Raw genomic sequence first — 44,470 nt, forward strand, 5'->3', positions numbered from 1 at the left:
GGGCGTTATCTACCTGTTCCGCAGTAACAGAGTGCGCTTTGACTGTTTCTGCCACAGACGTATCTTTTGTAGCAGTCCGTCTCGTGTACTTGATAGCTCCACGTTTACACTTATCCAGGCAATCCATACAAGCTACACACCGGCTGTAATCAATCTCATGTTTTTTTGAATGAATACATGACGCCTTGCAGTTGCGGGCACATAAGCCACAGCCATTACATTTGGAAGCATCAATCACGGGTTTGAATATCGCATACTTGGAAATGAATCCCAATACAGTACCCACCGGACATATCGTATTACAATACGTACGCCCGTTGCGCCACGCTAAAACGCCGAGAACTATAAAGGTAACCACAGCGATAAGAAGCGTTGAAAGACTTTTCATCCAAACATCCACCTCGTAAAAGGCATAACTGTCCATTCGCTCGGCAAAATATGCTAACAGGTTATTTCCCCATTGCCATACCGGTGCAAAGAGACTGGAAGCTATCCGGCCATACGCACTATAAGGTGCTATCAGAATAGCCAGGAAATTCAACCCTGCAACCATCATAATAATGAATACTCCTAAAACACCATATCGCAACCATTTCATTGCAGGTGAATAGCGAAAGCGGTTCTTCTTTTGCTTGCCTGATACCCAGGAGATAATATCCTGAAATACCCCCAACGGACAAATAACCGAGCAGTACACACGCCCGAAAAGGAAAGTAAGCACAACAAGAAACAATACGACACCTATATTCAAGGCTAATAGAGCCGGCAGAAATTGAATTTTCGCCAACCATCCGAACCAGGTGTGCAAGGTACCCGTGAAGTCAAGAAACAACAGGGTAATAAGCGTGAAGCACACGATGGCGGCTGTAAGTCTGATAGTACGTAGCATAAATTTATTAATTTTCAAATTATAGTAGTTATATCTCAATATCCGAAACAATCAAGACAGATGAATCTTTCATTTTTCTAATGGCACGACCTCTCCGATTTCAGGAATCAACACATTCAGAGAGTCCTTATTCTTCATATCTTCCGCATTCTTCAGAGGCTCGTCCCAACGATGTTTGGCCAACGCATATTTAGAATGATGCACGGTCAAAATTTTCTTTGCCTTCAAATCCCTGGCTGTCTGTGCCATATATTGCGGCATCAAATGAATTAAACTCCACTCTTCATTGTATTGCCCATTTTCAAGAATGGCAAGGTCAATGTTAGCGAAACGATTACCGATTTCTTCATAATGAGTATCATATCCCCCATCTCCGCCGATGTAGATTTTCTGTGCAGGAGCTTCCAATAAGAAAGAAGCCCAAAGCGACTGATTGGCGGAAAGTCCGCGACCGGAAAAATGACGGGCAGGCAGACAATAGATTTTAAAACCGTCAGTCAGGTTTGCATCTTCGTTCCAATCAAGTTCGACAATACGTTCCTTATCGAATCCCCAGTACTCGAAATGCTCGCCGACACCTAACGGGCAAATCACTGTCCCAATCCGGTCTTTTAACTTTTTGACCGTATTATAATCCAAATGATCCCAATGGTCGTGACTGATTATCAGATAATCAATGTCCGGCATATCTTCCGGCTGATAAATATCTGTTCCTTTGAATGGCTTATTGACGAAAGAAACGGGAGAAGCCATGCAAAATACCGGGTCGACCAATACCCGCTTTCCGCCCATCTGAATGAGATAAGAGGAATGCCCGAACCAAACTAATACTTCCTTATCTCTGTCTATCTTCCGTAAGTTAGTCTTTATTGCCTTGACAGGCTGGTCGGGGCGCAGCCCGTCTATCTTTCTGAAAATAAATTCCCAAATACCTTCGAAACGTCCTCTGTCTGAAGTCATTAATTTCGTTTCATGCTGATTCTGAAATGCTCCGTTTCTGTAATTGGGAGATTTCTGAACTCTTTCCAACCGTTCGCCACGGGGTGTCCGGCCAAAACTGGGCTGATTGATAAAAACAAGGACTGACACAGCCAGCAACGCCATTATAGCTAATATACATCCTATGATCATACGTGCTCTAAGTTTCTTGAATATAATACGCATATAATTAAGTAGCTAAATTATTTCACGCAGCAAATATACAGGAATTTAGAAAAGTGAGTAGTATATATATTACAGATTATCATACCATAATTACTGAAACGCGTTATGGACATTAAATTTATTACTATCATGTATTTCTGAAATATTAATGATATTAGAAGTATTTATTCTATTTTTGCAAGAACCGTATAGTGAAAAGAGAAACAAACTAATAATGTGAATATGGAAAAGAAAAGTTCAACTCTCCGTTTTATTTATCCTCAATGGCAAGGGGGAATTGTAGATCATTGGATGCCTGATATTCCGGCTGAAGATTCATCCAGGGGGTATTACCTGGGAGCGCAGTTATTGAATTATCTGGCTCCGCAAACGAATCAAAAGACCGTTGAAGTCCCTGTTTCACTGGATATAAATGACAGAGCCATAGAAAAAGGTATCAGTGCGCGTGGTGTACTATTGAAACAAACTAAAGCAGCACTTGAGCTACTGAAAGAGAATAATCCCGACAGGATTGTTACTTTAGGGGGAGAATGTTCTGTGAGTGTAGTTCCGTTTACATATTTGATTGGTAAATATCCGGACGATGTCGCTATCATTTGGATAGACGCGCATCCCGACATAAACCTGCCATATGATGATTACAAAGGTTATCATGCCATGGCGCTCACAGCCTGTATGGGAATGGGTGATGAAGAAATTATGGGCTTACTGCCCGGAAAGGTGGATACTTCCAAAACATTACTCGTCGGACTTCGTTCCTGGGATGAAGGCATGAAGGAAAGACAACAAGAATTGGGTGTAAAAGGATTGTCGCCGAAGGAAGTTGCTAATGACAGCTCAAAAATCATGGAATGGCTGAAAAACACAGGCGTATCAAAAGTCGTTATCCATTTTGATATGGATGCGTTGGATCCGGCAGAAATCATCGCTGCCGTGGGCGTTGAACCCGACGGCATGAAGATTAAAGAAGCAGTCCGTGTCATTAATGACATTTCATCTGAGTATGATTTAGTAGGGCTGACCGTTGCCGAACCTATGCCGCGGATAGCAATCAAACTTAGAAATATGCTCAATCAGTTACCTTTATTGAAGGATTAAGTTTTGTTTATTGAAAAATTAAAGTTTGCTTTGATTGGGACGATAAAGTATGCCGAATATATTCAGCAAGTATCCGAGTAAACATAATACGGGTGCTACACTTATACGGGACTTACTGAATATATCGGGATTATAGGCGGCAAGGGTACTCCCCTCGCCGCTCATTACTATATAACCCGCAATAATTAATATGGAACCGACCGTCAGAATGATATAATTTCTTTTGCCAAAGACAGTTCCCGGTTCTTTCTCTTTCATTATTTTCGACTTCATATTCTTTGAGTTTAGTTTTTGGATTTCATTAGTTGGGTAAATGCAGTGTATTTCTGTTCAAAGCGTTGGTCACTCTGCTTGTAAAGTTCTTCATCTGTATTCTTCAGTAATTCATTATACTGATTCCATTGCCAAAACTTATACATACAATCCCGCTGAACCATCTCTATCCGATTGTCTCCCAATGAGAAAGCCCAGTTGATATAATCTTCCGATTCAGCTATCAGATGATTCAATAAAGTAGTTGCTTTCGCTTTCTCTCCTGTCGAAGCATAAGCTACGGCTATCTCATACGAACCACTCTCATAGACCTCGGGAACATTATATGCCGGAATAGCCTGTTCGGCGTATGTAAGCACGTGCTTTGCACGGATACTATCACCTTGCTTTACCAATTCCTTGGCAAGTTGCGCAAAAAGCCTTCGGTGAGAATAGCAGATACGCAGTGTTGTTTCATCCAAATAAAGGCCGGGAGTATCCAGACCGCCATATTTGTATCTGTTCATCACATTTTCATAGAGTTTTTCCGTATCTATCGCATAACCACTTTCTCCTTCCACATCTCCCCATCTCTTATAGTCGAAAGGTGTGAAACGGAATGCCAGTCCTTCCTGCACAAAGTAATTGTCGAACTTTAGTTTAGTGGCTTCGCCTACGGAGATAGCCATATACAGCGGACGTTCCCAATTACAATTTGCCAGTATTTCAAGGATGAGCAGGTCTACTTTAGTCAGCATATGTATATCCTTCAGGGAGATAGAGAGCTTGTCCGGCATCGCATTTTTCAGTTCTTCCCCTTTCAAATGGCGGATTGATTTGGGAAGCATGATGCCCGAACGGAGTACCGCGTCCTTATCTATGCGGATATTTATCGTATCGGTAGGAATCACGTGAAATTCCTTCTTCTCTGAAAATACCCAGTATTTCAGGATATTCTTCACTTCAAACGGGTCGTCTCCGAAGCTGTCACGGGCTTCTTCGGGATGCTTCTGATATAAATCTTCTATCTGTTTCTTCAGTTCCGGACGTACAGCTACATATTCATTCTTGCCTTCCTGATATTGATTCTTATTCCAGCTTATCGGCAAGCCGGGGGCGTCATATAGAGGACATTGCTGCTGATAAATATACCAATCGGTCTGTGCATAACTAAGGTTGCAGATACGTGCATCCCTACGCACTTCTTCCGTATCCTGATTATACCATAAAGGGAAAGTATCATTGTCTCCATTGCAGAATATAATAGGATTTCCCGCATCGGGAAGTGTCATCAGATAGTTGGCTCCAAAGTCACGGCAGGTATAGCGGTTGCTCCGGTCGTGGTCATCCCAGGTCTGGCTTGCCATCTGTACCGGGATTAACAGGCAAAGAAACATTAACAGACTGATTTGAACGGCTGTTCCCTTCTTTTTGCGGAGCGTGTCACACAATCCCGCAGCACCTATTCCTATCCAAATGGCAAAGGCATAGAATGAGCCTGCATAAGCATAATCCCGTTCACGAGGTTGTCCGGGGGCTTGATTCAGATAGAGTACAATAGCCAGTCCCGTCATGAAGAACAGGAAAAATACGACACTGAATTGTTGCTTCCCTTTCTTCCCCCGTGCCCACTGCCAATAAATTCCAATCAGTCCTAATAATAAAGGTAAGCCATAAAAAACATTATGACCTTTATTTTGACGCAAGGATTCAGGCAAAAGCTCCTGATTTCCCAAACGCAGGTTGTCAAGCCATGAAATCCCCGTAATCCAATTCCCGTGTTCCGGTTCTCCGCTTCCTTGAATATCATTCTGCCGTCCGACAAAATTCCACAGGAAGTAGCGCCAGTACATATAATTGAGCTGATATGAAATGAAGTAAGTCAGATTCTCTTTTTGTGTGGGAGCACTATCTGTTCCTCCCGACCATCCCTTGTAAGAAGAAGTCAGCCGGTCATTCCACATGCGGGGGAACAGCATATTCTGAGTATAGTACACATCTTCTTTATAGCGGATAATTTTATATTTCCCCTCTTCCTTATCAGGACGATATACTGCACTGCCTTTTTTTGTTTTTACCTTATAATATTCTCCTTCAGGTATATACTCCGGTTCGGAAGCATAAGTTCTTCCGTAAAGCAAAGGGGCACTTTCGTACTGCTCACGATTCAAATAGCTTTTGAGCGTAAAAATATTGTCCGGCGCATTTTCATTGAGTGGTGTATTGGCGTTGGCACGAATCAATATCACCGCATAACTGGTATATCCTACTGTGAGCATAAGCAAGCACCACAAAACTGTATGTATCATTCGCTTTCTGAATCGGTAGATAGCTCCTACCAATAGACCAAATATCAAAAACAGGAAAACAATCAATCCCGCCTGGAAAGGAAAGCCTAATACATTGATAAAGAATAGTTCGAACCACCCTCCTATATCAGCCATACCGGGAATGTAGATAAAGAGAATCAGTACAATAAGAAGACCGGACAGGGTAATTGCGCCAATCACTCCTTTAAGGGATATTACCTGATATTTCCGATAATAGAACACCAATACAATTGCCGGAATACAAAGGAGATTGAGCAAATGCACTCCGATTGACAGTCCGATGACATAAGCTATCAGGATAATCCATCGGTCGCCGGATACGGAATCCGCTTCGTCCTGCCAGCGAAGAATCATCCAAAAGACCAAAGCTGTGAGGAAAGAAGAAAAGGCATAAACTTCACCCTCTACCGCACTGAACCAAAAGGTATCACTAAAGGTATAAGCCAATGCTCCTACAACTCCGGAACCTAAAATGATAATGAAGTCTGTAACTGACAACTTCTCTTTGTCACTCGTAATCAAAGACCTCACCAAGCGGGTAATGCTCCAGAAAAGAAACAAAATACAACCGGCACTTAACAATGCGTTCAGGAAGTTAACCGTGTATGATACGTACTTCGCGTCAGAAGCAAACTGGGTAAACAGATTCCCGACAAGCATATAAAAAGGTGCGCCAGGCGGATGACCAACCTGTAACTTCTCGGCACATGAAATAAATTCAGGACAGTCCCAAAAACTGGCAGTAGGCTCAATAGTCATTCCATAAACCAATGCTGCTATAAGAAAGACCATCCAACCGCTAAAATCGTTCCATCTTTTAAATAATAAGTTGCTCATTGTTCCTTAACTTTTTTGTTTGCAAAGTTAAGGAACACGCAACTAAAAACAGCCTTTTTTACCGGACGGATACGGACATGGGAAGTCTATAAAATATTGATATTCAAAGATGTTAATCAAGAGCAACAGACAAATACGGACTGGGACATCAGACGTGTACAAAAGTCCTTAATTAGGGTTTCAGTATGACAGGAATCAAGTAAAGGAAGAACTTACTTTTTTTAAGAATAAGGATTATCTTTGAGAAGCTCTGACGGCATTGTTGGTTCCCCGTAAGGAAACGCCAGTATCCTCGTAGAGAAACGGTCGTATCCTCGGTGGGAAACGACCGTTCCCTCGGTGAGATACGACAGTTTCCTGTGCAGGAAACGACAGGAAACTATAATTGATTAATTAATAGACGTATAGCTATCTTTATTAAAAGTCAGCGAAGAGCAGTTCTTCCAACTTAAATGGAGAACTTCACAATGACTTCACAATATCTTCCAGTGATTCTTTAGAGTTTGACAGCATCAGTTTCTCCGTCTTTATTCGGGAGATTCGCCGGGTTAGTGTTTCTGTTGTCAGTTTCATTAAATCCGCAAAATAAGCCGGCTGAACTCCTTCCCGTAGAAAGGCGCATACCCTTAAATCCTCTTCTGTGAGTTTAGGACTCATGCCTTTTAATTTGGATACGAGTCCATAGACATTTTCCTGAAGCCGGAGTAATTCAGTCCAGTCCTTTTCGGAGAAAGAAGGGATTTTGGTAGATAATGCCGTTCGTTCCTTGAACTGGCGGACTTTGGAAATGACAGGAGAAGTTTCGTAAATATCTTGTTGGAGAGATTGGTATTTCTCCTCGAGATAATTGCATTGCAGCATCAGTCTATCCGATTCGACGTTTTTCTTCTGCATTTCTTCTTTGAAGGTGCTCAGTTGGGAATATACATACTGGTTCTTTTTCCAAAGCAATCCGAGTAATAGAGACATGACACCGAACACACCCAATGCCGAAGATAAAATGACAGATGAATTATTTTTGCTATCATTCAGCATCAATTGACTGGCGTAAGCCTTTCTCTCCATTTCCAGTGCTTCGTCAAAGTTGCCGTATTTCTGATAATAGAGGCTGCATCGTTTGCAAATCTTTGCCATATAATCATATTCTTCGGTCAGTGCTGCGAGTTTTATTGCTTCCTTAAAGTGGATTTCGGCATTGTCTCTTTGTTCCAAATCACTTTCTACGCAAGCGAGGTAGTAATATGCTCTTGATTTCTGATACTCATTGCCATGCATCTCATAGTAAGATGCCGCCTGCCTGATTTGCGCATCGGAAGAATGGGGGATATTCTTGTCTTCGTTGACCTGCGTGCACAGCAAATTATACTCCGCAAGTTGGGCTTCATTCATTTGGTTTATCTGAATGTTTTCAAGAATAACAGATGCCGTATCCGGATCCTGCTCCATTAATTGCGCGGCTTTGTCTAATCCTTGTTTCACATTTGTGCCTTCCGGATGACATGCAGCCAGGGAAAGGACAGCCATATACAATAAAATTCGAAGATTATTCATAACTCTACTTTTACTTTGCCTACAAATGATTGGATTTGCAAATATAAATAATAATCAGGATAGCGCCACTATGTTTTTTTGACAAATATCAAGCCGTTCTGAACAATTAATTAAGAAGATAAGCCGTATCTTTGTAGCAAACATAAATTATATATCATGATTAAAAACATTGTATTTGATTTTGGGGGAGTGATTGTAGATATTAGTCGTGACAAAGCGGTACAGGCGTTTATCAAACTGGGATTGGCTGATGCGGATACCCGCCTTGACAAATATCACCAAACCGGAATCTTTCAGGAACTCGAGGAAGGCAAACTCAGCGCGGATGAGTTCCGCAAGCAACTGGGTGATTTATGCGGGCGTGAACTGACTATGGAAGAAACGAAGCAAGCATGGTTGGGCTTTTTCTACGAAGTGAATTTAGACAAACTCGACTATATACAGGAATTAAGGAAAAGCTATCATGTATATCTCTTGAGCAACACCAATCCTTTTGTCATGTCATGGGCTTGCAGCCCGGATTTTTCTGCAAGGAAACTTCCATTGAATGATTATTGTGACAAGCTATACTTATCTTATCAGGCAGGTCACACAAAACCCGCACCGGAAATCTTCGATTTTATGATAAAGGATTGTAATATCATCCCTTCCGAAACTTTATTTGTGGACGATGGCGCTTCCAATATCGAAATAGGAAAGGCGCTTGGATTTGAAACATTCCAACCGGAGAATGGAGCGGACTGGCGGGAAGAACTGACAAGTATATTGAATAAGTAAGTATTGCCGTAACTATTACGTTCGCAAATAGAAAGATATGCAGTCACAGATTATTCTTATCACCGGAGCGTCTTCCGGCTTTGGAAAGTTCACAGCTCAAATGTTATCGGAACAAGGACACATCGTTTACGGAACAAGCCGGAAACCTTCCGAAAATATGAACAATGTAAAAATGCTTGTTGTCGATGTCACCAGTCCTCTTTCTATCCGCCAGGCTGTGGAACAGATTATATCGGAACAGGGACGGATTGATGTATTGATTAATAATGCCGGCATAGGTATCGGCGGTGCTCTCGAACTTGCTACGGAAGACGAGGTAAACAAGCAGATGAATACCAATTTCTTCGGTGTAGTGAATATGTGCAGGGAAGTATTGCCTCTCATGCGTAAGGCACGGAAAGGAAAGATTATCAATATCAGTTCCATCGGCGGAGTGATGGGTATCCCCTATCAGGGATTTTATTCGGCTTCAAAGTTTGCCGTAGAAGGATATAGTGAGGCCTTAGCACTGGAAGTGCACCCGTTTCATATTAAAGTATGCCTGGTAGAACCGGGAGATTTCAATACCGGATTCACGGATAACCGGAATATATCCGAGCAGACAAGGCTGAATGCCGATTACAGGGAAAGTTTCTTGAAATCACTGGAGATTATAGAGAAGGAAGAACGTAACGGATGCCATCCGCGGAAATTGGCTGCTGCAATCTGTAAGATAGTAGCCCGCAAAAATCCTTCTTTCCGAACTAAAGTAGGCCCGTTGGTGCAAGTCCTGTTTGCAAAAAGCAAAAGATGGTTGCCTGACTCGGTCATGCAATATGCCCTTCGAATATTTTACGCAATAAAATAACAATTCAGGCACGGATTACGCGAATTTCACGGTAGTTAATTTGCGATGTAATTAACAGAAACCGTGAAATCCGTGTAATCCGTGCCTGAACTTTTGCTTTGTTTCTGATTAGTTCTTCGGAACTAATTCCAGAAACATCGTTGTAGTCAGTAATATAGCCAGTCCGACACAAACGGTAATCAAAAGCCAGTTAATGTATTTCGCTTTCGGCTTGGTATCGGCATGCAGATTATTCAGGAAGTACTCTCTGAAGAAAAGATACAGGCCGGGAATCGTTGCACTTGCCAGTAGAAAATCTTCGGGAATCTGAAAGAAATAAGTTTTGGACAATCCTATCAATGACCAATGGCAAAGGAAAAGTACTAGGAACATATTTACTTTGTGGGCAAACAGCAGTAATAATCCGATAGTAAACACCACTACGGAGCAAGGCATTACCGGAGAAGTCATTTCCGGGAAAGAAAGTCCGCGTGCCAAAGATACCAAGGGATATATGAAAGGCATTGCCAACAGGATATAGGACAATATGTCATACTTATGGGTACGTTCAAAGGTGGTGTATCCCGTAATCGCGTCCCATATCCAAATGACAGCCATTACTCCCCAAAACATCGCCATCACTCCATTATAACTGCGTTCTTCGCAATAGATATAATAGTAAATGATAGAAATCCATGCATAAAGTCCTATCATATAGAACTTCATAGCCATCTTCACCCACGGACGCGGTTTGCTGATAAGCAATCCGGTCAAAGCCACACCAATCAAGATGATAAATATCTGTAAAATCCAGGTAGCCGAATTATAATAGGCAATTGTTCTCCAAAAAATCTCCATAAAAGTAATTTTAGTGTCTTGTTAACGAAAAAGCTCTATGTGGGAACAGGAACATCGGGAATGTAGCTCCTACTGCCAGCATGAAAATAACCGTGCTTGCTATCATCGTGTTGGAGAAGAACATGGACATGAACTTATCCAGTTTTTCTGGCTCATTCACATTCTGCAAACACATGATGAGTGAAAATACCATGTTGTACGCAAACTTACCCGGAATCATGGGAAGCAATGCCGGAATGTAAAGTACCGTCATCGGGCAATATACCTTTTTTCCTAACCATAAGCTGCCGAAACCGATTACCAATCCGGCAAACAAGGAAGCCGTAGCAATATCCACGCCTAAATAAGTCATCAGGCAAAAGCGGCAGGCGTGTCCCAGTGCCGCCAATATGGCAATCATTTTGAATGCACGCAAAGGCGGGTCGGAAATCGCACCAAATCCTATACCTGCTACTGCAGCAAAAAATCCATCAGTAAGAATATCAAGTGCTATCATATCAAATTAAACTGTTTTTTACCATTAATAATGTGAAGGAAAGTCCGATAGCGATGCTGACAATCAGCAGAGAGGCTTCCGTCAGACGGGCAAATCCTGTCAGAACGTATCCTTCGACTACATCAATCACGCCGTTAATCAAGGGAACGCCGGGAACAAGATAAAGTACACTGGTCGCCATGGCTATTTCGGATGTCGTATCGAAAATAAGGGCGGTAGAAGCACAAAGGGAAGCAACGAAAGCCGAGACTATGAATACGACGTAGTGGTTCATTTTCTTCTTCTGCATCTGCTGCTTCAGATAGAATCCCGTGATAGTGGCCGAGAAGACAATTCCCATGGAAATCAAGTCGCCGCCGAATAGTTTGCAGAAAGATGCATTGGCGAATCCTACCAGCAGCAGGACGAAAAGAGGATGTATCATCGGGGCGGAAACAATCTTCCTGTATTTCGCAGTCAGTTCTTCCAGCGACAGATGATTGTCCACTGCTTCCCAACTTAATGCGCTTAACTCTGAATTGTGCTCGAAGCTGATAGGATGCGCGGGAATATCTATTACTTCATTACAGGCTTCGTTTGTTTCCTTGTCTATAATTGTAAGAATGATATTTTTATGAAATACGCCTAATTTTACATCTAAGCCAAAAGCTTCTCCGATACGTTTGGAGTTACGCACTACTCGTGAAGTATGCACTCCGGCCCCCATTAAATGGGCTGAATATTCCGCTATGAACTTACCTATGGATAATAAAGATTCGCTTGTCTTCATGAATGTGATATTTTTAAATCGGGCGCAAAAGTACGAAAAAGAGTTATAGGAGCAAGCCTTATTCCTGAATATTTTCCCACTAAATATCCGGGAACAAAAAAACGCAGTCTTTCATAGAGTTCCCCAATGAAACTTCTATGAAAGACTGCGTCAATCTTTTAATGCCTTAACTAACCTAACTAACTTTATCTAACCTAACTACAAAATACCCGAAAAATCTTTTATACTACTAACAATCCTATCTTTTAATATCTTATTTTCAACTATTGAGAAATCGCAGGCAACGTCTGCCGGTGCTAATAATACAGCTTTAGCTTCTTCTGCATCTGCCATCTCTTCCGGATGCTCTCTGAAATAAGTTTCCCATCGGGAAGCTAATTGTGGAGTTACACCCAGCACATAGTTGATGAAATCATCGTCCGTCAAAAAATCCTTTACCTTAGAGCACATATCGCATCCTTTTTTAAGCGTTTTACATAAATAGGACGATGTTATCCTGTATATGTACTCAACAAAATAACCTTTTTACTAATATTAACTTGCCAGCATGCGTAACTTGGACAATCCGCGATGCATCAAGTTACGTACGGACTGATAATTCATATTCATAATCTCGCAAATATCTTCGTATTTCTTTTCTTCTATATAATATAAGGTAAGTGCTTCACGCTGGCGGGGTGATAATTGGTCTAGTAAACGCCTTACCAATGAAAACTCGTTCTTGCGTTGCTCATTTTCCATATAGTCGTCTTCTACATCTGTTGGGGTCGGTATAACCACTTCTTCTATAGATGTATCAGAGGTGTACATGCGTCTGCGAAGTTCGTCGCAGAGTTTATTCTTTAATGAGATGAATAAATAGGATCTGACATTATCAATGACTCCTAATTCATCTCTCTTAGTATAGAGTTTCACGAAGACGTCATGGATGCAGTCTTGAAGTAACTCTTTATCAATAGTCAACTTTAATCCATAATTAAAAAGGACGTTGATGTGCAAATTATACAGTTGAGAAAACGCTGCCATATTTCCCGCTTGAAAAGAAGCGAACAAAGTTTCGGTTGAATTATTAGTCTGTTCCATCATAGCATTAATTCGATTGATTTGATGTTGCAAAACTAAGCAGTATTGACCGCAACCTTAGGTAAAATCTGGTTTGTGGATTGAAAAAACAAGTATCATGTTTTATAACACTCTTTTACTAGATATTACTGATAAAAAAGAAAAATCCCGCTGATTTGTCGTCAACGGGATTTTCTGTTTTACAGCTTATGGAACCAATAAATACCTTCTTTCTTATCAGGCACCTTTAGGTTGTATAATCCATTTATTTTCAGTGATTTACTAATTATATCAATCTTTCCGGTAGCAGGATGAATGTACTTTAATGCATATTTTCCGGACGATAATTGAATAGGAATATCTGTTCCCGACTTGGAATAAATGATACTTCCAATATCAGATTTTACCAATTTCCTGTATTCATCGGTATTTGTTTCTTCCACTTCCATTGCCGCAGCATCCTTCAGGAATACCTTGTCCGTGCACGGAATTACAGGACATGAACCACCCGCCATAAATATTGCCCAACCCATAGCCGGATAATTCTGCGCGTAGAATGTCACTGCTTTTTGGGGATATTTCCGGCGATACTCATTTACTGCTTTATAAGCTTCATTGAAAGTAACCTTCCCGACTTTCATCTTACGCATATGTTGGCGGGGAGCCATATTCTTACCGCCTTCAGGCGCAAAGATTCCGTCCGTCTTATAATGCCAGTAGCGAATGTCGATAATATCTACTATGGCAGCCCGTTTGGAATCTGCAAGAATCGCATCCTGCACATCTTTTGTTGTACTCAGCGCTACTTTGGCTTTTTTGCCGGTTTCTGCTTCCCATTCGGCAATGACATCCAGCCAAAACTGCACGAAGTGCAACGGGCCTGTAAATTCTGCGCTTGTCAGTTGGATAACATTCGAATTATCAGCAAAGTTATTCAGGCATTGACGGATATATTGCCTGTGCAGTTCGCGGCGTACCGGATGGGTAACGTCATAGAACATATCTGCCACGAAGATTCGTTTGTCTCCGGCAAACGGAACTGGTTCCGGGAATCCGGTCTGATTGATATTATTGCTGCTTCTCCACGGACTATCCACCCAGTGAGCTCCGGCTTCTATGATATTATGTTGGAAATAGTTTTCATGGAACAGCAGCAACCCGTCTTCACTTCCTTTTTCTGCAAATTCTTTCAATCGTGACCAATACCATGCGTTGGGACGGTTCAAATCATATTTACTCAATCCTTCCCAAGCTGTCCCCTGACCGCTGCGTCCGAAAGGTTGTTCGTAGAAAGGCCCCCATACGTCTCCATCCCGACGTCGGATACGTTCATGGTCGTCACGGCGGCGGTCGTACCACAGTCCATAGTTCTGGTCGAAAACAAGAATGTTCTTCTGTTTCATAAAGTTGACGACAGAGTCGATACGGTCTGTCAATCCCAAGCCTTCACGTCCCGGAACAAAGCGGGTGATGGCAGGACTTGCCTTTTTCAGGAAACTGGTTTTGAGTCTGCCGTTCCACCACGGAGTGGTATGACTGCCACCTACCAACAAAGCACCGTCCATTTGGATACGTCCGTTGATAATGGTTACTTCCGGTTGAGTCGAGAACGTCCTTGAGTTTGAAAGAGTCTTTTTCTCTTTGATGTCCTCTATTGATTTCACTCCGGCGGATGCTACTGAAGGAGCAAATTTGTTTTCTTCAATCCAACGCTCCAGTGTCAAGCGAGGAATATAAGCTTCTTTTGCCAATTCCATAGCCACTTCTACGGTCGGACTACTGGTTGCGCTTGTATTTCGGGGCAGGATGCGGGCGCGTTCAGCACATTCCTTTTGCAGCCGTTCGGCTAATTGTGCGTAAAAGATGCTGCGAGGCTGTACGTGATTATTGGATTGTGCCCACTCACCGTCTCCCGAGAACTGTGCCCAACAACCGTATGCACGGTTCTTAGCGTCTTCAGTCGGGGCATAACATTCGATTTCTGCGGCGGTACACTGCCAAAACAGGCTATTTGCCGTATTCCATCCGGCTCCGTTCTTATCTTGTCCCAAGTTCTTGAAGGTAAGATTATGTCCGTCGATATTGACTACATCAAACAGCAGGCCGCATGCCCAGGCATCGATAGAACCGCTGAATCCTAAAGATTCATACGAGTCGCATTGTACGAAAGCATTAGGCCCGGCAGCGCAGAATCCGGCGGCAAAGTCATGAATCCCATGTTCGGAATAGCAACGTTGAAACAAAGTCTGCTGTCCCAAAGTGTGGAATGTACAACGGCGCATTCCGCCAATTTCAGAAATGGGTTCTCTCGAAATACAATCTTCGACAGTAATCTTTGAACCTGTACGCTGAACGATAACGGCACTTCCTGCAAAATGCCCGAAATTAACCTGTCTTACCCAACTGTTTTCCGCATCTTCGATAGAGATGCCCGTCCAACAATGGTCTTCATCTTTGGGATAACGTCTGTCGTAGTCGGAAACCAATGTCATGTTTTCTACTCCACAGTTATTAATACGCCCGTTCCATTGGTAAGTCATAATCGTCGAAGTGCCGTATCGGGCATCCAAAGCTACGGTCAATGGGGCATCTAGTGTAATTTGATTTCCATTCACTTCGCTGACTGTCCTGTCCCAAACCAAATCCGTATCCCCCACTTTCCATCCCAAAGCACTGATGCCACCGCCAAAGATGTCACAGCCCAGTGAAGCAATCCATTCCTTACCGGAAGGGCGGGTTATCATTATCCGGTCACCTTTCTTCAGGGAAGTTCCCGAAGCGACTTCCAATGTTTTCGTATTTACCGGAACGTACTTGGAAAGCACCTGCAATGTATCCTGTATATTCAGGTCATTCCTTCCTTCCATGTAGATAAGCGAACCTCTGTCTACTCCTTTCTTCAGCAATACTGTCTTCTCCTTATCCATCCCTCGCAGTACGATTCCTGAAGCAGTAATACGGATACTGCCGGATAAGGAAAATTCTCCCTTGTCCAACAAAACAGCTCCACGAAAACCGGAAGCATCGGGAGTTTGTGAAGCTACGTAGTCGATGGCACGCTGAATCCGTGCCGTGTTGTCTCCTGCTTTCCATGGTACAAATACCACGTTCCGAATGGAAGGAATATCCTGTTCGGATGCTTGATAACCACAAGTGGAGAAATCAAGAATCCGGTTTCCCTGCCCGTCGGTCAGATAAGTAATCTGGTTATCCTTTACTTGCAAAGCAAAGGTTTGCGCATGACTCTGCGCAAACCCGATACTCAATACTCCCAAAAGGATAGTTCTTATTCGTATATTCATTACAATAAACTTTAGTATCTATTTATTCGGCTAAAATAAACTTTTCCGTTTAGATAGTGTATCATGGTTGTTCTTTAAATCAGTCCAATTCACCTTTTTCTTTGTGTCTATACCATGGATGAATTTCTCAATATTGGTGTAACCGTCCCCATTGCAATCTTTCACGGCATCTGACGGGTCATTCGGGTTCAAGCCATTAGCTATTTCCCAAGCGTCCGGCATACCGTCACCATCTGTATCGACATACGGTTTTCCCTTATATTCAGGAAGTCCTCCCACCTGACGGATATCTGTAATAATTCCCTGTTTATATGAATCAGCGGGTAAGCGCCTTTTTACATAAGGAGAAACAAATTCGGGCGCATCTTTTACGTAGATGGCTTTTCCGGTTTGTACAGTCTTGATGACACGGGCATCTACGGCATCACGTTTCGGGAAATTGGCTCCTACATTATCCAATACAAAATTATACGCTTTTTTTGTTTCCATAATGGTTACAGGAGACATTTTGAACGGTTCGTCCACCTTTATTTGTGGCAGGAATTTTCCGGCATCTACTTCATTCGCCAGTTGCACGCCGCCATCCCAGTTGTTTTTTGTCACCTTGGAGTTACCATGAACAATATTTCCGTTTACATAAGCTTTTCCAAAAGACAAAGGCTTATTCTTGTCACGTCCGGCTTCCGGTTTGAGGATACGGTACGAAATCGGTTTATCCAATGGAGTAATGGGGCCCGGCTTGAAGTAATTATTAATCATGTTGTAGAAACTCTTGTTGTCTCCCCCGTCTACAGAACGGTTCCACCAGTTGAAAACAACATTGTTGACGAAGTTAAAGTCTCCGTCCATACCTACCGAACTGTTACGGCTGATATTGGAAGCAAAGAGATTGCGGCAGAACATGCTGTTATGCCCGCCGATAGTAGCACCGAACGCATGGTTGTAAGCATCCAATGCTTCGGAAAATACGGAATTCTGAATGGTGATATTTACAGTCGGAAGTTTCAATCCATGTCCGTCTGCCCCCCTGTTATATACATGGCGGTAGATAGACATATTCTCATCCAGTCCCCAACTTGCCGAACAGTGGTCAATCATAATATTTCCCACTGCATTTCCGCCCACCGCATCATCACGGAAAGCGACATCTTGCGCGCCACGGCGGAAACGCATATGGCGGATAACAACATCATGCGTATCAATCAGGAAAGACTGGCCTGTCACACAAATACCGTCTCCGGGTGCTGTCTGACCGGCAATCGTCACATAAGGAGCACGCACGCTAATCGGGCTTTTCAAACGAATCACACCCGACACATTGAAAACAATGATACGTGCGCCACCGGTTTCGCAGGCTTCCCGAAGGGTTCCGGGGCCTGAATCTTCGAGGGAAGTGACTACAATCACTTTTCCACCACGACCTCCGGGAGTGTACATGCCACCACCTTCCGCACCGGGGAAAGCAGGAATATTGCTCTTTATCAAATCTTCCGGTTTAGAAGCCCACGGCTTATAGGGGCGTCCTTTTTGTGCTTCTTCCAAAACTGTCGGCAGGGCTTTTTCCCATGCCGCATCTGATTTCCGTTCGAACTCCGCTTCTTGTTTTGCTCCTCTAGCCTTTACCGAGTCCGGAATCACAGGATACTGTGCTGCCGCAGGTAGTACGCAGGCAACCAGCATCCATGCTGATAATACTTTCTTGATGTTGTTCATTCTTTCGAATCTTAATAGGTTTACTAAAAAGACGATTAAGAAAGCATTTTGTAATCGGTTATCTCTCTCCTTTCCGCCATTCATTCATATATTCACGGGGAGTCTGGTTATATTTCTTCCGGAAACACTTGCTGTAATATCCGGAATCTTTGAATCCGACAGCAAAAGCAACTTCTGAAACGCTTAAATCCGTGTTCTTTATCAGTTCGATGGATTTATTCAGACGGATTTCTTTTACCAGATCTACGGGTGCCAGTCCGGTAAGGCTCTTCAACTTTTTGAAGAATGCCGAACGGCTCAAGCCGATACCGGAAGCTATCGTGTCTATATTGAAATCACTGTCATCCATGTTTTCCTCAATCACCTGATGAATCTTTTCGAGGAATTGCACGTCTTTCTTTACCAGATATTGTTCGTAGCTGTCTTCTTCCGTCGTTGTCTGATTCTCCATTTGCTGACGGATACGTTCACGGAATATTTTCCGTTCGGCGAGCAACTGGTCGATACGTGCCAGCAGATATTCTTTGCTGAATGGTTTGGTTATATAAGCATTCGCACCTAATGTAATCGCTTTTGTCTTGGCGCCTTCATCGTTCTTTGCGGTCAGGATAATCACAGGAATATGACTGATCTGGAAGTCTTTACGGATAGCCTGCAACATTTCCAAACCACCCATTTCAGGCATCATCTGATCGGTCACTACGATGTCAGGATGATATAGATGCACTTTCTTCAAGCCTTCCACTCCATTATTGGCTACGTGAATATTGAATTTATCTTCGAGCTGAAGTTTTATCAACTGACAAAGGTCTTTATTGTCTTCCACCAACAAGAGAGTAGGCAACGAAGCGTCAATTTCCAGTTCTGCTTCCATTCCTTCCGATGAAGAAATAGTCTCAGCCGATCCTTCTTCGGAAGCGGTCGGAGCAACTTCTGTATCGCTGACATAGTAGTCAACTTCGGACGGACGGTAATGTTCCTTATCCATCAGAAGTTCTACGGTAAATACAGCGCCCTGTCCTTCGGGACTTTCGGCACGAATCACCCCGTGGTGCAGATTGACTATCTCTTTGGAAAGTGCCAGACCGATACCTGTACCTTGATAATACGGATTCTTTGTATTCTCCCCTTGTGAAAAACGTTCGAATATCTCGGTCAGTTTGTTTTGCGGAATCCCCTCTCCATTATCTTCCACCCGCACATAACAACGTTTTCCGTCGTCCGTCAGGCCGGCAGTGACATGGATACTTCCACCGGCATGGGTAAACTTGAATGCGTTTGATATGATATTACGGATCACAATACTCAATTTATCTTTGTCCGCCCATACCATAATTGATTCATCCGGCAACTGAAAAGTAAAGCTGATTTCATTCTCTTCCGAGAGTACCCGGAATTCTTTTTGGAAAGAGGCAATCATTTCATTGAAATCAATCAAGGAAACATGCAAGCGCATCTTGCCGTTCTGAATCTTGCGGAAATCTAGTATCTGATTGACTAACTGCAACATCTGATTGGTATTCTTCTCCATCAATTCTACATATTGCAATCCTTTCGGAGATAGTTGCTCGCGTTCTTTCAATTCCTGTATCGGGCCTTTAATCAATGTCAAAGGTGTGCGGAGTTCATGGGAAATATTGGTAAAGAACTTGATTTTCAGTTCCGAAACCTTTTGCTCGATATAGATGTCATTCTTCATCTTAATCATAAAGAAAGCCAGTCTTAGGGCAAAATAGAGAGCTGCCAGCCCAAGAATAACGTAGATAAGCGTCGCCCACCAACTCAACCACCAAGGTGGAAGAATGGTAACGGCTAACGTACGACTGGAAACAAGTTCGGGACTGGCTTCATCTATCGTTTCCACACGGAACGTATAGCTGCCGGGGGGCACGTTGGTATAAGAAGCAATACGGTTCTTACCATTATAATGCCATTCTTTTTCGTATCCTTCGAGTATATAGCGGTATGTCACCCTGTTCTGATTGTAGAAATTCAAGGCGGCAAATTCTATCGTGAACATGGACTGGTTATAGTTCAGTCGAATCGCGTCTGTGTACGTAATGGATTCTTTTAGAATCGGGCAATCCTGGAAACTACGCAAATCCCGGTTGGAAACCTTAAAATCGACAATACGTGTATCATACTTCGTATGTTGCGTTTCCAACTTGTCAGGGGAAAATGCCAGAATCCCCTGACGGGTACCGATCCACAAATCCCCGTTCAATGTGCGGAGCGCGCTGCCCTCTTCCATTTCCACATTCAGAAATCCGTCATATTTGTCATAGTTACGGAACTGTTCGGTAATCTTATTGAAACAGGACAGACCGATTTCGGTAGTAAACCACAGATTCCCATTCTTGTCTTCTACAATTGACTTGACTACATCGTTGTTCATACCTTCACGTATGCCGTAGGATTTGAAAACCGGTTCATGTTTTTCCTTGTCATATTGAACTAATTTGTTCAGTCCTCCACCAAATACACTTACCCATATTTGCGAATCAGCATCTTTATATAGCACATAGATATCATTGTCCGCCACGTTGGAACGGTCGCTAACCTGACGGTAGGTTTCAAACTGAATTTGTTCGGGCGTTGTAAAATGCCCGTCAAAAGACATCAGGCCATCCATTGTTCCCACCCAAATACGTCCGTCTTCATCTTCCGTCATTGTACGCACTTCCATATAAAGCCCGTAAGGCGGATATTGTTTCAGTCCGTTGTATTTATGTATAAAGCCAACTTCCCCGTTTTCTTCGGAAAGCAGGTTCAATCCCCCGCCTAATAATCCTACCCAAATGCGTCCCTGACTATCCTGATAGGTAAAATACACATCATTATTACTGATAGAGTTCGGATTTTTAGGGTCATTCTTGTAACGGGTAAAACGTAGGCCATGAGGTGAATTCATATCCGGCTCGGCTTTGACAAGTCCGTTTCCTTTGGTAGAGAACCACAGATTTCCGTCCTTATCTTCCATTATATGATAGACTGCCCCCAACAGATAGTTCTTGTCTGAGAAAATCTGCTTCATCTGTCCGTTACGATCCAGACGATACAAAGTCTGCCAGCGGGTTCCCACCCAAATATCTCCGTTCTTCGCCTGGAAAAGGGCACGTATCCCCTGATTCCAGGAAGTAGGTCTTTCGGTGGTAACGGGAACAGGAGATACTTCGGTCAACAACTGGAATTGTTTTTTGGGGAAATTCACTCTATACACTCCGCTACTTGTAGATGCCAGCCACAGAATACCATCCTTATCCAAAAGAAGATGGAAGAAAAGTTGGTCGGGAATGTCATCAGAGAACGGTTTCATTTGGTTGATACGGGTCATCTCCAGTTTATCCCTGTCGAACAAAAGTATTTCTCCGCTTGGAGTCAGGAAAAACATGCCTTGCTCGCCGGCATCCTGCATTTCAAAGTTTCCGATAGAATTCTGGACGGGGAATTTAAAGCGGCGGCTGCTTCTGTTCAGAGGATCATAATATATCAATGCATGATTCCCTTCCTGAAACCATATCTTGTCATATTTATCATAGAAGATCATTCCGGCATCTTTTCCGGAGATGGTAAACGGAAGTTTAGTGAGTTGCTTGTAACCGATATTGTATTCATAACTTCCTTCATTAGTGGTAATATACATCAAACCGGATTCTATAACCAATAAATTGGAGATTGGCTGCTTGATTTCCGGTATTTCATAACGGTTCACTACTCCATTTTGAGGGTCGATACTATAAATATGCCCGTCCCTATCCCCTAGCCACAGGAACCTGGAACTATAAGCAGCACAAGTGAACTGTTCGGGATTGGCGGAAATCTTTTTCTGTATGAAATCACCCGGTTTATCTTTCAGGGCATCTCCTTTTCTAAGGGATAAAATCTGATAATCCATGCCAATCCAGTTGATGAACTCGGCTGTTTCACAGAATACATTGTGTTTCAGCCGCATATCATAGACGTTCACGTTGGGGCGTGAATCGTGCAACTGCTTCATTGTGATTTTTCCATCCTTATCGGTATAGGCACGCAGAAGGCTCTTGTCCTTGGTCAATAGCAGGACGTCCCCGTCTTCTGTTGTCTGGATTTTGATAATCTGAATGTTTTCGGAGTATTCTTTTACGTCGTCATAGACTGCATGGAAACTTTCATGGCGCTTGTCGAACAGGTAAAGTTTACGGTCGATGGTCTTAATCCATAGGAAACCATTTTTATCTTCTACAATACGCTGAATCTTGCGAGGGGGAATATCGGCGGAATAAAAGCCGTCGCGGTTGTCATATGAGCGGAATTTAGTTCCGTCAAAGCTACATAGTCCATACCATGTGCCGAACCAGACAAAGCCATCCTTCCCTTTTAAAGTACAATTGACGATATTATTAGACAAACCGCGCTCGGCTGTGTAGTGTTCAACAATCATATTCGGATAGGCAAAAACACAAGCGCCCATCATTGATAGTAATAGTATTAGAATATTCCGTTTTCTCATTTATGGTCATCATTGGAATTAAATGTAGTCAAAGATACAATTTTTTTTGAAGATAGTGACCGGAATCACTATCTTCTTATCTTTTATCGTTCTATTTTTCTGTTCCAAATTCAGTCTGCTGACGTTCCACCTCGTCCAATACCCGTTGGCGCTCTTCTTCGGTCAGTTGTACTTTTCCTTCGGATTTACTGTTTATAAAACCTGTTTTAACTGTTGGTGAAGTGACAGCCTGTTCCACATAACAGAAAGGAAGTTCTGCCGGAATACTTTCAAATTCCAGTTCGGCGGCTGTCGGAGCTTGTGTGCCCTCAAACTGAACGTGTGCTTTTACTTTTATCTTACCGGCTTTCCGTGTAGAACGGATCAGCACAGGAGCCGATCCGAATTCCACGGCACGGGGATTGGCATTGATTGTGGCATCTCCAATAATCTCCCCCTCACCTTCTACCGTAAATACGATATTTTCTTTTGCCAGACGGCGTACGTTTCCATTATCGTCGGTCACTTCGGCAATTACCACAATGAAATCGGAGCCGTCTGCCACCAGGTTGACTTTTTGTGTATCCACATGCATACGCAGTTTGGTAGAACGGCGGGAAGGCATTTTCTTTTGTGTACATACCACTTTCCCGTTGATAATACCTTCGGCAACCATATTGACCTTCTGCCAGTTCTTTTGGGTATAGCTGTATCCACGCGCTTCCCAAAAATCCCATACATCATCGAAAATAACAGGTGCGTTCGGCATATGCCCTTTCGCGTGAACCACAGGCTTCGTCCATGTTTTTGTTCCGTCATAAATAGAAAGACGCACAGAATCACAATTACTGAACACTACTACGTCTTTATCTGAGAATTGCGACATTTCGTGAGCAATAAATATCATCGGCCCGCATTCAGCTATAGGATGTTCGAGATTGGCAGGTGACTGGCTGCGAAACATTGCATAAGCGTATTTCTTCTGACGGAAAGCATCGTAGACACCACCCCAATAAGGGTCAGGGTGATAACCGCGCTGATGGTCAAACGGATGCCATTGGGCACCACCGATAAACAGACCTGTGGTGCGGTACATTTCATCATAGTTTTTCGCCAGGGATAATGCTTGTACAAGCAGCGGTCGTTCTCCCCAACTACGGCTTGCACGGTTGTTGTTATTGTGTGCGTACCAGTCGTCCACGTTTTCTCCAAATTCACGGGTAAAGATACACTGTTCCGGCCTGTCCGCTTTTTCATCATCGCCCGGCCAGCCATAGACTACATCATAATGCTCTTTCACACCTGCCGAATGAACGTCGGCAGCCGCTACCGGACGTCCCGGATAAGGATATTCTTCTCTGGTTATTTCCAATGCCTTCAAGGCAAAATCTAGCGGATAGCGGGTTTCATTCAATATCGGTTCCCACATCAGGACAGACGGATGATTGCGGTCACGACGAATCATTTCACGGGTGTTTTGATGAACCAGTTCCCCGAACTTCGGATCTTTATTCCAATATTGCCATCCGGGAGTAGCTACAATGACAAACATTCCGAGTTCGTCACAGGCATCCATAAAGGCAGGGTCTTGCGGATAATGAGCTACACGAATAATAGTACATCCTGCATCCCGCAGACGCTTCGCGTCACGCCATTGCTGTGAGTTGGGCAAAGCATTGCCTACATACGCGAAATCCTGATGGCGGTTAGCTCCTACCAATTGTCCGAAAGGCTTTCCATTCAGCCAGAAGCCGTCTTTTCCACGAAACTCGGCAAGACGGATGCCTGCACGGGTAATTCCTCCGTCAATAGTTTGATTGCCTTTCTTTATCCGTGATTGTATCCTATATAAATAAGGTGTGTCCGGTGACCATAGTTTCGGATTCTTCACTTCCATTTGTTGCCCGATAGATTTCTTTTCTCCAGGTTTCAGGGAAAGTTTGCCGGAAGTACGTTTGATGACTTTTCCGTCTGCATCGGTCAGGGTGGTTTCTACGGTGACAGTTTCCTGATGTCGTGCATCATTCTGTAACTCAGTCTTTACACAGACTTGCGCGCTCTTATCGCTGATTTTATCGAAATGTACGAATACTCCACCACCGGCAACGGTTTGGGAATCAAGAGCGTCGGTAATAGCAACAGGTGATTTGGCAATCATCCATACATCACGATAGATCCCGCCGTGATAGGCAAAGTCCAAGGTATACTGGCGTTTACCGGGGGGATAAGATTTGTCATCGCTGTTGTCTGTTAAGACAGCAAGCAGACAGGAGTCACCTGCCTGTACGCCATTGGCGGTTAAATCTAACGTGAATGGCAGATAGCCACCGATATGCTCTTGAACACGCTTCCCGTTCAAGTAGATAATCTGCTTGCCCATGGCGGCTTCAAAATGAATAGTCACCCGTTGTCCTTTGGTTTCGGAAGGAATCACGAAATGCTTGCGATACCATGCCGGGCCTTGATAATTACGGCATCCACTGGCTTCGGCAGGCATCAGTTCCACTGTATGCGGGGTAGATACTATTTCCCAGGAGCGGTCGTCAAAGTCCACGGCTTCCGCCCCACGGACATCTCCTTTAAAGAATCGCCATCCCGGATTGAAATTATACACTTGTCGTCCACTACCGGGAAGCTGGATAAATCCGGCGACCGATGTCTCGGGATGGTAAGTTTCTGTCGCTTGTCCTTTCTCTGTCAATGAGAACAGCAACAAAAAAGCTGATAAGATTAAAAACGGTCTTTTATTCATAATTCCTTTATTTCTTAATCATTATAATAATGTCTTTCTTTCTACTTTCCGGCCAAACTTTCAAATCCTTCACCTTTCCGTCTTTCAGAGTAACTTCTACTGTAGTCTTGTCCGGCGCATGCAGTTTAAAATGCACATTCCATTCTTTCGGCCATGCGGGGAAAAGAAGAATTTGTTCTCCATTGGTCTGCAAGAGCATCTCCTGAAGACCTATCATTCCGCTACCTCCCCAGTTATGGTCGGGAGTCCAATCGTATCCCGGCCCCCAAAAAGCAGGAAAGCGGTGCGTACCATCAGACAGTTTGGCAAGGGATAGTCTCTTCGCTTCTTCGGTTAATCCCAAACAGGCAGCCCAAATGTTATCTTGTTTCCATCCGGTATGCGAACGAAACTTGATTGCGTCAGGGTCATAGAAATATGTATTACGGGCTACTTCCAGTTTTTCCTTTCCTACTCCATAGATGCGCCATGGAAATACAGGATAAAGCTGCGGGGTTTCTATGTTGTTGATGCGTTCCCAACTTACAGCGGGAGAAATCGTCTGTCTTAGTTCCGGGGTAGATGCAGGATTCAGAGAGTCTTTTACCTCTATATATCGCAAAGGGATCGGGGGGATTGTTTTCAATATCTCCTCTTTCTTTCCATACGTTTCGAGCACAGTCCGCAAGGCTGCTATGGTACTACTGGCATTATTCGTCATCTTATAGGTTTCACAGGCAGAACCCGGAAAAAGAATCAGATGCCCGTCACCGTCCAGTGCTTTTCGTCCGCGACGGGATGCAAGCATACGATAGTGTTCGTCAAAGAATGTGAGTGAGCTTTCTATCAAAGGAAGATAAGGAGTGATGTCGGCATCCGCATAGTTCTTTGTTTCCAGTATCATCTGGCAAAATTCGAGCACCGTATCCCACTCATATTCGAGCCACGCATTATATTCCAATCCCTTGTCAAACCAATCAGGACGCTTGAAACCATATTCCGCAGGGTTAGGCAAACCGAAGTTCTCAATCTGCTCACTGAAGCAAGCTCCATCATGCTGCCAGTATATACGGCTACGAAGCTCTGCATTTTTCAGCATCCGGTTGTAGAAATCAAATTGGGCGGACATCATGTCATAATCCCCGCTTTTCAGCATCGGCCAATATACCAAACGTTGGTTCTGTGCGGTCATTGTGCCACCTCCCCATTTCCGGTAATCGGGAGTAAATGATTGTTTTTCGTCTACATGGCAAGGATCGAAAGTAAACAGTCCGCCGTTAAATTTCGTCGGTACGCTACCGTAAGCATTGCAGCCCAGCATATAGCGGAATAGTGTGTAGTTCCGCGTAATTTCCTGTGCTTCTCCTTCCGCTACGATAAAACTGCGTTGCCAAAAAGAGTGCCACCATGAACGGGTTTGTTTTTTATCTTGTACTATGGTCTTTGCGGAGTTTTTCCCTTTCGGGGCAATTCGTCCTAAAGCAATTTGCAGACCTTGTTCCCATTGTGTCGTGGTTTCTGTCTGTTCCGTATGTAGTACAATATAAAACTGTTCCTTGCGGGTAGCTTTGGAAGAACGAAAATTCCAGGCACGGAAGTCCGTTCCGGCATATATGCCATCCGTAGTATTTGTAAATTCCAGGTTCTCTCCGAAAAGAGTTCCGCCGAAAGTCAGATTCTTCAAGGGATTCATCATTTGTGATTTCACTTCGTCCATCCCTTGTTGGACTACGGCAACATCAAAGACTGTCTGTTCGGGGTTGCGATGATAAAATACAAGTTGGTTGTTCCTGCCGGATGCATTGTTTTTCAGAGATACGAAGTCGGCACTTGTAACCGTTCCTTTCGGGGGAGCCCATTTGTAAGAACACTGTTGTCCCTCTCCTTTCCGGATAGGACGTTCCTGATAACGCCAGTTTTCATAAGAGACTTCTGTATGCAAAGGCTGTGAATTCGCTATTTCGACATGAATAACCGGATGGAAGACATCTACCCAAAACTGTATTTGCGCACCTTCGGCTTCAACTTCGACATAGCCGTCTTTCAATTTCAATTCCTGACGGAAGCTTTTGTTTTCTTTGAAAGGATTGGGTGACAGACGAAGCCGGAAACGCCCTTGTTTCAGTTGGCAGTTATTTTCATCAAACGTACCGCTGCGGCTTACATAAAACAAGATGTCGCCATCTTCCACCCATATATTCATACCAATATCACCGCCACCGCAAGGCATGGATTCGGAAGAATTACGGCTGGGGGTATTCCAAACGACATTGGCATGTTGGCTCCAAAGTGCCGACACGCCAATAAGCAGTATGGTTGTAATCAGATAAAATCTTTTCATGTTTTTTATATTACCAATTATCCGAGCGGAAAGACCCTAAAGGTAAACCGTTACAATAAACATCTCCTTCCACATAGTTTTTGAATCCATACCGGACGGCTACCGGATGCGGAACTTTCTCACTTTTCACGAGCATCTTACTACGCTCAATCCAGGCTTTCGCAGGATAGAACACCCTGTCTTCACCTGCTACTTCAAAGTTTTCCGACTCGAAACAGTTCTTGCCGCTAATCCACATTCCGGCACGTTCAAAGCTTACGACTACCGTGTCATTCTTTATTTCAATACTTTTATAATAAGGGCTTTCCCCGTTTACTCCTTCCACTCCATAGGTCTTGGTCAGGGCAAGAAGCGCCAGACGTTCTCCGGCAACCTGTTTCTTTGCTGGATGAATTCCTTTCTCCATTCCTGCGTCCAACAATACCGCCATGCCACTGTTTGCCACACGATGTTCAACTTTCGACTGCGCCTCCCGAAGATAGGCGGAATTTATTACTTCTTTTCCTTTTTCCGTAATGATTCCATAATCATATGGGGCTATCTGACAATAGTAAAAAGGAAAATCCCCTTGTTTCCATTCGGCACGCCAACCGTTAATCAAGGTCGTAAACATATCTGCATACGTATGTGCACGATTCCAGTTATCTTCGCCCTGATACCATATCACTCCTTTCATTGTCATACCAATAAGTGGATGCAACATACCATTGTAAAGCACTGTCGGAGTGCGGTTTTTCGATTTAATGTCCGCTTCCGACTGAGGAATTTTTGCGTCGGGAAAAGCTTTCAGCCAGTCAGCTGTCATCCATGCTTCGCACGCTGAACCACCCCATGCTGCCACCACCAGACCTACCGGAACATCTAATATTTCATTAACCAGTCTGCCGAAATAGTAAGCTGTCGCACTGAAATCACGGACACTGGCCGGTGCTGCTTCTTTCCATGAACCGACTACATCATTTTGCGGAGTAAACGTAGAAGTCCGTTTGACCGTAAACAAGCGAATTTCAGGATTCTTACTGTGAAGAATATCCATGTTGGCATTCTCCACCGGCTGGTTCTTGAATCCTTTCATCGGCATTTCCATATTGCTCTGTCCGGAACATAACCATAACTCACCTATCAATATATTATTCAGTGTTTTTTTACTTCCATCATCAAAGGTGACAGTATAGGGGCCTCCTGCTTCGGGGGTAGCAACCGTAAGTTTCCACGCACCATTCTTGTCGGCAGTTGCTACATACTGTTTCATATTCCAACTCGTCGTTACTGTTACTTTTCTATTGGGAGTAGCAGTTCCCCAAAGATTGGCATTTATCTGTTGCTGCATCACCATTCCGTCGGAAAAGATTGCAGGCAATTTTACTTCAGCATGTGTTGGCAGGCAGGCAGCAAGTAGAAAACTTGCCAATATTGTACCTGTTTTAATCATTGAACTTTTCATACTTTAACTGTATTATAATGAATCAGGCACGGATTACGCTGTTGTTTTTACGTAACACGATTCTCATGGGCCGTGTAATCCGTACCTTAAAATCTTAATCTGTGATAGAAAACCCCAAAGAACCAAGCAATCCTGCCGGAAGCAACGTTCTCTCTGCCCTGCGATATTTAGCGTTCGTCCAGATCCCGTCAAACGGTGCTTTTCCTTCATCGGCTCCTTGCAATGCATTCGCCCACGTGTTCGTCACTTCTATTTCGAGTTCATTCATTCCTTTTTTCAAGGCTGCGGTTATATCAGCCCGATAAGGAGCCGTCCAAACAGTGCCACAATCTATTCCATTCACACGAACTGTTGCTATATCGCATATCTTCCCCAAGTTCAGCCAGACTTTTCGGTCTTTCTTCAGCTTATTCTTCCAACGGAACATGGTTTTATAAATCGCAGTTCCTGAATAATAGCGGATTTGTTCGTCATCCTCTTTACTCCAGTCAAACAGTGTTTTCCGGGTTATTTCTTTTCCATTGTTCAGGAAAGTAACTTTATACTCTTCCGGTTCAAAAGTTACTTCCTCAATATTTCCAGTGGAGTTTTTTTTCTCTTTCCACTGTTTTTGCGTATCACTATTATGACCATTACGGGCTTCTTCCGTGGAAAAGACAACGAATACCGACTCATTGGGAGCCAATGTCAAAGTTACTTCCGTGCGATTATCTTTCAGTTCGTAAAGGGGATTCGTTTCAATCTCACCCGTCACGGGATTCCAACACTCCGGTTGGCTTCCGGTGATACGCATACTTGCGGTGAACGTACGTGTTTCTTCTTTCTGATTGGCAATAAAATAAATATCTCCCAATTCACCGCGACGATGTGTCCAGGCAATGTCTTCCGGCACAATCAAATCACGTTCCAGTCCATATGCAGAGAAGTCGTCCTCCATATAAGGAATGGCAGGAATCAGCACACCTGCTTTTTTCAGTTCATTGACCTTTTGTTTCACTTCCGGCGAAAGTTCCACCGGTTCAGGATTCATCGGACGGGCATTCGGCAGTACCAAAACCTTATAACTGGCTCCGCCCGGCAATATCATTCTGCCATTTTCTACTTTTGCCAAACGCAATAGTGCATCCTTGTTAAAACTGTCATAAGCATATCCCCGAAGCGGATTCACCCATTTTTCAGGATCAGCCATATTCGCGGAATGAGTAACGCCTACCGGACGTACACGCAAAGGCTGTCCCTCATTCGCCAAACGAACGCGTTCGCTTTCCACACGTTCCGCACCGAAGATCCCCGGAAGGGACGGAACCAGTCGCTCAGGTAATACCGAACGTCTCGGCACTTCCTCACCTGTGAATACTGCGATATCTGTCACCGGATGCCCGTACTGCAATAACGACTGGCAACGGGCGGCATATTCGGAAAAGGCTTTAGCGCCCTTATCCCACCAAGTCTGGTCACGTTGTAAGAAAAGCCCGATGCCATCCAGTGTCATGCCGGGTTTGCGCTCTAGCCAGGGATTATGTACATATACGTGGTAGAAGAGACGATTGATTCCTAATGCGTAATTACGATCCAACAATGCTTTCAACATTCCGGGATATTCATTCCATGTGCCACGCACTTCGGTGAATCCTTCCGCCTGAATGATATTCTTTCCGTAGATATGGGCACCGCTGATGGCATCGAGCATATCATTCGGTTTATCATGGGTAGGACTGTTCAGCCAAAATTCTCCCATAGGAAGATCTACCTTTTGGTAATGCAGCAAGCCGTCACTCACCATTGTCGGTGCTACACACTCCGCTGAAAACTGACAATCATACTCTTTGGCACAGTCTGCCAGTACCTGATAGAAAACATCGACTACCAGTCCGGCAATCGTTGTACGTACATCGCGCAGGATCTTTTCGCTCCGTTCGGCACTTTCCATGGGAATACCTGCCAATAGAGGTAAATAAGGTATCAGGTCATAGCCGTGACGTTTCTTGAATTCAGTTGCGAAATTATGATTCCAGTTCTGACTTCCGCATTCCCAACTGTCCACATGCATATATTTCAGTACACGCCGTGCCACTTCCGGATTCGTTTTTACAAATGCTTGTGCAAACCAGTTATCAAACTGTTTTCTTACTGTTGCCGGATCGAACTTATCACATTCCAGTCCCTTTCCGCCACCGGCTGTCGCATTGGTATGTCCGGTAGCAGTATGCCCCATGCGGAGTAATTTCCATTTACCTTCAGGGAGAATGGCAGTCAATGTTTTCTCTTTAGAATGACTGGCAGGGATATTATTGTATTGTTCCGTCAGATTAATAATCTGTGAAAGTGAATAACAATCCTTTTTCCCTATTTCTCTTTCCTTAGTGGATTCAGCTACACGCCATACCAGTCCGGCTTTTCCTTCCCACTGATTCAGACGGGCTTCCCGATGCAAGCGCAGTTGTTTTATTTTCAAATTGGGCTTCCATTTCGCGGCATCCATATCTTCACTTCCCGGTTCACTCCCTTCGGGTGTCCAATAGAAACGGAAATAACGGGCAGTAGTTGCGGGAATACTATGCGTGGAGTTTTCATCTGTATTCTGCCATCCCTGACGGGCAGGAACCAATTGTTTTACGAAACGGTAATTGACACCGTCATCACTTGCCATCACTTTCAAGCGATGTGCCTGATAATTATTGCCATTCAAGACTATTTCTATGTTCCGGCAGGTAAAAGGTTGCCCGTATTCGTATTGGATATAGCATGGATACGAAGAGCGGATAACTCCTGCCGCATCCATATTCACTGTTTGGGCGGGCTTTATATTATCCGTTATCGCCAAGTTTACGCATGTGATTTTGGCAGGCATTTCATCTACTTCATCTTCTACCGGTAAAGCAAACAATGCAATATCTTCATAATAATTCTCATAAACTTCCGGTTGTGGCAGACGCAATGCATCAAGTTTTCCGCCATTAACAATCGTATCGCTCCAAACGACTTTCTGCATGGATTCTTTGGGAGTGATCCAAGGCCCTCCCGCCAATGCAAAACCGTCACAGATATGCATTCCCAGTTTCAGCCCTAACCGGTCGGCTTCTTCCATGCTGAAACGTACCATTTCCCACCATTCAGGGGTTAACTGTTGTGCTTTGCCATTATATTGGGAGCCTTCATTTATACCTTTAATCGGCATCAGGTACGTACCTCCGAGTCCTGCATGTTTCATTGCTTCCAAATCGGCGGTAATCCCCTCTTTGGATACAGCGCCATACATCCAGTACCAAAATGTCCAAGGTTTCGCTTCATCGGACGGGTTCTGAAATTGGTCGCGAAGTGAGCGTGTTTGTTGCGCATCGGCAGGACAGAAAGCAGTCCATGCCAATAAAGAGATTGCAAATATTCGCTGTTTCAGTCGGCTTTTCATTTTAATATCTATATTTTACTATTAAAAAAGACGAAAAAGGAAATATTTTGTACTCACTATTTGTTGAAAATATTAGAGAGACGTAAACTTTAATTATAAAAAGTGCACCTCCTTTCCCACTGGAAAAAAGGTGCACACACAAACAAAACAAACAATAGACGACCTTCACAGGCAGTATTCGTATTTTATTTTTCTAAATGCCGCTATTCGATACAATCCAGGACATAAATTCTCTCCCTATATTCTGAGGGTGTCATGCCGGTATGTTCACGAAAGAATCTTGTCATAACGGAATTTGACTGGAAGTGTGTTCGCGAAGCCACTTCTTTTATCTCGAGATTAGTGTCCTTCAATAGTGCTTTTATTTCAAGAATGGAATATTCTATAATCCAGTCTTTTGCTGAACGACCGCTCATATCGGTTATTACCATTGTCAGATGTTTAGCGGACACGCACATCTTTTCCGCGTAAAAAGCGACATCCCTACATACCGTATGAAACTCTATCACCAAACAAAAGAAATCGAATACAATTTTTTCCTTACGGGTATATTTTACTAATTCGGCCACTTCCGGTTTTCTTTTATAAGCCGCATAGATATCCCAATAGAAAACACGTAACAGTTGCATGATAGACTCCCGTCTGAATAAGTCCTGGGGTAAGTCAATACGGTAAGTCAATATCTGGCAAAAATGAATGAAACGTTGACATTCTTCATCGTATAGCGAAGTGCTGAAATTCTTTCGCATATAGAAAAAGAAGTCAAGGGTAGGCATACATATACCGCTTATCGTATCTATAAACAGGCTTTTGGATACTTTTAGGAATGTCATTGAAAAATCATCACTAATTTCCGTGACAGATGCCAACTGGAAAGGAAAAATAATGACCAAATCATTGGGGACAATACGCCGTTTATTACCGAAAACATTAAAGAGCGCACTTCCTCCCGTACATATCCCGTTTATCCCCTCTTCAAGATACGTCGGATTTTCATCAAGAGGTAAATGGGCAATTGTAGTATATACGTTAAACTCTTCAGATTTCAATAATTTGTCAACTACTTTATCAGGACTATATGGCATATTCATTTTCATTGAATGTTATTAATGCTATTTTTACAACTCATACTTCGTTCATAATTCATTTCGACGGAATATCCCGAATACAGCGGAGAAAATATTTAGTACTTTTGGAACCGCTAGAGGATGCATATTTCACTTTTGTTGCGTCAGGATAGAATTTCATATACCATGCATAAGTAGAAGAACCGGAATGTTCTGTTGCCAACCAATAAGCGGTACCGTTTGTAGACAATGCGAATTTATTAAAACCAGTTCGCACATTTGTTTCCTCCAATTTTCTATAAAAAATCATTATCAGGCTACCTTCCCGAAAGGTAGGAACCCGCCATGTTCCCGGTGCGTCTTTTCCATATTTTCCACGGTACATGGCACATCCTTTAGGAACGGCATAACTTGCAACATCATATTTATTTTGGTTTGCTGTAGCAAGATATCCGTTTGCAGTAGCCCAGTCCATTGTTGTCGTAGTTGTACTTGCACCATCACTGTCAATCGCATCCGGAGATATAATAAATCCCTTGGAGACTTTCATATCATTGTTGCCACTATTTATAGCATTATTATGCCGACTTACACGATGAACATAAACTAAATTTCCATTGCTATCTTTGACAGGGTTCGTGTTTTGACCGTTTGAAGTCCATTCATAGAGTTGAATATTCGTATAAAACGTTGAATTTTCACTTCTATTCTCCACTCTACTTTCGGGTAAACCTGTCGAATATATAACTGCATATTGATTTCCTTCCTCATCCGTATATATACCCGTTATCTGAGAATATCCCTTTACATGCATGAAGAGAGACGCGGAAATTATAATAATCATTCGTTTCATTTTATTCTTGTTTTTGTTTATTTCGCTTTAAAATTGCATTTGCTTGATACTTATATCTCTTACGCACCTTGAGCCACCATCAGTTTTATAGTAAGAATTCAGTCCGTTATACCATCTTTTGACACTACCATTTCCATCTTCCGTAGTTGTATTTCCGCTGGTAATATTCAATGAACTACCTATATAAATACCAATCAGTTGATTGGATGCAGGCATATACCACTTTAATTCATCACCTTCTATTCGTCCGTTTCCATCTTCATCTCTGTTTTTATCATAACAGACTCTTGCGGAAAAGGTACTGGCCGGATATTGGTATTGATATAATAGTACATGACCGTTTGCATCTTTCTGCGGAACAGGTATATCACCTGTCCAAGAAAGGTTATGTATATTTTCAGCTAGATTAATCGTTGCTGTTTTTCCGCAATTTATATCATCTGTCCCATATGATTGTGCTGCTGTTTCAACATTGTTATAACCATATTGTATTTTTCCCATGGTGGTTATGCCCACCAGATATTTATTTGTGCTACGCACAGATAATCTGTCATGCACTAATCCCATCGTATAATTCCCATCCGTATCTTTTACTCCTCCGAAACGTCCGGCATATATTGCCGGTCGCTGATCCATTCTGAATATATGTGAAGCTTGCAATATTTCTCCATCTCCCTCGGTTGTGGTAGTAACTTTGATAAATAAGGAACGCTTTCCTTCCGCATCGCTTTCACCACCAGAATCGACCAGATTACCGTTTTCATCATATATGTACTCATCATTATAAAGATAAAATTTTATTTGTGTGGGAAGTATGGTACTTGCTTTGATATATGTATTCAGCGGCTCCTTGACATTATTATATGCATTGGTATAATTAGATGAAGAAGACAAACGAAGCCAACTGTTATCGGGAGCTTTCTGTGTACATTCTTTATTGGTATATATCTCCACTTCCACTGTTCTTCCCTGAGTTTGTACAACTATCGGTCGAACATCATAAGCTGCATCAAGGTCATAATCTTTACCTGATTTATTGTAGAGGTTCTTAAAAGTATCAAATGATGCCCCTCCACTAACAGCTACATTATAACTAGCATGAAACTCTACATATTGACTGGCAATGTACGCTCTAATCCGTTCATCGTTTTTTGCAGAATTTATGTCTGCGTTAATGGTAGTACGTAGATTATAAAAATGATTGGGTTCCACATCAAAATTGTTAGTATTGTTGTTCCCGACATACATTTGGTAAATTGCATATTCGTCTGTTACAGTAGAATATGCCCATGCTTCTATCTGTGTACCCAACACTGGTGCAGCCCCAGAAGGTACTTTATTGACTATTTTGTAGTAACGTTGGTTTTCACTCATAATACTACCTACAGTTCCCTGACAATTCTGTGCAACATACCATGTTGCCGAATAAAAGCCGTTTGTATCCGGTTCGCCCAATTTATCTACTTCAAACGTGGCATAAGTATCTTCATCACTATTCTTTTCAGGATTGGTGAGCCGAATCGTACTGTTTACATTCAATAATTTCAAACCCTGCAATTTGTAATTTTCCACTTCAAATTTATAGCGTAATGTAATGCGTGCCATCAGCTTTCTTATTTCGATACCTCCAACAAAACCGACAGGCTTGTTATATTCGACCAATCCCCGGTTACCTCCGTCAATATCTACGACAGTAACACCCGGCACTTCTCCGGCCAATGGTACTTCGTCGTCAGCGGTGATAAGTGACTGGGTATGACCTTCTATATTAGTCAAGTATTCAAAACTCCATTTTTTAAGTTCATCGAGATAACTTACCTTACTCATGTCATAATTTAGCTTGGGACCCAGCACCAGCAGATATAAAGTTTGATTCTCCGCCACCACAAGAGGAACATCTATTGTTGCTAGATCATTAATAGCTGTCGTAGTATCACTCAGTTTATGAGGTTTTCCATTAATGGAGCCATCTTCCTTAAACTGGAATAGCCATAGGTTGTGTAGTTTGGTTGTCCCATCGGAAGCACGGGTAGTTATGGTATGCGGTTCCTGCTTTCCTTCCAAAACCACAGTAAACGGAGAGTCAGAACAAGTTTCTTTCCTAAAAAATGACTTTGTAGCTGTATAACCACTCGCGAATGTCGGTTCTACAGCAGCAGGAAGACTGACATTCAGGCTGACCATGACCGTTTTACCTGAAGTATTTCCCGGATTAAACTCATCCAGTTTGTCATTTGTGCAACCCAAGTATAACAGTGACAGCAAGGTTGTGCAGACTGTCCGGAAATACTTTCCATATCTAATTCTTATTCTCATATCATATCTATTTATCACCAAGCTTCATGCCGGTTCTTATTGATAACCATTTTGTGAAATAATCGGATTTCCAAGGGAAACTGTTAATCCGGACTCTCTTGCCAATAATATCTCAACCGTAAGATTAATGGCACTCGGACTATCATTTTCCGGGATTTCTATTGAGACAGGATACTCATATCTATGTGATTCAGTATTTACTTCGGTGCTGACACACTTTGTGGCACCTGCATAGCTGATTCTCAAATACAATTTTCCGGCAGGCATGGTTACATCTGTGGGGGTAAGTTGAATGGTTGTCTCGTAAGTTCCTCCCTTCTGAGGTATATTACCAGAACTGCCCAATCCTGTTTTGGCACGTAAATCATATCCGCTTTGTGAAACAGTGAGTAAGAGACTCTCTGTCCGCCCGTCCAAACCGATGCCTGCCACTCTCACTCTAAATGAACGTGGCGAAGCACTTTCCTTACGTTTGACATATACAGAGATATTCTGAGTGTTACTGCCGTGGGTAGTATGTATGCTGCCACCTCCGGGCTCAAATGAAAAATCGTTGGGAGATGCTGTTCCCATTTCCGAACCTGATGTTACAAGTGTTGCCGTCCAATAAGGAATATTTGATATAATGCCGAAGTAAGAGTTTCCACTATTCTCGGTACCCTGATAAGTGGGACTGACAATATTACCTATCTTCATCTGGCTTTCCGGTATCTCATTGCGCACACAACGGATCATATATGCATTTTGTCTGTTTATACCATTTTGAAGTCCAGCTTCCTGTGATTGACCGGAGAAATTGAATACTGAGGCATCATTTGCCCAATACCATCCATTGGAACGATCTCCCTTGGAAATGCCGTCCGTATCCCTATACCGGTTATGTGGAGAAAGCAACCAATGGAAAGAAGGGTAACCGTATGAATTATTTTCATTATCAGTTGCCATTATCAGAATGTTATTCTCATCCGAAGTAGCCATATGCCACTGTCCGTTATCCACAATTCCCAAAGTCTTGATTTGAGCTTCAGATAGTCCGGCAAGTTTGCAAGGATCTCCCAATCCTTTCGCAATCTGGACTGCCGTATTATTTTCAGGTATTTCACCAGTATCCTGATAAGGAATGTCCGCCCATCCCTTGATAGTTAAAGGGGCGTATGAGCCCGGATACCAAAGTACATCGTTCAGTTCATTAGCATTGTCGGGTGCTGCAAATGTTTTCCCTTCTTCCGATGCGCTGTGTATAGCTATCAGGCTGCCGTACTTGAACAGGACATCTTTGTATCCCGTCTCCGAATGATATGCTTTCAGTACACCTGAATAGATGGTAAAGTCATTCCATATATTCACATTTTTGGATGTATCGGCTGTGGCGTCATAATCTGCCGCCTTGTCACTCACTATTACCAGTCCGTCAATAGGCTTCCAGTTGATTGTGATATCATGTTCCTCCATTGCCACTATTTCCGCATAAAGTCCCATTGCACCCATACCGGTAATGGTGGCGTATATCTGATAATGGTTATTTCGTGTCAGGTTATGGTTTTCAGGGGGATTCTGCCCGATATCTAGTAAATAGATGCAGTTTAGTACCTGCGTACTTCCATTTTTAAGTATGCATTGTGCGTCAATCTTGAGATAGGTTGCTTGTGAAGCATTTTTAGGTTCGGATAACAAGTGCTCGGGGATATAAGTGGCGGGAATTGTTATGAAATCTACGTTATCAGGAATGGTGTATTTATTTCCATTTATTATATATGTACCGTTATTATCGAGTTCGCCTGTTCCTGATATAGTAAGGTCATCCGACCAAATATTTTTCGTATATGCCTGTCCTTCTCCTATGGTAGTGGCGGCTGGCATACGACATACCTTGATTGACAGTTTGGTTACCTTAAAATCCTCATCCAGATTGGTTATATTTTTAATTGCTGTAAAGCTAAGACGGGATACCATACGGGTTACTTTAACCGGTAGTTCCGTCATTTTAACATTATTAATTGTGACTGTGGCATTTTTCCCGTCACTGCGGGATTCTACATAGGCATGCTGCACATTTCCATACATGGGTGGCGGAGCAATGATACCTACTGCGGAGAATGTCACATTTTCTATTTCATTCTCCCGTGTAATGGCGTTGAGTTTTTCCGTAAGTTCCTCTGTTTCATTACAAATGATATAAATGTTGTTGTATCCCCGTGCCGCCCTTATTGGAGCGGTATATGTGTCATCATCATTTATGGAAGTGTCCGAAACACCATTATACACCAGTTCATCCTTGTCATTAAAAACAATCGCACGTACGGAACTTATGACTTTATCATTATCGGTAGTAGTATTGCGTGTCCCCATAGTAATACTTAGAGGTATTCTTTCTCCTTCGTAAATACGTGCACCTGTCGGTTCATTCTCGTTTACACAAGAATCAAGCAACAAGGCAAACGTCGTCAAAAGCAAGACAACTGCCGGAAATTTTATGTTTATAGTTATATTCATCCTTAATCGTGCCAAAATTTTGTTTCAAAAAACGGCTTACATATCCGTTGGCTGAAACCAATACGTCCAATTGTTGACGGTTATGCTCAATGCAATGTAACCGTTCTCTTCCTTGTCTCCAATACGGATATTGATGTCCCACTGATATCTGCGGTCAAGATATTCCTGCTCATCCATCATTTCCGGTTTACTCATCAACAGGTAATCAATGAGGTTTATTGTTGTTTTACCTCCGATATCTATTGCTTTTCCTGAAGATTTTTCTGTGATGGAAAAAGTCATATCGCTATCTTTGACAAGCCTGAGCGTATGAATCCGGGTGTGGAAAGATACTCTACTGTCCTCCTCTTCAGGACAAGGATAATAAGTTATGTTCTTGTTTTTCTCTCCAAAATTATTTTTATAGTCATAAGAACTGTTTGCTGCTATCAGTTGTATATCATATTTTGAAACATCAACAGGGTTGCTGCTCTGTGTAATACCTATCGTTATATCGTTGGTATTGCGCACCAAGCTGACCGTTTCCGTATTGCCGCTATTCTCTAACGAAAACATTTGCAGAGAACTGCTATGCCATAACGCATCGAGATGATTGTTGCTTATGTCATTTTCAGGTTCATATTTCAATGTCAATTTATCTATCGGAGTGCCTGCGGTCATTATCGGTAATGAATAAAAACTGTCTGTTTTTCCTGCCCACACAACAGCCGTACAGCCTTTCAGACGATAAGGTATCAGCATACGATAGTCCGGACTTTTCAGCAGACTGCCATTTTCGGTGAATGTCTGTATATAGCTCCCTTCTGCATCAAACACAAAGACCTTTACTTCTTCCACTTGATCGGCAAACCAGTTTTCGTTTGCCATGTTATAGTCATACCGGAACTTCAGAAAAAGATCACACTGTTCGAGGTCGTCATGAAGGACATCGCAACCGGTAATCCCTGCCGCCATAAAAGCGGCAAGGATTATTATGTATTTCTTTATGTATCTCTTGATTTCCATCTATTAATGCAAATCAACACCTTGTGTCCAGAAAGTCCATGGATTGATAGTGATTTCAACAGATAGATAAGCGTCTGCTTCATCATCATCGGTATCCGGTGGTGTAGGATTATTTGGATCAGGGTCGGACGGATCGGGAATCCACGGTGTTCCAGGGCCGCTCACACTCTGAAGCTCAAGGTGATACCAGTTGTTGCGTACTACACCATATCTACCTAAAGCCATTTTGGTTGTGACATTTTGGTCGTGACGGATTAAAACGTCATAGTAGCATACTGATGCGTGATAGTAACGTACAGCGCAGAAACGTCCGATAATACCGGTTTTCTCATTGAAGTCGTCAACAGTAAGATCTGCAATCGCCTTATCTATGTCTGCAACACCCTCTTCCACGACGCCTGCTTTTTTCAAGAATATAGGCAAATCTGTTTTCAGTCCGCCGCCAGTGGTTTCTTTGTATGCTTTTTGAAGCCCTTCTAGTGTATAATAATTACCTTTCCAAGAGAAGTAACTGGTATTTACAGTCAAATCTTTAGGAGTATACCGAGCTTTTACCACCACCTTGGTAGTAAATCCCAATTGCTGCGCTGCCGCATCCATAGTGTTTTCAAGACAATACAAACTTGTTCCATCCGTCTGCTTCACTTCAGGCATAGTTTCCGCTGTATTATTGATGTTTTTCAGATAATTGAAAGCTGCATCCATGTTAGCTTCCATATTTTCACTAATATCAGGCTGTTCGCTCAGCAGATAGTTCTTATCCCGACGATAAACAGCCCCTTCTGTAGCATTGTCATAAGGAATAAGATCACTATATAATTTTACACTCTTATTGGTAACACTTAATTCCCAACCACCAAAAGTAAAATTGGAACCATCTGGTTTTGTAAAGTCTGGTGACTTAACCGCAACCTCAACTTTGGCACTCAACCGGTCTACATTGATTTTAGCAGGAGTATTTTTGGCGTTAGTCTTTGCCTGATTCTCTGCTTCCGGGGTATATTCAGTCGGTTTAAACACATTCGACTTTACATCTGTTAATGCTCCAGCATCAGTGGTACCTGCACTCGCCATCATAAAATTCTGGTCGCCCGTAACATTGGTAATAGTCGCATCAATAGCAGCATTAATCGTGTTCCAAGGTTTACCCTTTACGGCATCTTTAGATAAATCCCACCCAGCACTATAAGGGTTGATAACCACAAATACTTTCTCAGTTTTTTCCGGCACTAATTTAGCTTCACTGGCTGCAGCAGACGGATTCCCTTCTCCTCCGCTGTTTCCAACAGTAGCACCACTAAAGTCAACCACATCAAGGCATACATCATCCTTGTCAAATAATAGAACAGTTACAGTCCCCGCTTTACTTTCCCCTGAAGTACCCGGTTTTGTTGTTGCTCTTGTAGTAGCTATATGACTTTTAAGCGAAAGCGACAGATACGCTTTGCCATTCAGGTCATCACCCAGAATGTTGTTTTCCCCTGCTTCCTCACTACTACAACCGGCAAGCATAAAAGCTGCCAACGTTGATAATAGAAAACTTCTTGTTTTCATCTTTTTAAATGTTTAAATGTTGTAAATGAAATGATAATTATAAATGATAGTAAAAATAAATCAATAGTCTTGTTTGTTTATTGTCCGGATATTGTCTTTACCTTTAGCCAATTCCTCGAGATTGAGACGTGCTTGTCTCAATCCAGATTCGGCAGCTTTATTGAGATATGCTTCTGCTTGCTCATATTCCCCTTTCAATAAGTGTAACACTCCCACTGTGTTTTCATACTCCGGTACGGAAATCTTTGTTTTCCTAAGATATTCTTCTGCTAATACTGTATCTCCATGTGAAAGTGCAGCCGAAGCGGCATTTAAATTGGCAACCTCATCGTTAGGAAAGATTCTGACGGCTGTTTCAAATAGTTCTATAAATTCCGGTGAACCTTTTTCGTAAGTAAGAGCTACTTGATAGATTTCATTCAGGCTCAAATCTTGAGGTCGACTATGAAGCAGTATTTTTGCCTGTTCTATATTAAAATTCTGAACATTATATTCTATCTTACATATTGCTTTACGTAAATGTGGATAATACTCGTTGAGCATATATCGATATGGCTCACCATGTTTATATAGCATCAATGATTTTTTACGACTAGTATTTGTATGATAATTTATAGCAGCCGGTGTATTATCAATGATATGAAGAATATCCTCTTTCTCCATCATATCAGATTCTGCAACCATCTTGCGTAATCCATCCCAATTTTCACCGCCATATTCCACCTTGTATAATTCTTTAGAAAAAGAGAAATGAGGGAGCAGGTAATTGACAAGTGCTTTCGCACGTCCTTCGGAAAGTTGCCTGTTAAAAAGGAAAGAGCCTTCCGGTGAAGCATAACCGATGACCGATATCTCACGAATCGTTATAGTTGTATCATTTTTCACTTCAGCAAGCATGGAGGCTATCTTTTCCAACTCTACCGGATTGTTCATATAATCCGGCTTTATGTCGGTTTTAGAGACGACAAAGTCCAAAAACGCTTCGCATGACATCTCACGATTTTTAACATGTTCCACTTGTGGTTGAATGTAGCTGATATGTGGAATAACTTGATACGGAATAGCAAGTTGTTCCAAAGCAACAGTACTAAAAAGAGGAATTGTCGATAGTAACTTGCCCGGTCGGCAACAACCTGTCACTTCCTTTTTGATATCCAAACGCGCATCTTTCATCCATGGTTCGAATGGAATGACCAATGAATACCGGATTTGTTCTTTTCCGGTTGTTCCATATCCTTTTACAACACGATATGGAGCTTCCGACTGGTAAAAATCACGTTCCTGTATATTCATTAAAGCCAATTTACGTTTCAGACTTTGGTAATTACTACGGCCTTTGACAGAGATTTCCGGTAATTCCATTTGGTGGCTTGTAGTAACTAATACCGGTATCAGTTCTATTGAATGATTGGAACTGACTTTTATTTTATCGAAGTCGTAAAGCATTTGAATATGTAAAGAATCTCCCACTTGTTGTAGTTTAAGAGCTTCTGGGTGCATAGTTCCTTTATACCATTTGTCTGACAGGTTTTCTCCATATAGTAAAGGAGAAAAGAGCAGTGACAGAGTCAGTAACCATAAAATTGATTTAGCTTTTATCATGTTTTTATTATTTTATATGAAATATAAGTGAGACTGCGGCTTTAGTCGGTCCGAAATAGTTGCGTTTTTCCGTTCCGGTTTTTTCACCACAAGTCTCGCACCTGAACTTGTCGTAATGAAGCCGGACATATCCCATGCCTATATTCGCTTCGAGACTCCAACGATTGCTTAGGAGAAAATGGTAGCCATACGAAAATCCTCCGCCTATCCCCCATCCTTCATAACGATGGCGTCTGGAATCATCTCCGAATAGAAGTGGCAAATGATGACCAGCTATGTTGTACTGTCCTCCTAATATATGTATTCCCCAAAAATGTCCGCTGAATCTTTCACACGTCCAATAACGATATTCCGCAGAACCGAGCCAGTGTACCAGTTTCTTGTTTGAGGATGATTTGCCGGATGTAAACCAGTTAAAGCCGCCACCCAGTTCTACTGTACTACGTGGTGAAAGTCCGAACTCGACTCCAAGATTAGGTGAATTTGAATAAATCCCGTAGAACAGATTTGTTTTTACCGCTACTTTTTGAGCTGAACAATGCCCTATGCTTCCCAAAAACATCAAAAGTAGAATTATTATGTCATGTATCTTCATCAAATGTATATAATAGAGTGTTTTTTGTTTATGCTTATAATTAATATTTGCTGCAAATATACAAAAGAAATATAGATTAAAATAAAACGTTCTGAAATTGCACACGGATTCCGAAATTTCGTTCAAAACAACTTCAGATTCATTCAAAATGAGAAACTAATCTCTCTCATAAAAGGCGTATTCGGTAAACATTGTTAAATCATTACCTATCTATCCGGTTAACTTCTGTGACACACAAAGTATATCTATGAAATGGTGGAACTGATGCAGGAAGAAAGTCTAATAAGGGTATTTCAAAGGTGGGGAAAGTTGGCAAAAGAAGAGAAAACAATGATGAATGAATATTGAGTTTACTTTAATATTCACTAGTGTATATAAGATACCATACAGAATCATTGGAAAAAAGAAGGAACTTTTCTACCTTTGCTATATTAATCATAGGACAATTATGATAAGAAAGGAGAAAATAGTATGACCCTTAAAGAAAAACAATTGGAGTTCATCATATATTGTGTCGAAAATACTGCTGAACGGTTGGGACGTTATAGTCCGGAGGTTTTTAATAAACTAAAGGAATTAGGCGCACTAGATAGTTATATCAAGACTTTTTATGATACTTTGCACACGCAAGGAAAAGCGTATATTGTTGATTCTTTATTGGAATATAT

Annotated in this window: 29 protein-coding genes (1 of these 29 running past the window's edge); 4 read left to right on the forward strand and 25 right to left on the reverse strand. The window is 42.5% G+C overall.

The genetic code is table 11. The features are described 5' to 3' along the window. Positions 1-889 carry the 5' portion of a 4Fe-4S dicluster domain-containing protein gene (locus tag AB5443_RS06505; protein ID WP_307996292.1) on the reverse strand. The gene continues 620 nt to the left of window position 1, outside the view, so only the first 889 of its 1,509 coding nucleotides appear in the window; it begins with the start codon at positions 887-889; its stop codon lies beyond the left edge, outside the window. Between the two features lie 69 nt (positions 890-958). After that, positions 959-2,053 (reverse strand): MBL fold metallo-hydrolase, encoded by a 1,095-nt coding sequence (locus AB5443_RS06510; protein ID WP_368113493.1) that lies wholly within the window; start codon positions 2,051-2,053, stop codon positions 959-961. A gap of 222 nt (positions 2,054-2,275) precedes the next feature. On the opposite strand from AB5443_RS06510, the gene AB5443_RS06515 reads away from it, so the two are divergent. Further along, entirely contained in the window at positions 2,276-3,151 is an 876-nt protein-coding gene (locus tag AB5443_RS06515; protein ID WP_368113494.1) for an arginase family protein, read from the forward strand. A gap of 18 nt (positions 3,152-3,169) precedes the next feature. On the opposite strand, the gene AB5443_RS06520 is transcribed toward AB5443_RS06515, so the two are convergent. From AB5443_RS06520 to AB5443_RS06530, 3 genes are all read right to left on the reverse strand, one after another. Beyond that, the gene (locus tag AB5443_RS06520; protein ID WP_022138279.1) at positions 3,170-3,424 is read right to left on the reverse strand and encodes a DUF3098 domain-containing protein; all 255 of its coding nucleotides are present in this window, start codon (positions 3,422-3,424) and stop codon (positions 3,170-3,172) included. An 11-nt stretch (positions 3,425-3,435) separates the two neighbouring features. Then, the gene (locus AB5443_RS06525; RefSeq protein WP_368113495.1) at positions 3,436-6,570 is read right to left on the reverse strand and encodes a DUF2723 domain-containing protein; all 3,135 of its coding nucleotides are present in this window, start codon (positions 6,568-6,570) and stop codon (positions 3,436-3,438) included. A gap of 462 nt (positions 6,571-7,032) precedes the next feature. Further along, positions 7,033-8,121 carry a tetratricopeptide repeat protein gene (locus AB5443_RS06530; protein WP_368113496.1) on the reverse strand — a complete coding sequence of 363 codons (1,089 nt, stop codon included), beginning with the start codon at positions 8,119-8,121 and terminating at the stop codon, positions 7,033-7,035. A gap of 156 nt (positions 8,122-8,277) precedes the next feature. Here AB5443_RS06530 and AB5443_RS06535 point away from each other — a divergent pair, with 156 nt between their 5' ends. Next, the gene (locus tag AB5443_RS06535) at positions 8,278-8,898 is read left to right on the forward strand and encodes an HAD family hydrolase (protein ID WP_368113497.1); all 621 of its coding nucleotides are present in this window, start codon (positions 8,278-8,280) and stop codon (positions 8,896-8,898) included. Positions 8,899-8,935: 37 nt separating this feature from the next. After that, positions 8,936-9,745 (forward strand): SDR family oxidoreductase, encoded by an 810-nt coding sequence (locus AB5443_RS06540; RefSeq protein ID WP_195662854.1) that lies wholly within the window; start codon positions 8,936-8,938, stop codon positions 9,743-9,745. A 108-nt stretch (positions 9,746-9,853) separates the two neighbouring features. On the opposite strand, the gene AB5443_RS06545 is transcribed toward AB5443_RS06540, so the two are convergent. From AB5443_RS06545 to AB5443_RS06640, 20 genes are all read right to left on the reverse strand, one after another. Next, complete coding sequence (locus AB5443_RS06545; RefSeq protein WP_073345248.1) at positions 9,854-10,582, reverse strand: DUF6064 family protein; 729 nt, start codon at positions 10,580-10,582, stop codon at positions 9,854-9,856. A 10-nt stretch (positions 10,583-10,592) separates the two neighbouring features. Beyond that, positions 10,593-11,078: a threonine/serine exporter family protein gene (locus AB5443_RS06550; RefSeq protein WP_022138285.1), complete on the reverse strand. Its 486-nt coding sequence runs from the start codon at positions 11,076-11,078 to the stop codon at positions 10,593-10,595. 1 nt (position 11,079) lies between these two features. Next, entirely contained in the window at positions 11,080-11,847 is a 768-nt protein-coding gene (locus AB5443_RS06555; RefSeq protein ID WP_022138286.1) for a threonine/serine exporter family protein, read from the reverse strand. 198 nt (positions 11,848-12,045) lie between these two features. Next, positions 12,046-12,297: a hypothetical protein gene (locus AB5443_RS06560; RefSeq protein ID WP_073345243.1), complete on the reverse strand. Its 252-nt coding sequence runs from the start codon at positions 12,295-12,297 to the stop codon at positions 12,046-12,048. 84 nt (positions 12,298-12,381) lie between these two features. Next, a complete protein-coding gene (locus tag AB5443_RS06565; RefSeq protein ID WP_073345240.1) occupies positions 12,382-12,933 on the reverse strand; it encodes an RNA polymerase sigma factor in 552 nt (183 codons plus the stop codon). A 176-nt stretch (positions 12,934-13,109) separates the two neighbouring features. After that, complete coding sequence (locus AB5443_RS06570) at positions 13,110-16,211, reverse strand: DUF6298 domain-containing protein (protein WP_368113499.1); 3,102 nt, start codon at positions 16,209-16,211, stop codon at positions 13,110-13,112. 30 nt (positions 16,212-16,241) lie between these two features. Further along, positions 16,242-17,924, reverse strand: coding sequence for a polysaccharide lyase (locus AB5443_RS06575; RefSeq protein ID WP_368113500.1), 1,683 nt, complete (start codon positions 17,922-17,924; stop codon positions 16,242-16,244). A 58-nt stretch (positions 17,925-17,982) separates the two neighbouring features. After that, positions 17,983-22,413: a two-component regulator propeller domain-containing protein gene (locus AB5443_RS06580; protein ID WP_368113501.1), complete on the reverse strand. Its 4,431-nt coding sequence runs from the start codon at positions 22,411-22,413 to the stop codon at positions 17,983-17,985. A 91-nt stretch (positions 22,414-22,504) separates the two neighbouring features. Next, complete coding sequence (locus tag AB5443_RS06585) at positions 22,505-25,144, reverse strand: glycoside hydrolase family 2 protein (protein WP_368113502.1); 2,640 nt, start codon at positions 25,142-25,144, stop codon at positions 22,505-22,507. Between the two features lie 7 nt (positions 25,145-25,151). Further along, a complete protein-coding gene (locus tag AB5443_RS06590) occupies positions 25,152-27,464 on the reverse strand; it encodes a DUF5703 domain-containing protein (RefSeq protein ID WP_368113503.1) in 2,313 nt (770 codons plus the stop codon). 10 nt (positions 27,465-27,474) lie between these two features. After that, complete coding sequence (locus AB5443_RS06595; RefSeq protein WP_368113505.1) at positions 27,475-28,908, reverse strand: sialate O-acetylesterase; 1,434 nt, start codon at positions 28,906-28,908, stop codon at positions 27,475-27,477. 94 nt (positions 28,909-29,002) lie between these two features. After that, positions 29,003-32,317 (reverse strand): glycosyl hydrolase, encoded by a 3,315-nt coding sequence (locus AB5443_RS06600; protein ID WP_368113507.1) that lies wholly within the window; start codon positions 32,315-32,317, stop codon positions 29,003-29,005. Positions 32,318-32,520: 203 nt separating this feature from the next. Next, positions 32,521-33,414 (reverse strand): AraC family transcriptional regulator, encoded by an 894-nt coding sequence (locus AB5443_RS06605; protein WP_073345219.1) that lies wholly within the window; start codon positions 33,412-33,414, stop codon positions 32,521-32,523. A gap of 46 nt (positions 33,415-33,460) precedes the next feature. After that, positions 33,461-34,237, reverse strand: a complete 777-nt coding sequence (locus AB5443_RS06610; RefSeq protein ID WP_283140008.1) for a DUF1566 domain-containing protein — start codon at positions 34,235-34,237, stop codon at positions 33,461-33,463. A 27-nt stretch (positions 34,238-34,264) separates the two neighbouring features. After that, positions 34,265-36,553: a DUF4906 domain-containing protein gene (locus AB5443_RS06615; protein ID WP_277133145.1), complete on the reverse strand. Its 2,289-nt coding sequence runs from the start codon at positions 36,551-36,553 to the stop codon at positions 34,265-34,267. A gap of 36 nt (positions 36,554-36,589) precedes the next feature. Next, positions 36,590-39,061 (reverse strand): fimbrial protein, encoded by a 2,472-nt coding sequence (locus AB5443_RS06620; protein ID WP_277133147.1) that lies wholly within the window; start codon positions 39,059-39,061, stop codon positions 36,590-36,592. A 21-nt stretch (positions 39,062-39,082) separates the two neighbouring features. After that, on the reverse strand, positions 39,083-40,051 hold the full coding sequence (locus AB5443_RS06625; protein WP_073345209.1) for a FimB/Mfa2 family fimbrial subunit: 969 nt from the start codon (positions 40,049-40,051) through the stop codon (positions 39,083-39,085). A gap of 3 nt (positions 40,052-40,054) precedes the next feature. Then, positions 40,055-41,605: an Mfa1 family fimbria major subunit gene (locus tag AB5443_RS06630; protein WP_277133150.1), complete on the reverse strand. Its 1,551-nt coding sequence runs from the start codon at positions 41,603-41,605 to the stop codon at positions 40,055-40,057. A gap of 60 nt (positions 41,606-41,665) precedes the next feature. Continuing rightward, positions 41,666-43,207, reverse strand: coding sequence for a DUF3868 domain-containing protein (locus AB5443_RS06635; RefSeq protein ID WP_277133151.1), 1,542 nt, complete (start codon positions 43,205-43,207; stop codon positions 41,666-41,668). A 7-nt stretch (positions 43,208-43,214) separates the two neighbouring features. Then, entirely contained in the window at positions 43,215-43,802 is a 588-nt protein-coding gene (locus AB5443_RS06640; RefSeq protein WP_217937995.1) for a DUF3575 domain-containing protein, read from the reverse strand. A gap of 471 nt (positions 43,803-44,273) precedes the next feature. On the opposite strand from AB5443_RS06640, the gene AB5443_RS06645 reads away from it, so the two are divergent. Beyond that, the coding region (locus AB5443_RS06645) for a DUF3791 domain-containing protein (RefSeq protein ID WP_368119599.1) at positions 44,274-44,470 on the forward strand (197 nt) is incomplete at its 3' end.

It is taken from the genome of Bacteroides sp. RTP21281st1_H5_RTP21281_210402 (genome assembly GCF_040918965.1).
Taxonomy (GTDB): Bacteria; Bacteroidota; Bacteroidia; order Bacteroidales; family Bacteroidaceae; genus Bacteroides; species Bacteroides congonensis.

What these genes read in the sequence shown, in the direction of transcription:
- AB5443_RS06510 (WP_368113493.1), bottom strand. Translation starts at nt 2,053, where the DNA reads ATGCGTATTATATTCAAGAAACTTAGAGCACGTATGATCATAGGATGT.
- AB5443_RS06515 (WP_368113494.1), top strand. Translation starts at nt 2,276, where the DNA reads ATGGAAAAGAAAAGTTCAACTCTCCGTTTTATTTATCCTCAATGGCAA.
- AB5443_RS06520 (WP_022138279.1), bottom strand. Translation starts at nt 3,424, where the DNA reads ATGAAGTCGAAAATAATGAAAGAGAAAGAACCGGGAACTGTCTTTGGC.
- AB5443_RS06525 (WP_368113495.1), bottom strand. Translation starts at nt 6,570, where the DNA reads ATGAGCAACTTATTATTTAAAAGATGGAACGATTTTAGCGGTTGGATG.
- AB5443_RS06530 (WP_368113496.1), bottom strand. Translation starts at nt 8,121, where the DNA reads ATGAATAATCTTCGAATTTTATTGTATATGGCTGTCCTTTCCCTGGCT.
- AB5443_RS06535 (WP_368113497.1), top strand. Translation starts at nt 8,278, where the DNA reads ATGATTAAAAACATTGTATTTGATTTTGGGGGAGTGATTGTAGATATT.
- AB5443_RS06540 (WP_195662854.1), top strand. Translation starts at nt 8,936, where the DNA reads ATGCAGTCACAGATTATTCTTATCACCGGAGCGTCTTCCGGCTTTGGA.
- AB5443_RS06545 (WP_073345248.1), bottom strand. Translation starts at nt 10,582, where the DNA reads ATGGAGATTTTTTGGAGAACAATTGCCTATTATAATTCGGCTACCTGG.
- AB5443_RS06550 (WP_022138285.1), bottom strand. Translation starts at nt 11,078, where the DNA reads ATGATAGCACTTGATATTCTTACTGATGGATTTTTTGCTGCAGTAGCA.
- AB5443_RS06555 (WP_022138286.1), bottom strand. Translation starts at nt 11,847, where the DNA reads ATGAAGACAAGCGAATCTTTATTATCCATAGGTAAGTTCATAGCGGAA.
- AB5443_RS06560 (WP_073345243.1), bottom strand. Translation starts at nt 12,297, where the DNA reads ATGTGCTCTAAGGTAAAGGATTTTTTGACGGACGATGATTTCATCAAC.
- AB5443_RS06565 (WP_073345240.1), bottom strand. Translation starts at nt 12,933, where the DNA reads ATGATGGAACAGACTAATAATTCAACCGAAACTTTGTTCGCTTCTTTT.
- AB5443_RS06570 (WP_368113499.1), bottom strand. Translation starts at nt 16,211, where the DNA reads ATGAATATACGAATAAGAACTATCCTTTTGGGAGTATTGAGTATCGGG.
- AB5443_RS06575 (WP_368113500.1), bottom strand. Translation starts at nt 17,924, where the DNA reads ATGAACAACATCAAGAAAGTATTATCAGCATGGATGCTGGTTGCCTGC.
- AB5443_RS06580 (WP_368113501.1), bottom strand. Translation starts at nt 22,413, where the DNA reads ATGAGAAAACGGAATATTCTAATACTATTACTATCAATGATGGGCGCT.
- AB5443_RS06585 (WP_368113502.1), bottom strand. Translation starts at nt 25,144, where the DNA reads ATGAATAAAAGACCGTTTTTAATCTTATCAGCTTTTTTGTTGCTGTTC.
- AB5443_RS06590 (WP_368113503.1), bottom strand. Translation starts at nt 27,464, where the DNA reads ATGAAAAGATTTTATCTGATTACAACCATACTGCTTATTGGCGTGTCG.
- AB5443_RS06595 (WP_368113505.1), bottom strand. Translation starts at nt 28,908, where the DNA reads ATGAAAAGTTCAATGATTAAAACAGGTACAATATTGGCAAGTTTTCTA.
- AB5443_RS06600 (WP_368113507.1), bottom strand. Translation starts at nt 32,317, where the DNA reads ATGAAAAGCCGACTGAAACAGCGAATATTTGCAATCTCTTTATTGGCA.
- AB5443_RS06605 (WP_073345219.1), bottom strand. Translation starts at nt 33,414, where the DNA reads ATGAAAATGAATATGCCATATAGTCCTGATAAAGTAGTTGACAAATTA.
- AB5443_RS06610 (WP_283140008.1), bottom strand. Translation starts at nt 34,237, where the DNA reads ATGAAACGAATGATTATTATAATTTCCGCGTCTCTCTTCATGCATGTA.
- AB5443_RS06615 (WP_277133145.1), bottom strand. Translation starts at nt 36,553, where the DNA reads ATGAGAATAAGAATTAGATATGGAAAGTATTTCCGGACAGTCTGCACA.
- AB5443_RS06625 (WP_073345209.1), bottom strand. Translation starts at nt 40,051, where the DNA reads ATGGAAATCAAGAGATACATAAAGAAATACATAATAATCCTTGCCGCT.
- AB5443_RS06630 (WP_277133150.1), bottom strand. Translation starts at nt 41,605, where the DNA reads ATGAAAACAAGAAGTTTTCTATTATCAACGTTGGCAGCTTTTATGCTT.
- AB5443_RS06635 (WP_277133151.1), bottom strand. Translation starts at nt 43,207, where the DNA reads ATGATAAAAGCTAAATCAATTTTATGGTTACTGACTCTGTCACTGCTC.
- AB5443_RS06640 (WP_217937995.1), bottom strand. Translation starts at nt 43,802, where the DNA reads ATGAAGATACATGACATAATAATTCTACTTTTGATGTTTTTGGGAAGC.